Annotated in this window: 57 protein-coding genes and 1 tRNA gene (1 of these 58 running past the window's edge); 31 read left to right on the top strand and 27 right to left on the bottom strand. The window is 67.8% G+C overall.

From position 1 onward, the window contains the following. The 3 genes from AC1ROD_RS08010 to AC1ROD_RS08020 all read left to right on the top strand — a co-directional run. Positions 1–282 (top strand): EF-Tu C-terminal domain-related protein (locus AC1ROD_RS08010; RefSeq protein ID WP_492947751.1); only part of this gene is annotated, 282 nt, incomplete at its 5' end. 361 nt (positions 283–643) lie between these two features. After that, positions 644–778, top strand: coding sequence for a hypothetical protein (locus tag AC1ROD_RS08015; RefSeq protein ID WP_492947752.1), 135 nt, complete (start codon positions 644–646; stop codon positions 776–778). A 133-nt stretch (positions 779–911) separates the two neighbouring features. Continuing rightward, positions 912–2,246 carry a hemolysin family protein gene (locus AC1ROD_RS08020; RefSeq protein WP_492947753.1) on the top strand — a complete coding sequence of 445 codons (1,335 nt, stop codon included), beginning with the start codon at positions 912–914 and terminating at the stop codon, positions 2,244–2,246. On the opposite strand, the gene AC1ROD_RS08025 is transcribed toward AC1ROD_RS08020, so the two are convergent. Then, positions 2,234–2,698 carry an NUDIX domain-containing protein gene (locus AC1ROD_RS08025; RefSeq protein WP_492947754.1) on the bottom strand — a complete coding sequence of 155 codons (465 nt, stop codon included), beginning with the start codon at positions 2,696–2,698 and terminating at the stop codon, positions 2,234–2,236. The two genes, AC1ROD_RS08020 and AC1ROD_RS08025, sit on opposite strands and share 13 nt — an antisense overlap. A gap of 136 nt (positions 2,699–2,834) precedes the next feature. Here AC1ROD_RS08025 and AC1ROD_RS08030 point away from each other — a divergent pair. From AC1ROD_RS08030 to AC1ROD_RS08055, 6 genes are all read left to right on the top strand, one after another. Beyond that, a tRNA-Trp gene (locus AC1ROD_RS08030) sits at positions 2,835–2,910 on the top strand. Between the two features lie 73 nt (positions 2,911–2,983). After that, positions 2,984–3,277, top strand: a complete 294-nt coding sequence (gene secE / locus AC1ROD_RS08035; protein WP_492947755.1) for a preprotein translocase subunit SecE — start codon at positions 2,984–2,986, stop codon at positions 3,275–3,277. A 12-nt stretch (positions 3,278–3,289) separates the two neighbouring features. Beyond that, complete coding sequence (gene nusG, locus AC1ROD_RS08040; protein WP_207931703.1) at positions 3,290–3,868, top strand: transcription termination/antitermination protein NusG; 579 nt, start codon at positions 3,290–3,292, stop codon at positions 3,866–3,868. Positions 3,869–4,051: 183 nt separating this feature from the next. Continuing rightward, positions 4,052–4,483: a 50S ribosomal protein L11 gene (gene rplK, locus AC1ROD_RS08045; protein WP_207931704.1), complete on the top strand. Its 432-nt coding sequence runs from the start codon at positions 4,052–4,054 to the stop codon at positions 4,481–4,483. A 4-nt stretch (positions 4,484–4,487) separates the two neighbouring features. Next, entirely contained in the window at positions 4,488–5,174 is a 687-nt protein-coding gene (rplA, locus tag AC1ROD_RS08050; RefSeq protein WP_492947756.1) for a 50S ribosomal protein L1, read from the top strand. Positions 5,175–5,291: 117 nt separating this feature from the next. Further along, on the top strand, positions 5,292–5,888 hold the full coding sequence (locus AC1ROD_RS08055; protein WP_492947757.1) for a DUF2059 domain-containing protein: 597 nt from the start codon (positions 5,292–5,294) through the stop codon (positions 5,886–5,888). Between the two features lie 46 nt (positions 5,889–5,934). Here the strand turns inward: AC1ROD_RS08055 and AC1ROD_RS08060 are convergent, their stop codons facing one another. Then, on the bottom strand, positions 5,935–6,543 hold the full coding sequence (locus AC1ROD_RS08060; protein ID WP_492947758.1) for an NAD(P)-dependent oxidoreductase: 609 nt from the start codon (positions 6,541–6,543) through the stop codon (positions 5,935–5,937). A gap of 53 nt (positions 6,544–6,596) precedes the next feature. Between AC1ROD_RS08060 and AC1ROD_RS08065 the strand changes: the two genes are divergently transcribed. From AC1ROD_RS08065 to AC1ROD_RS08080, 4 genes are all read left to right on the top strand, one after another. Next, the gene (locus AC1ROD_RS08065) at positions 6,597–7,022 is read left to right on the top strand and encodes a winged helix-turn-helix transcriptional regulator (protein WP_492947759.1); all 426 of its coding nucleotides are present in this window, start codon (positions 6,597–6,599) and stop codon (positions 7,020–7,022) included. A 91-nt stretch (positions 7,023–7,113) separates the two neighbouring features. Then, a complete protein-coding gene (locus AC1ROD_RS08070) occupies positions 7,114–7,761 on the top strand; it encodes a DUF47 domain-containing protein (RefSeq protein ID WP_492947760.1) in 648 nt (215 codons plus the stop codon). Between the two features lies 1 nt (position 7,762). After that, positions 7,763–8,764 (top strand): inorganic phosphate transporter, encoded by a 1,002-nt coding sequence (locus AC1ROD_RS08075; RefSeq protein ID WP_492947761.1) that lies wholly within the window; start codon positions 7,763–7,765, stop codon positions 8,762–8,764. After that, the gene (locus tag AC1ROD_RS08080) at positions 8,761–9,213 is read left to right on the top strand and encodes an NUDIX hydrolase (RefSeq protein WP_492947762.1); all 453 of its coding nucleotides are present in this window, start codon (positions 8,761–8,763) and stop codon (positions 9,211–9,213) included. The genes AC1ROD_RS08075 and AC1ROD_RS08080 overlap by 4 nt, the downstream gene beginning before the upstream one ends. Here AC1ROD_RS08080 and AC1ROD_RS08085 read toward each other — a convergent pair whose 3' ends face one another. Beyond that, positions 9,214–10,383 (bottom strand): aspartyl/asparaginyl beta-hydroxylase domain-containing protein, encoded by a 1,170-nt coding sequence (locus AC1ROD_RS08085; RefSeq protein ID WP_492947763.1) that lies wholly within the window; start codon positions 10,381–10,383, stop codon positions 9,214–9,216. 446 nt (positions 10,384–10,829) lie between these two features. On the opposite strand from AC1ROD_RS08085, the gene rplJ reads away from it, so the two are divergent. From rplJ to AC1ROD_RS08100, 3 genes are all read left to right on the top strand, one after another. Beyond that, the gene (rplJ, locus tag AC1ROD_RS08090) at positions 10,830–11,345 is read left to right on the top strand and encodes a 50S ribosomal protein L10 (RefSeq protein WP_207931711.1); all 516 of its coding nucleotides are present in this window, start codon (positions 10,830–10,832) and stop codon (positions 11,343–11,345) included. A 63-nt stretch (positions 11,346–11,408) separates the two neighbouring features. Further along, positions 11,409–11,795, top strand: a complete 387-nt coding sequence (gene rplL, locus AC1ROD_RS08095) for a 50S ribosomal protein L7/L12 (RefSeq protein ID WP_207931712.1) — start codon at positions 11,409–11,411, stop codon at positions 11,793–11,795. A 144-nt stretch (positions 11,796–11,939) separates the two neighbouring features. Continuing rightward, positions 11,940–12,620, top strand: coding sequence for a type 1 glutamine amidotransferase domain-containing protein (locus tag AC1ROD_RS08100; RefSeq protein ID WP_492947764.1), 681 nt, complete (start codon positions 11,940–11,942; stop codon positions 12,618–12,620). 39 nt (positions 12,621–12,659) lie between these two features. On the opposite strand, the gene AC1ROD_RS08105 is transcribed toward AC1ROD_RS08100, so the two are convergent. From AC1ROD_RS08105 to AC1ROD_RS08115, 3 genes are all read right to left on the bottom strand, one after another. Beyond that, the gene (locus AC1ROD_RS08105) at positions 12,660–14,645 is read right to left on the bottom strand and encodes a M61 family metallopeptidase (RefSeq protein ID WP_492947765.1); all 1,986 of its coding nucleotides are present in this window, start codon (positions 14,643–14,645) and stop codon (positions 12,660–12,662) included. 110 nt (positions 14,646–14,755) lie between these two features. Beyond that, the gene (locus AC1ROD_RS08110) at positions 14,756–15,166 is read right to left on the bottom strand and encodes a hypothetical protein (RefSeq protein WP_492947766.1); all 411 of its coding nucleotides are present in this window, start codon (positions 15,164–15,166) and stop codon (positions 14,756–14,758) included. An 87-nt stretch (positions 15,167–15,253) separates the two neighbouring features. After that, positions 15,254–16,051, bottom strand: coding sequence for a DUF4198 domain-containing protein (locus tag AC1ROD_RS08115; RefSeq protein ID WP_492947767.1), 798 nt, complete (start codon positions 16,049–16,051; stop codon positions 15,254–15,256). A 135-nt stretch (positions 16,052–16,186) separates the two neighbouring features. On the opposite strand from AC1ROD_RS08115, the gene AC1ROD_RS08120 reads away from it, so the two are divergent. Both AC1ROD_RS08120 and AC1ROD_RS08125 read left to right on the top strand, forming a co-directional pair. Then, a complete protein-coding gene (locus tag AC1ROD_RS08120; RefSeq protein ID WP_492947768.1) occupies positions 16,187–16,678 on the top strand; it encodes a cupin domain-containing protein in 492 nt (163 codons plus the stop codon). Positions 16,679–16,708: 30 nt separating this feature from the next. Then, positions 16,709–17,539, top strand: a complete 831-nt coding sequence (locus AC1ROD_RS08125; protein WP_492947769.1) for an AraC family transcriptional regulator — start codon at positions 16,709–16,711, stop codon at positions 17,537–17,539. On the opposite strand, the gene AC1ROD_RS08130 is transcribed toward AC1ROD_RS08125, so the two are convergent. Both AC1ROD_RS08130 and AC1ROD_RS08135 read right to left on the bottom strand, forming a co-directional pair. After that, positions 17,536–17,796, bottom strand: a complete 261-nt coding sequence (locus AC1ROD_RS08130) for a DUF2164 domain-containing protein (protein ID WP_492947770.1) — start codon at positions 17,794–17,796, stop codon at positions 17,536–17,538. The two genes, AC1ROD_RS08125 and AC1ROD_RS08130, sit on opposite strands and share 4 nt — an antisense overlap. Before the next feature lie 100 nt (positions 17,797–17,896). Beyond that, entirely contained in the window at positions 17,897–19,795 is a 1,899-nt protein-coding gene (locus AC1ROD_RS08135) for an ABC-F family ATP-binding cassette domain-containing protein (protein ID WP_492948423.1), read from the bottom strand. A 149-nt stretch (positions 19,796–19,944) separates the two neighbouring features. Between AC1ROD_RS08135 and ndk the strand changes: the two genes are divergently transcribed. Beyond that, positions 19,945–20,364, top strand: a complete 420-nt coding sequence (gene ndk, locus AC1ROD_RS08140) for a nucleoside-diphosphate kinase (RefSeq protein ID WP_207931719.1) — start codon at positions 19,945–19,947, stop codon at positions 20,362–20,364. 126 nt (positions 20,365–20,490) lie between these two features. After that, positions 20,491–20,700: a YMGG-like glycine zipper-containing protein gene (locus tag AC1ROD_RS08145; protein ID WP_492947771.1), complete on the top strand. Its 210-nt coding sequence runs from the start codon at positions 20,491–20,493 to the stop codon at positions 20,698–20,700. A 122-nt stretch (positions 20,701–20,822) separates the two neighbouring features. On the opposite strand, the gene AC1ROD_RS08150 is transcribed toward AC1ROD_RS08145, so the two are convergent. The 4 genes from AC1ROD_RS08150 to purM all read right to left on the bottom strand — a co-directional run bounded on the left by AC1ROD_RS08150 (position 20,823) and on the right by purM (position 25,991). Further along, complete coding sequence (locus tag AC1ROD_RS08150; protein ID WP_492947772.1) at positions 20,823–22,868, bottom strand: M13 family metallopeptidase; 2,046 nt, start codon at positions 22,866–22,868, stop codon at positions 20,823–20,825. An 82-nt stretch (positions 22,869–22,950) separates the two neighbouring features. Further along, entirely contained in the window at positions 22,951–23,547 is a 597-nt protein-coding gene (gene purN, locus AC1ROD_RS08155; protein ID WP_492947773.1) for a phosphoribosylglycinamide formyltransferase, read from the bottom strand. Continuing rightward, a complete protein-coding gene (locus AC1ROD_RS08160; protein WP_492947774.1) occupies positions 23,547–24,935 on the bottom strand; it encodes a M28 family peptidase in 1,389 nt (462 codons plus the stop codon). Before AC1ROD_RS08160 ends, purN begins: the two co-directional genes overlap by 1 nt. 24 nt (positions 24,936–24,959) lie before the next feature. Beyond that, a complete protein-coding gene (gene purM, locus AC1ROD_RS08165) occupies positions 24,960–25,991 on the bottom strand; it encodes a phosphoribosylformylglycinamidine cyclo-ligase (protein ID WP_492947775.1) in 1,032 nt (343 codons plus the stop codon). Between the two features lie 78 nt (positions 25,992–26,069). On the opposite strand from purM, the gene rnd reads away from it, so the two are divergent. Continuing rightward, entirely contained in the window at positions 26,070–27,218 is a 1,149-nt protein-coding gene (rnd, locus tag AC1ROD_RS08170) for a ribonuclease D (RefSeq protein WP_492947776.1), read from the top strand. 12 nt (positions 27,219–27,230) lie between these two features. Here the strand turns inward: rnd and AC1ROD_RS08175 are convergent, their stop codons facing one another. From AC1ROD_RS08175 to AC1ROD_RS08195, 5 genes are all read right to left on the bottom strand, one after another. Then, the gene (locus tag AC1ROD_RS08175; protein WP_492947777.1) at positions 27,231–27,587 is read right to left on the bottom strand and encodes a VOC family protein; all 357 of its coding nucleotides are present in this window, start codon (positions 27,585–27,587) and stop codon (positions 27,231–27,233) included. A gap of 45 nt (positions 27,588–27,632) precedes the next feature. Then, positions 27,633–29,120: a Ppx/GppA phosphatase family protein gene (locus AC1ROD_RS08180; RefSeq protein ID WP_492947778.1), complete on the bottom strand. Its 1,488-nt coding sequence runs from the start codon at positions 29,118–29,120 to the stop codon at positions 27,633–27,635. 11 nt (positions 29,121–29,131) lie between these two features. After that, positions 29,132–31,348, bottom strand: a complete 2,217-nt coding sequence (locus AC1ROD_RS08185; protein ID WP_492947779.1) for an RNA degradosome polyphosphate kinase — start codon at positions 31,346–31,348, stop codon at positions 29,132–29,134. 46 nt (positions 31,349–31,394) lie between these two features. After that, complete coding sequence (locus AC1ROD_RS08190; protein WP_492947780.1) at positions 31,395–32,078, bottom strand: P-loop NTPase family protein; 684 nt, start codon at positions 32,076–32,078, stop codon at positions 31,395–31,397. Positions 32,079–32,175: 97 nt separating this feature from the next. Continuing rightward, entirely contained in the window at positions 32,176–32,463 is a 288-nt protein-coding gene (locus AC1ROD_RS08195; RefSeq protein ID WP_492947781.1) for a YciI family protein, read from the bottom strand. A gap of 162 nt (positions 32,464–32,625) precedes the next feature. Here AC1ROD_RS08195 and aspS point away from each other — a divergent pair, with 162 nt between their 5' ends. After that, positions 32,626–34,458, top strand: coding sequence for an aspartate--tRNA ligase (gene aspS / locus AC1ROD_RS08200; RefSeq protein WP_492947782.1), 1,833 nt, complete (start codon positions 32,626–32,628; stop codon positions 34,456–34,458). A 76-nt stretch (positions 34,459–34,534) separates the two neighbouring features. On the opposite strand, the gene AC1ROD_RS08205 is transcribed toward aspS, so the two are convergent. From AC1ROD_RS08205 to AC1ROD_RS08215, 3 genes are all read right to left on the bottom strand, one after another. Beyond that, positions 34,535–35,425: a pentapeptide repeat-containing protein gene (locus AC1ROD_RS08205; RefSeq protein WP_492947783.1), complete on the bottom strand. Its 891-nt coding sequence runs from the start codon at positions 35,423–35,425 to the stop codon at positions 34,535–34,537. Between the two features lie 62 nt (positions 35,426–35,487). Next, on the bottom strand, positions 35,488–36,024 hold the full coding sequence (locus tag AC1ROD_RS08210) for a pentapeptide repeat-containing protein (protein WP_492947784.1): 537 nt from the start codon (positions 36,022–36,024) through the stop codon (positions 35,488–35,490). Between the two features lie 13 nt (positions 36,025–36,037). Further along, positions 36,038–38,794: a TSCPD domain-containing protein gene (locus tag AC1ROD_RS08215; protein ID WP_492947785.1), complete on the bottom strand. Its 2,757-nt coding sequence runs from the start codon at positions 38,792–38,794 to the stop codon at positions 36,038–36,040. A 207-nt stretch (positions 38,795–39,001) separates the two neighbouring features. Here AC1ROD_RS08215 and AC1ROD_RS08220 point away from each other — a divergent pair, with 207 nt between their 5' ends. Next, entirely contained in the window at positions 39,002–39,394 is a 393-nt protein-coding gene (locus AC1ROD_RS08220; protein WP_207931735.1) for an NADH:ubiquinone oxidoreductase subunit NDUFA12, read from the top strand. Beyond that, entirely contained in the window at positions 39,394–40,050 is a 657-nt protein-coding gene (locus AC1ROD_RS08225) for a DUF2155 domain-containing protein (RefSeq protein ID WP_492947786.1), read from the top strand. The genes AC1ROD_RS08220 and AC1ROD_RS08225 overlap by 1 nt, the downstream gene beginning before the upstream one ends. On the opposite strand, the gene aat is transcribed toward AC1ROD_RS08225, so the two are convergent. The 4 genes from aat to aroQ are packed head-to-tail and all read right to left on the bottom strand — an operon-like array spanning position 40,017 to position 43,069. Continuing rightward, on the bottom strand, positions 40,017–40,709 hold the full coding sequence (gene aat, locus AC1ROD_RS08230; RefSeq protein WP_492948424.1) for a leucyl/phenylalanyl-tRNA--protein transferase: 693 nt from the start codon (positions 40,707–40,709) through the stop codon (positions 40,017–40,019). The two genes, AC1ROD_RS08225 and aat, sit on opposite strands and share 34 nt — an antisense overlap. Next, a complete protein-coding gene (accC, locus tag AC1ROD_RS08235) occupies positions 40,706–42,058 on the bottom strand; it encodes an acetyl-CoA carboxylase biotin carboxylase subunit (RefSeq protein ID WP_492947787.1) in 1,353 nt (450 codons plus the stop codon). Before accC ends, aat begins: the two co-directional genes overlap by 4 nt. A gap of 3 nt (positions 42,059–42,061) precedes the next feature. Next, positions 42,062–42,574 (bottom strand): acetyl-CoA carboxylase biotin carboxyl carrier protein, encoded by a 513-nt coding sequence (gene accB / locus AC1ROD_RS08240; protein WP_492947788.1) that lies wholly within the window; start codon positions 42,572–42,574, stop codon positions 42,062–42,064. 27 nt (positions 42,575–42,601) lie between these two features. After that, positions 42,602–43,069, bottom strand: coding sequence for a type II 3-dehydroquinate dehydratase (gene aroQ / locus AC1ROD_RS08245; protein ID WP_492947789.1), 468 nt, complete (start codon positions 43,067–43,069; stop codon positions 42,602–42,604). 107 nt (positions 43,070–43,176) lie between these two features. Between aroQ and thiS the strand changes: the two genes are divergently transcribed. The 4 genes from thiS to AC1ROD_RS08265 all read left to right on the top strand — a co-directional run bounded on the left by thiS (position 43,177) and on the right by AC1ROD_RS08265 (position 46,771). Continuing rightward, positions 43,177–43,374: a sulfur carrier protein ThiS gene (gene thiS, locus AC1ROD_RS08250; RefSeq protein ID WP_492947790.1), complete on the top strand. Its 198-nt coding sequence runs from the start codon at positions 43,177–43,179 to the stop codon at positions 43,372–43,374. Between the two features lie 43 nt (positions 43,375–43,417). After that, positions 43,418–44,233 (top strand): thiazole synthase, encoded by an 816-nt coding sequence (locus AC1ROD_RS08255; RefSeq protein WP_492947791.1) that lies wholly within the window; start codon positions 43,418–43,420, stop codon positions 44,231–44,233. A 73-nt stretch (positions 44,234–44,306) separates the two neighbouring features. Further along, complete coding sequence (locus tag AC1ROD_RS08260) at positions 44,307–46,004, top strand: hypothetical protein (protein ID WP_492947792.1); 1,698 nt, start codon at positions 44,307–44,309, stop codon at positions 46,002–46,004. Beyond that, positions 46,004–46,771: a hypothetical protein gene (locus AC1ROD_RS08265; protein ID WP_492947793.1), complete on the top strand. Its 768-nt coding sequence runs from the start codon at positions 46,004–46,006 to the stop codon at positions 46,769–46,771. The genes AC1ROD_RS08260 and AC1ROD_RS08265 overlap by 1 nt, the downstream gene beginning before the upstream one ends. 2 nt (positions 46,772–46,773) lie before the next feature. Here AC1ROD_RS08265 and AC1ROD_RS08270 read toward each other — a convergent pair whose 3' ends face one another. The 3 genes from AC1ROD_RS08270 to AC1ROD_RS08280 form a co-directional block, all read right to left on the bottom strand. Then, complete coding sequence (locus AC1ROD_RS08270; protein WP_492947794.1) at positions 46,774–47,559, bottom strand: thioredoxin domain-containing protein; 786 nt, start codon at positions 47,557–47,559, stop codon at positions 46,774–46,776. 19 nt (positions 47,560–47,578) lie between these two features. Beyond that, positions 47,579–49,057, bottom strand: a complete 1,479-nt coding sequence (locus tag AC1ROD_RS08275; protein WP_492947795.1) for a M48 family metalloprotease — start codon at positions 49,055–49,057, stop codon at positions 47,579–47,581. A 122-nt stretch (positions 49,058–49,179) separates the two neighbouring features. Beyond that, a complete protein-coding gene (locus AC1ROD_RS08280) occupies positions 49,180–51,867 on the bottom strand; it encodes an Rne/Rng family ribonuclease (RefSeq protein ID WP_492947796.1) in 2,688 nt (895 codons plus the stop codon). 527 nt (positions 51,868–52,394) lie between these two features. Here AC1ROD_RS08280 and AC1ROD_RS08285 point away from each other — a divergent pair. The 3 genes from AC1ROD_RS08285 to AC1ROD_RS08295 form a co-directional block, all read left to right on the top strand. Then, positions 52,395–53,648: an N-acetylmuramoyl-L-alanine amidase family protein gene (locus tag AC1ROD_RS08285; RefSeq protein WP_492947797.1), complete on the top strand. Its 1,254-nt coding sequence runs from the start codon at positions 52,395–52,397 to the stop codon at positions 53,646–53,648. 56 nt (positions 53,649–53,704) lie between these two features. Continuing rightward, positions 53,705–54,418: an exonuclease domain-containing protein gene (locus tag AC1ROD_RS08290; RefSeq protein ID WP_492947798.1), complete on the top strand. Its 714-nt coding sequence runs from the start codon at positions 53,705–53,707 to the stop codon at positions 54,416–54,418. 113 nt (positions 54,419–54,531) lie between these two features. Next, positions 54,532–54,716: the 5' end (the start) of a methyl-accepting chemotaxis protein gene (locus tag AC1ROD_RS08295; RefSeq protein ID WP_492947799.1), read on the top strand. The gene runs 1,642 nt beyond the window's last position; the window shows 185 of its 1,827 coding nt (coding positions 1–185); its start codon is at positions 54,532–54,534; the stop codon falls past the right edge of the window.

Here is a 54,716-nt window from a genome sequence, read left to right on the forward strand (position 1 = left end):
CACACCAAGTTCCTTGCCGAAGCCTACATCCTGACCAAGGAAGAAGGCGGCCGTCACACGCCGTTCTTCACGAACTATCGCCCGCAGTTCTACTTCCGCACCACGGACGTGACCGGCATCGTTCACCTGAAGGAAGGCGTCGAAATGATCATGCCCGGCGACAACGCCGAGCTGAACGTCGAGCTGATCACCCCGATCGCCATGGAAGAGAAGCTCCGCTTCGCCATCCGTGAAGGCGGCCGCACCGTCGGCGCCGGCGTCGTCGCCAAGATCATCGCCTAAAAGATACAAGACACAGTAGCTTACAGAGCGGCCCCGGAGAGCAATCTCCGGGGCCGTTTTGCTTTCTGGGCCCCTCTCCCAAAGGGAGAGGGAGGAACCCGCGAGCAAAGCGAGTGGGAGGGTGAGGGGTTCTGCCCTCACCGGTGAGCGACATTACCCCTCAGCCTTTCGCGCAAGGACGACGGCTTCGCCGCCGTGCGCTCAAGCCCTCTCCCTGTGGGAGAGGGTGGTCTGAAGGAGGGAAGTCCCGTCACAGGGGATAAGCGCGGTTAAGGGGCGTCTGTCCCGGGGCGGGACCTTGCGCGGGCCCGGGGCTTGCAGGCATGTCTGCTTATCGGACGTTAATGTTTTGGTAAGCATCATGCGGCGCGCGCTTCATATCGGCCTGTTCATCGGCACCCTGATCGGAATGTGCGCCTGCGCGGCTGTCGACGGGGCCGATACGGGCCGGACGGGCGCCTATGGAAGCGTCGAGGCCGGGCGCACCGGCGGCTGAGACGCCGTCGAGCGGACAGGGCAGGGCGGTCCTGACCGTCCGCACAAGGAAAACGTGGCGGAAACGGCCGACTTCGGCTAGGAACGAACAGCGGACGCCGACTGTTGCGCCGCGCTGGTTCTCCTCCCCCTAGATGTTACTCATCGCCATCGTCGTCGTTCTGCTCCTCGTGGTGCTCAACGGCCTTTTCGCCATGACCGAACTCGCGGTCGTGTCCTCCCGGAAATCCAAGCTGCAGAGCCGGGCGGAGAAGGGGGATCGTGGCGCGCGCGCGGCCCTGAAGCTGGCCGAGGAGCCGACCCACTTCCTGTCCGCCGTCCAGGTGGGAATCACCCTGATCGGGATTCTGGCGGGCGCCTACGGTCAGGCCGCCATCGCCGGCGAACTGGACAAGATCCTGGAAAAGGCCTTCCCGGCCCTGATCGCCTATACCGAATTCTTCGCCACGGCTGTGGTCGTCGTCTGCATCACCTATGTGTCGGTGATCGTGGGCGAATTGGTGCCCAAACGCCTGGCCCTGATCTTCCCCGAGCCGATCGCCGCCAAGATGGCCGCGCCGGTGTCGCTGCTGGCCATCATCCTGAAGCCCTTCGTGGTGGTGTTGACCGCCTCGACCTCGGCCATCCTCAAGGTCATGGGCGTCAAGGACCGCGACGGGTCCGACGTGACCCAGGAAGAGGTGGAGACCATCCTCGCGGAGGGCACCTCCGCCGGCCTGATCGAGCCCGAAGAGCAGGTGATGATCGAGGAAATCCTGCGCCTCGGCGACCGCCCGGTGCGGGTGGCGATGACGCCGCGCACCGACGTCTACTGGGTGGCCATCGACGACGATCCGGCCGTGCTGCGCGAAGAGATTCGCGTCTGCCCCTATTCGCGCATCGTGGTGGCCCGCGACGGCGACCTGGATCACCCCATCGGCGTGGTCCACAAGAAGGACCTGCTGGACAGCCTGTTGACCACGGGCGAGATGGCGATCGCCGAACATGTCGCCGAGCCGGCCTTCATTCCGCAGTCGACCTCAGTGCTCAAGGCGCTGGAGATCCTGAAGGGCACCCATGTCCACATGGCCTTCATCGTCGACGAATACGGCGCCTTCGAAGGCGTGGTGACGGCCACCGACATTCTGGAAATGATCGCCGGCGACTTCAACGAAGGCCACGACGACGACCACTCCTTCGTGGTCGAGCGCGCCGACGGCAGCTGGCTGGTGGACGGCCGCACCGATCTGGACGAGCTGTGCGACCTGCTGGGCGAGGATTTCGGCGAGAACGAAAGCTTCCACACCGTCGCCGGCCTGGTGCTGCACCAGCTGTCGCGCGTGCCTGACGAGGGCGAGGTGCTGCAGCTGGGTCGATTCGAGGTCGAGGTCGTCGATATGGACGATCGCCGCATCGACAAGCTGATCTTCCGCCAGGTCGTCAACGCCGAGGACGAGAAGAAAGCCGTGGCGGAGCACTACGAGGGCTGAAGCCTTCCGAGGACCTCGATCGCCTTCCACAGGCGCTGGCTCTGACCGGATTGAAGCACATGGGCCTGCGCCAGCGGGAGCCAGAAGGCTTCCAGTCGGGTGGGAGCGCCGACCCCGTCATGAGCCTCATGGCAGAACCAGCGGTCGGGCAGGGGGGCCGTGGGGCGAAACAGGGCGAAATGCCGCTCCTGCACCTCATTCCGGTAGGGGGTGATGTCCCAGGTCCCTGTCCCGAGATCGGCGACGAAGGCGAAGTCCGTGCGGCCCGTTTCCTCGATCAGTTCGCGCAGGGCGGCCAAGGCGGGCGACTCGTCCTCCCGAATCGATCCGCCCGGGACCTGAAGGCCGACCTCCTCCGGACCGAAATCGATATGGCGCAGGACCAGCAGGCGGTCGCCGTCGATACAGTAGGCGAGGGCCTTGCGGACGTAGGCTTTCGGCGGCGTGGGCATCGGTAAGGGATCGCACGCCCCTGATGTCATCGCAAAGCTGCATTCCGCTTGAAATCGCCCGGCCTCTGGGGCATACGCCCCCCTCTGGCGAATGCGCACGCCGAGGGGAAACCCACGGCGTGAGGCGTTTTGCTCCAGGAGTTTAGCTCAGCTGGTAGAGCACCGGTCTCCAAAACCGGGGGTCGTGGGTTCGAATCCCCCAACTCCTGCCATTTTCCCCCTGTCGCCGCCGGATGGGACTTCCCATCTGGTGCGACAGGTTAGAAGCGTTTGAAGAGACCATTGATGGCCAAGGCCAAGACACCCGGACGTCGGCAGATGGGCGCAAAGCCCCAGACGGTTCCGGCCGTCCAGACGGTCACCGTGGATTCGGCCACGCCGAAGAAGAAGACCTCGCTGCCGCAGTTCGCCAGCCAGGTCCGCGCCGAGGCCCGCAAGATCGTGTGGCCCAGCCGCAAGGAGACCTGGATCACCTCGGTGATGGTCTTCATCATGGTTCTCATCGCCACGCTGTTCTTCTGGATCGTGGATTCCGGCCTGACGTTCCTGTCGCAGGTCATCCTCGCCATTGGCCAATAAGGAGACGCGCACATGACCGATGCAGCGCCCGATACCAAGCCCGCCAACCCGCGGCACAAGTGGTACATCATCCACGCCTATTCGAACTTCGAGAAGAAGGTCGCCCAGCACATCCGCGACCAGGCCAAGCAACGCGGTCTGGAAGACAATTTCTCTGAAATCCTGGTTCCGACCGAGGACGTCATCGAGATCCGTCGCGGCCGCAAGGTGAACTCGGAACGCAAATTCTTCCCCGGCTACGTCCTGGCGAAGATGGAGATGACCGACGACGCCTACCACCTGGTCAAGGACACCCCGAAGGTCACGGGCTTCCTGGGCGCCGCGGGCGGCACCAAGCCCCTGCCGGTCACCGAGCGTGAGGTCCAGGCCATCATCGGCGCCGTGGAAGAGGGCGTCGAGCGTCCGAAGCCCACCATCCGCTTCGACATCGGCGAGACCGTCAAGGTCATCGACGGCCCGTTCGCCAGCTTCGACGGCCAGGTCGAGAGCGTCGACGAAGACGCCGCCCGCCTGCGCGTCGCCGTGTCGATCTTCGGCCGCCCGACCCCGGTGGACCTGGAATACAATCAGGTCGAGAAGACCGCGGCCTAAAGCCCGGTTTCGACGATACGATTTGCAGCGGCGGCTCCCCGGAGCCGCCGTTTGCATTTGGGGCCCGTGTTTGCTACACGCGCGCCTCCCTTGCGTAGCAGGGGCAAATCCGTGGGAGGCAGCCATGCCAGACCACGGCTCACCGGCTCCGGTTAGCTCCGGGGTCATTCACAGGAGAGACCAATGGCCAAGAAGATCCTCGGCTATATCAAACTGCAGGTGCCGGCCGGTTCGGCTACGCCTTCGCCCCCGATCGGCCCGGCTCTGGGTCAACGCGGCGTGAATATCATGGGCTTCGTCAAGGAGTTCAACGCGCGCACCGAGAAGGAAGTGAAGGGCACCCCCCTGCCGACCGTGATCACGGTCTATCAGGACAAGTCGTTCACCTTCGTCACCAAGACCCCGCCCGCGACCCACTACATCAAGCAGGCCGCCGGCATCACCTCGGCGTCGAAGCTGCCGGGCCGTGAAGTCGCCGGCAAGATCAAGCGCAGCCAGCTGCGTGAGATCGCCGAAAAGAAGATGAAGGATCTGAACGCGAACGACCTGGACGCCGCGACGAAGATCATCGAAGGCTCGGCTCGCGCCATGGGCCTCAACGTGGTGGAGGGCTAAGCACATGGCCAAGCAAACCAAGGCTCAAAAAGCCCGCACCGGCGACACCCTGGCCCTGATGCCGTTCTCGGACGCCATCAAGCTGGTCAAGGACAACGCCAAGGCCAAGTTCGACGAGTCGATCGAAATCGCCGTCAACCTGGGCGTCGACCCGCGTCACGCCGACCAGCAGGTCCGTGGCGTCGTCAACCTGCCGTCGGGCACCGGCCGTGACGTCCGCGTCGCCGTCTTCGCCAAGGACGCCAAGGCTGACGAAGCCCGCGCCGCCGGCGCTGAATACGTCGGCGCCGAGGATCTGTACGAGCAGATCAACGGCGGCCTGATGGACTTCGACCGCGTCATCGCCTCGCCCGACATGATGGCCCTCGTCGGCCGTCTGGGTAAGGTGCTGGGTCCGCGCGGCCTGATGCCGAACCCCAAGGTCGGCACCGTCACCCCGAACGTCGCGCAAGCGGTCAAGGACGCCAAGGGCGGCGCCGTCGAGTTCCGCGTCGAGAAGGCCGGTATCGCTCACGGCGGCATCGGCAAGGTCTCCTTCACCCAGGAAGCCCTCGAAGCCAACGTGAAGGCCTATGTGGACGCCCTGAACCGCGCCAAGCCGGCCGGCGCCAAGGGCACCTACGTCAAGCGCATCACCCTGTCCTCGACGATGGGCCCGGGCTTCAAGGTCGATCCGGCCTCGCTGGGCTAAGGTCGAGCTTCCAGCTCAGAACTGATTACGGCGGCGGAGAGCAATCTCCGCCGCCGTTTTCGTTTGCGGCGTACACGGAAAGCGGGAATGGTCAGGCTTCTATCGAGGGGGATGACCATGAAAAGACTGATGTGCGCCGGACTGGCGACCGTTGCGCTGCTGGCCGGTCCGGCGGCGGGCCACGCGGAGGGACTTGAGCCCACGCCGCCGACCGCTGCGGTTCGGGACGAGGCCGCCGCCAAGTTGCGTCTGGCGCGACGCTTTATCGCCGCCCTGCAGACGGACCAGATGGCTGAAATGCTGGGCGGGGTGACGGCGTCCCTGACGCCGCCTGCGGAAGGCCTGACCCCGACGCAGCAGGAAGCCCTTCAGCGCGCGGCCGCCAATGCGACGACCGAGATGACGGTGCGGTTGTTCGATGCGATGACGCCGATCTATGCGGACATCTTCACCATGGAGGAACTGACCGCGCTCGTGGACTTCTACGAGAGCGATGTCGGCCGTTCGATGATGGAGAAAAGCTATGCCGCCGCGCCGCGGGTCACGGAGCTGGTCATGGAGATGATGCCCGAGATGATGCAGGGCATGGTCGAAAGCATGTGCAAGGATCTGGGCTGTACCGACGAGCAGCGCGCGCGGATGAACGCCGGGATCGCCGCGGCGGGCTACGGCGGGGCGTCGGAGGCCAGGGCGGCGCCCAAGGCGAAGAACTGACCGGGCAGGGGTTCGGGGCCTGACCGGCCACGAACCCCGCCGTGACTCAGTACGCCGCGGTGAAGCGCGCCTTCGGGTGTCTGTGCTGTTCGACCTCGTCGGCCATGGCGATGGCGTAGTCGGCGAAGCTGATGCGGCTCTCGCCCTTGTCGTCGGTGACCAACTGGTCGGTCCCGAGGCGGAAATGGCCGAGGCGAGGGCCTTCCTCGATGACGGCGGCGGGGGAGAAGAAGGTCCAGTCGATGTCGGTCCCGGCTTTCAGGGCGTCGAGGAAGACGATGCCGCCCTGGGCGAAGACCTTCCATTCCTCTGGGAACTCGGGCGTGTCGATCAGGCGGACGCCGGGTGCGACCTCCAGGCTGGCGGCGCCGCCGGTGACCAGCAGGCGAGGGACCCCGGCGGTCGTCAGGGCGGACAGGAGAGTGGCGGCGGGGACGTCGAAATGCAGGGCGCTGACCACGGCGTCCGACCCCTTGATCAGTTCGGCGAGGGCAGTGGCGTCGGAGGCGTCGCCCTGTACGGCGGTGACGCCGTCAACGGCCGGGATAGCCTCGGGCTTGCGGGCGATGGCGGTGACCGAATGGCCGCGCGAGGCCAGCTCTTTGGTGATTTCCGATCCGGCGCGACCGCTGGCGCCGAGGACTGCGATCTTCATGGACTGAACTCCGTGGTTTCCAATAGTGACCAAGTGAGATATGGAGATCGACCATGCAAGAAGGCACCGAAACCTCATCTGGTCACCCGCAGGAAACCCGTCCCGAGCCTGAGCTCGCCTGGGACGTCTATGCGAAGAACTGTCCGACCCGGGTCCTGCTGGACCGGATCGCCGACAAATGGACCGTACTGCTGCTGACGACGCTGAAAGGCGGGCCGATGCGATTCAACGCGCTGAAGCGGCGGGTGGAAGGGGTGTCGCAGAAGATGCTGAGCCAGACCCTGCGCCAGCTGGAGCGCGACGGGCTGGTCAACCGGTCTGTCGAGGCCACGGTGCCAATCTCGGTCACCTATGCGATCACGCCTCTGGGCCAGACCCTGGTCGCGGCCCTGCAGCCGATGGTCGACTGGGCCGAGAGCCGGATGCCGGAGGTGGTGGAGGCCCAGGTCGCGTTCGATCGGCGTATCTCACTGACGTGAAACCTTCGCACTACGGCGGCGCGACCTGGGTTAGGGGAATTGCGTTTCGAGGCGAAAGGTCGCACCCGGCCTGACGCAACAGGGGATGCCGATGCTGAGCTGGTTCCAGGCGCTGATGCCGAAGGAAGACAACTTCTTCCGTCTGTTCAACGCCCATGCGGCGACCCTGACCAAGGGCGCGGACGCGATGCGCCATATGCTGGACGGCGGGAACGAGGTTCCGGCCTGGACGGCGAAGATCGTCGACTACGAGGACGAAGCCGACAAGATCGCCGCCGAGGTGCTGCTGGCGGTGCGCCGCAGCTTCATCACGCCCTTCGACCGCTCCGACATCCGCGGCCTGACCGAGTCGCTGGACGACGCCATCGACCAGATGCAGAAGACCGCCAAGAGCGTGACCCTGTACGAACTGCGCGAGTTCTCGCCGCAGATGCGCGAGCTGGGGGACATCGCCGTGCGCTGCGCCGCCCTGACGGTCGAGGCGGTGTCCCTGCTGCCGACCATGCAGAAGCATCAGGACCGGGTGAACAGCCTGACCGAACAGCTGTCCCAGCTCGAGAACGAAAGCGACATCCTCTACGACCAGGGAATGAAAGCCCTCTATGCGGCGCAGAAGGCCGCGCCGACGGCGCTGGACTTCGTCATCGGGGCCGACATCTACGACCATCTGGAGAAGGTGATCGACCGCTTCGAGGACGTGGCCGACCGCATCAGCGGCATCCTGGTCGAGCACCTGTAAGGTGGACCACGCGCTCCTGATCCTGGTCTTCCTGATCGGCGTCGCCCTGCTGTTCGACTTCCTGAACGGCCTGCACGACGCGGCGAACTCGATCGCGACCATCGTCGCCACCCGCGTCCTGCCGCCGGCCTTCGCCGTGGGCTGGGCCGCCTTCTTCAACTTCATCGCCTTCCTGTTCTTCGGCCTGCATGTGGCCGGGACCATCGGCAAGGGGATCATCGATCCGCAAATCATCTCGGACCAGGTCATCTTCGGCGCCCTGATGGGAGCGATCACCTGGAATGTGGTGACCTGGTTGGCGGGCATTCCGTCGTCGAGCTCCCATGCGCTCGTCGGCGGGCTGCTGGGCGCCGGGGTGGCCAAGGCGGGGCCGGGGGTCATCGTCCTTCAGGGCACGCTGAAGACCGTCGGAGCCATCTTCCTGTCGCCGGCGCTGGGCTTCCTGCTGGCCCTGCTGCTGGTGCTGATCGTGTCCTGGCTGTTCGTGCGCACCAATCCGGCGGTCGCCGACAAGGTGTTCCGCGTGCTGCAGTTCTTCTCCGCCTCCGCCTATTCGTTGGGACACGGAGGAAATGATGCGCAAAAGACCATGGGAATCATCGCCGTCCTGTTGCTGTCGCGCGCCCCGGCGGGTACCGAGTTCAGCGTGCCGCTGTGGGTCGTCCTGGCCTGCCATTCGGCCATCGCCCTGGGCACACTGACCGGCGGCTGGAGGATCGTTCATACCATGGGGTCCAAGATCACCCGCCTGACGCCCCAGCAGGGCTTCTGCGCCGAGACGGGCGGGGCCATCACCCTGTTCCTGGCGACGGGTCTGGGCATCCCGGTGTCGACCACCCACACCATCACCGGCGCCATCATCGGCGTGGGCGCGGCCAAACGCGTATCGGCCGTGCGCTGGGGCGTGGCCCGCAGCATCGTCTTCGCCTGGTTCGTGACCATTCCGGCGGCGGCCGCCGTCGCCGCGGTCGCCTACCACTTCGGCGGGCTGTTCCTGACTTGAGCGGGAAGGCGGTCAAAAGGTCCGCCCGATCCGAAACCCGACAGGTCGCCGCCCTGCCGTGGCGCATTGGCGCGAGCGGTCGCGAAGTCCTGATGATCACCTCGCGTGAGACGCGCCGCTGGGTCATTCCCAAGGGCGGCCGCATGGTCGGCAAGACCGATCCCCAGGCCGCCGCCGTCGAGGCCATGGAGGAGGCCGGGGTCCAGGGTGAGATCGCCCAGACGCCCATCGGCGCCTTCCGCTACGCCAAACGCCTGCGCAGCGGCGACAGCAAGTTGTGCGTGGTCGCGGTCTATCCGATGAAGGTTCTGATCCAGCTGGGCGCATGGCCCGAGGCGGCCGAGCGCGACCGGCGCTGGATGCCGCTGGAGGAGGCGGCGGGTTCGGTGATGGAGCCGGATCTGGCCGAGCTGATCCGTGGCTTCGCGAGCGCCGAGCTGGACGACTGATCAGGCGGCCATGAAGCGCCGCTGGGCCTTCATCATGGCGGTGATCAGGGCCTTTTCGCTCTCGGCCAGATAGGGGTTCCAGACGTCGAAGATCAGGATGACCCGCAGCGCGTCGGCGTCGTTCCAGGCCTCGTGCTCGATGGTGTCGTCGAAGACCCAGGCCTGACCCATCTTCCAGTCGCGGGTGGTGTTGCCGACCCGGAAGCGGGCAGGGCCCGGCAGGATCAGCGGCAGGTGGCAGAGCAGCCGGACATTGGCCGACCCCGTGTGCGGCGGGATGTGGGTGTGCGGCTGCAGGGCCGAGAAGACGGCGGTGGGGGCGAAGTCGTCCTGATGCGCCATCGGCAGGCGGTCCAGCAGGGCGGCTGTCCCCGGGCAGCGGCCGCAGACGTCGTCCTGTTTCGCCCCGTCCTTCCAGAGGAAGAGGGACGACCATTTGAGGGAGTGGTTCAGCTCTCCCCACTGGTTCACCGGCGCCTCGGGCGGGTACTGGATATAGGGTGCGAAGCGGTCGAGGTCGGTCTCGACCAGGGCCGTCAGCTCGTTCTGGATCATCTCCGTCGCCGCCTCCAGTTCTCCCAGCCAAGGGAAGAGGGTGCGGTCGTAGAAGGGAATGGCGGGCAGGCGGGGGTAGTTGAGCAGGATCGGCTCCTGCTTCGGCGGCGACTTGAGCCCGGCGTAGATCTCAAGGCCTTCGTCGAACCGATCCAGGGTCTCGGGATCGACGGCGCCGCGCAGGCCCGCGACCTCAGCCAGCATATGGTCCCGCAGCGCCTGGGCGTGGGTTCTGACGAACTCCGCAGCGTAGTCGAGCTGTTTGAGGATGGCCGGCGGGCAGCGGTCGCGCAGCGGGGCGATCTTCAGGGCGTTGCGATAGACCTCCGCCGCCGCCTTGCCGCGTCCGATCTTCTCCAGCAGGGCGCCCTTGGCCAGAAGGGCGATGAAATCATAGGGCTGCATCGACAGGGCGCGGTCGATCAGGGCGAGCGAGCCCACGAAATCGCCTTGAAGACGAAGGGCGAGGGACCGGTTCAGAATGCCGTTGTGGGTGGGGCCGATGGCGTCGGCCTGGTCGAGCAGGCGAAGGGCTCCGGGCGCGTCCATCCGGGCCAGAAATTCCCCGGCCTGGCGCAGCAGATCGGCCTGTCGGCCGCCCAAATTTCCGGTCATCCCAGCGCCCCCGCACTCGTCGACAAAACTCTACAGTCCTATGACGTCACGCCCGGGCCGCCGCCTTATGGTTTGGGTGCGGATTGTTTCGCGAAGATTTCAGGCGAGGCGCCGGCGCAGGTCGTGCGCGAGGGCGGTTGATCTTTCGCCGCATCGCCTGTAAGAGCGCCGCTTCTCCGTCGAGACCTCTGGTTTCGGCGGTCCTGTCCGAGAACTTCGGGGCGTGGGGGCCACCCATGCCGTAACTGTCAGAGAGCCCTCTGGCGCCGTGGGGAGATGGGGACGCGAAATCTGGATTGCTGTCGGCCCGCCTGTCGGGATGACGGCCTCAGTCGCATCCTTCGGACAATAAGACCGGCCACAACGTCTCGCAGCGATGCGGAACGCTTTGGCCAAACGTCGTCCGGGAATAAGCCCGGGCGGCAACACCAAGACTGGAGACCGCAATGGACCGCGCACAAAAGGCCGAGTCGATCGAAACGCTGAAAGGCGTTTTCGCTGACGCCGGCGCCGTGGTCGTGACCCACAACCTGGGTCTGACCGTTGCGGAAATGGAAGACCTGCGTGGCAAGCTGCGCACTGCCGGCGGCGCGTTCAAGGTGGTCAAAAACCGCCTGGCGCTGAAGGCCCTGAACGTCGAGGAAGGCTCTGCCTACCACGGCCTGTTCAAGGGCCCGGTGGGCATCGCCTACGCCCCCGACGCCGTCACCGCCGCCAAGGTCACCGCCGATTACGCCAAGGGCAACGACAAGTTCGTCGTCCTGGGCGGTTTCATGGGCGAGACCGTTCTGGACGCCAACGGCGTTTCGACCCTGTCGAAGCTGCCGTCGCTGGACCAGATCCGCGCTTCGCTGCTCGGCCTGCTCAACGCTCCCGCGACCAAGGTCGCCGGCGTCGTTCAAGCCCCGGCTGCCCAACTGGCCCGCGTGTTCAACGCGTACGCCACCAAGGACGCCGCGTAAGCGACCCCGCTTCCATCTCTGCAAAAATCCAAACCAACCCAATCCTCCGAAGGAAATACTGAAATGGCCGACCTGTCCAAGATCGTCGAAGACCTGTCCTCGCTGACCGTCCTCGAAGCCGCCGAACTGTCCAAGCTGCTGGAAGAAAAGTGGGGCGTCTCCGCCGCCGCTCCGGTCGCCATGGCCATGCCCGCCGGTGGTGGCGCCGCCGCCCCCGCCGAAGCTGCTGAAGAGCAAACCGAGTTCACCGTCGTCCTGCTGGACGGTGGCGACAAGAAGATCAACGTCATCAAGGAAGTCCGTGGCGTGCGTTCGGACCTCGGTCTGAAGGAAGCCAAGGACCTGGTCGAAGCTGCTCCGGCCAACGTCGTCGAGAACGTCTCCAAGCAGACCGCCGACGAAATCAAGAAGAAGCTGGAAGAAGCCGGCGCCAAGATCCAGATCAAGTAAGATCGGTTCTCGGTCCCTCCTTCGGGAGGGCTCAGACTTCAGCGGGCCCGGCGAGCGATCGCCGGGCCCGTTTGCATTTCGGGCGGGTGGCGTCGGGCGGGACGAGCCACCATCTGTCCTCTCCAAGACAGGAAGGACGCCCCGATGAAGATTCTGATGGTTCTGACCTCGCACGACGAACTCGGCGACACCGGAAAGAAGACCGGCTTCTGGCTGGAGGAATTCGCGGCGCCCTATTACGCGCTCAGGGACGCGGGGGCGGAGATCGTCCTGGCCTCACCCAGGGGCGGTCAGCCTCCGCTGGATCCCAGGAGTGATGACGCCGACGCCCAGACGGACGATACGCGCCGCTTCAAGGCCGACGCCGCGGCCCAGAAGGCTCTGGCCAATACGGTCACCCTGGCCAGCGTGAAGGCGGCCGATTTCGACGCCGTCTTCTATCCGGGCGGCCACGGCCCGCTGTGGGACCTGGCCGAGGACGCGACGTCGATCGCCCTGATCGAGGCCTTCGCCGGGGCCGACAAGCCCGTCGCCGCCGTCTGCCACGCCCCCGGCGTGCTGAGGCACGTCAAGGCCGCGAACGGGGAGCCACTGGTGAAGGGCCGTGCGGTCGCGGGCTTCACCAACTCCGAGGAAGAGGCTGTGGGCCTGACCGAGGTGGTGCCGTTCCTGGTCGAGGACATGCTCAAGGCCAATGGCGGCCTTTACGCCAAGGGCGCCGACTGGGGCTCGTTCATCCAGGTCGATGGCAAGCTGATCACCGGTCAGAACCCGGGCTCGTCCCGAGAAGCGGCCGAGGCCCTGCTGACCGCGCTCAAAGCCTGAGGAGACACGCGGCCCCGTCGAGATGTCGGGGTGTCGCTCCTAGCGCCTTCTGGGAGCCCAGATGTCGGCCAGACGGTCCGGCGTGCCTTCGTTGCGCGCCAGACGCGGGTAGCGCAGGCCCTCGTGGTAGTCGAAGCTGACCGTGCGGTAGCGGCTGCCGTTCTTGAGCAGCAGGACGATGGGGTCGGTGGAGGTCTTGGCGGCCGTCACCGCGTCGCGCAGCACCTCGGGGGTCGCCGCCACCTCATTGACCGCGATCAGGTCCCAGCCGGCGCCGAGCGGGGCGTTGAAGGCCGGGCTGCCCCAGCGGATGTTGGACAGGCGGTTGGTCGGCCCCGACAGGGTGAAGCCCAGCGAATACTGGAAGTCGGTCGCCCAGCCGGACATGACCTTCTTCTCCAGCGCCGTCAGCGCATCCGTATAGGTCAGGAAATAGCCGGCGCGGGTGATGCCGTCCGTCGGCGCCTTCGCATCGGGTCCGACCGCGTCCAGCCGGCCGCGCAGGAAGGTCGCCCAGTCGTGCGGATAGACGCCGTTCAGGGCCGCCACCACCTCCTCGAAGGTATAGCCGCGCGGGGTGTAGCGACCGTCCTCGACGCCGAAGAAGGCCTTGGCGAAGTCGTCCAGCGACTTCCTGTTGTCGGTGCCCTCGCGGATCAGGGTGTCGGCGTCCAGCCACATCAGCTGGCTCTCGCGGTAGTAGTCGCCGGTGCCGCGCATCCACGAGGTCCACAGGCCGGGGACGCGATAGCCCAGCAGGTTGTGATTGTCGGTGTCCTGCAGCGCGCGCCACTCCCGGCCGGGCTGGTTCTCATAGAAGGCGGCGACCCCGGCCAGCAGGATCTTCTCTTCCTCGATGGTGTGGATCCCCGAGCGGGCGGCGAGGACGTGGCCCCAGTATTCGGTCTGGCCCTCATAGACCCACAGCAGGGTGTTCTGGGTGGGGACGTTGTAGTTGGCGGTCAGCTCGTCCGCCGGCCGCATGAACTTGCCGTTCCAGGAGTGGGTGAACTCATGCGGGATGGTGGCCCGGCCGCCGGCGTTCTTGTCCCATTCGGTGAAGAAGGCCGGATTGCCGGTGTTCTCGGACGAGCGGTGGTGCTCCAGCCCGATGCCGCCCAGCTGGTCCGACAGGGCCATCAGGACGTCATAGTGGTCGAAGTGGCGCGCGCCGAAGAGCCGGTCGGCCTGGGTGACCATGTTCTGATAGAGGCCGATCTGCTCGTCGGTGATGGCCAGGTTGGCGGCCTTGTCGGCGACGATCTCCATGTGCACGGCCTCGCCGTTCGGATCGATGTCGACGCGGCGATGGTTGGCGCCCGCATACATGGGGCTGTCGACAAGGGTGTAGAGGTCGGTCGGCTTGAAGGTCGCCAGGCCGTTCTCGAAGCTCTCGGTCTCCAGCGCCGTGCCGTAGCCCCAGCCGGCGGGCAGCTGGATCGAGGGGGCGAAGGTGATCCGGCGCGAATAGTGGCCCGCCGGATAGAGCAGGGCCTTCTCCCACTGCATGTTCACGATCGACGGCGTCATGGTCACGCGCCAGTTGGCGTTGTCCGGCTGGGTCAGCCACTGGAAGGTGACCTCGATCTCGGTGACGCCCTCGGGGATGTCGAGGTGGAAGGCGTAGGGCTGGATCGTGTCGCGCAGCCATTCGATGCGCTTGCCGCCGCCGGTGACCGTGACGCCCGAGATCAGCTGGATCGGCCCGGTCGCCGCGTGGTTGCCCGGCAGATATTCCGGATAGAGCAGGGTCAGGGGACCGGTCGTGACGGGGATGTTCTCCGTCACCGTGACGATCTTGCGCTCCAGATCGGTGACGTCGGCCTTGTAGCGGATCACACCGGGGTAGGGCGCATCCACCGGAGCCGGGATGGCCGGCTGGGCGCGCGGCAGGGCCAGCGGCGCCTGACTGGCGTCGGCGATGATGGGCGTTCCGGTTGTCGGGAAGGTTTGCGCGGCGGTTTGGGCCAGCGCGGGCGAGGCGAGCAGGGTGGCGGCGCAGGCGGACAGGAGCAGACGCGACATTCAGGAACTTTCGGAACAGCCGGGGGACAGGGAACCTCGGCCACGTCGCACCCGGGCGTCAAGGGCGGCGGGTCGTCACGCTGACAGCCCGTCGCTTTTCCGGCTGGTGATCAAGGCGCGGGCAGGGGCGTGAGCTCGATCTCGACCCCGCTGGTCAGGACGCTGGCGCCCTCGACCTTGGTTCCCATCTGGGCGATGGCCCGCGCGCCGCGCGCCAGCACCATGGTCGGATGGGCCAGATCGTCGCCATCGTGGTTCAGATACGCTTCCAGATGCAGGCGGCCGTCCTCGCCGTCGCCCTGTTCCGGCTGAAGGTCGGCGGTGAAGCTGTATTGTCCATCCGCGCCCGTCAGCAGGATTTCGGCCTGCCCGCCCTCGACGATGACCGTCCGCCCCGCAGCGACCTCGACCCCGTCGGACATCACCGAGACCTTGACCGTATAGCGGTCGGACGCCGTCTGGGCCGACGCGGCGCCGGCGACGAGCGAAAGGGCGGCGAGGGCGAAGAGGGCGGTGCGCATGGAATGCCTCCAGTCAGGGTTGCGTCCAGACTGGTGCGATTCGCGGGGCTCCGTCCGATCGAATGCCGACGTTCGTCGAGGGGGCGGTCAGCCCCCCTGGGCGGCGAAGGTCAGGCTGTGGCTGTAGCTGCGGAAACGGACGCCGGAGCCGGCGGGGGCCTCGGCGCGGTAGCGGACCAGGGTCATGTAGGCGCCCGGATCGCCGACGCGGACCGTGACCTTGCCCTCAGCGTCGCTGGTCAGCTCGGCCTCGACCTTCTTGCCGTCATAGAGACCGGCCTCGCGGTAGACGACCAGCGGGGTGTTCGCCAGCGGCTTGCCATCGAACAGGATCTGCAGTGTCTGGTCCTCGCCCGCGATGATGTCGCCGGGCTGCACCCAGGGCACGACCTCCAGACCGTGGCCTGAGGGTTCCAGCGCGTCTGCGGTGGGCTCGCCCTTCGTCACATAGACGTCGGCGGTAGTGATGCTCTGCACGGGCACGATCTCGGCGCCGGCGGGGGCGGGACCGTCCTCCTCGCCGACCATCTTCCAGCTGCCGTCGGCGGCCTTGTACATCTGGCCCATGCGGCCAGTGCGAGGCCCGGAGGAGATGCGGTAGGTCCCGTCCACGGGCGTTGCGGCCTCGAACACGGCCAGGTCGCGCAGATAGGTGACGGCGGTGATGGGGGTGTCGCCGTTGGGGCCCACGACGTGCCAGGCGTCGGAGCGCATCACCACCTCGGCGGCGAAGACATCCTCGGTGAAGCTGGCCTCGACCGTGACATGATCCCGTCCTGTGGCGTCCATGACGTTGGGCCGCACATAGGGGACGTGGGCGAGGGCCTGACCGGCCGTCAGGGCCATCAGGAAGCTGGTGAAGGCGGCGTTGCGCAGGGTCCGCATGGTCTGTCTCCGGTTCGGACAGGGGATTGCCTTAGATGCGAACGATTTGCAATGATGGAGCTGGCCGGGTGTCCGTTCCTTACCACCACCATCTGGAACCGCGTGCGAAGGTCCGGCTTCACATCGGAGCTTCCCATGACGACTTCATCGCAACCGAGCTTCTTCGTGGCCGCCGACACCGCCCGTTTCGACGAACGCACCGTCCTGTTCGGCTGCTGCCCCAACGACATCAAGATCTCCGCCAACGACACCGGCGGCCGGCTGGGGGTGTTCGAATATGCAGGCAAGATCCGGGGCGGACCGCCGGTCCACCTGCATGAGGATCAGGACGAGATCTATTTCGTTCAGGACGGCGAATATCTGTTCGAGGTCGGGGGGCAGCGCACCGTGGTGAAACCGGGCGGGGTGATCTTCCTGCCGCGCGGCGTGCCGCACGCCTTCGCCCAACTGAGCGAGACGGGCCGGATGCTGTTCATGTTCACCCCGGCGGGCGACATGGAGGACTATTTCCGCGCTCTTTCCCGATTGCAGGGGCCGCCTGCGCCCGATGTTGAGGCCGCCCTGTTCGCCGACCACGGGATGCGGCTGGTTGGCCCGCCGATCGATCCGGGTCATGCTGGCGTCTGATCCGGAGCGAGGCTGGCAGGAGGGCGCGCGATGATTGCCGAATTCCTGACCCTGCCGCCGCGTCCGGCGTTACGGGGCCGGGTGCGGCATCATCAGATCATCCGCTTCAGGTTCGCGGCGGGAGGAACCGCGCCGACCAAGCCCTACTGGCCCAGACCGGCGGCCGCCCTGGCCTTCTACCCGCGTGACCGGGAGACGCTCGTTGACGCCGATGGGGCGATCCTGATGGTCAAGCCACGCGCCGCCCTGATCGGCCAGCCGTCGGTGCTCGGGTATCGCCGGGGCGGTGCGGACTTCTGCGTCTATCAGATCGAATTCGAGCCCGGGGGGCTGCGCGTGCTGACCGGGGGATCGCTGGCGCCGCTGACGGACCAGACCCTGGATGCGGAGGCGGTGTTTCCTGATCTGCGCGAGACCGCGGACCGCATCGAGGACGCCCGCACCCCGCTCGAAATGATCGACATCGCCGAGACCTGGTTGCAGGACCGGTTCGATGGGGATCGGCCGGAGGCGGACGCGATCGACTGGGCCGCGTCGCGACTGATCGACGGGACGGCGCGGTCTCTGGATCGGTTGGCGGGGCAGGCGGGACTGAACCAGCGCACATTCCTGCGCGCCTTTCGCGACCGGCTGGGCGTCAGTCCCAGACTGTTTGGCCGCATCGCCCGGCTGGATCGGATCATCCGAGCCCGAAACGCTGATCCCGCGCTGGACTGGCTGACGCTGGCGATCGACGCCGGCTTTTATGACCACCAGCATATGGCCCGGGATTTTCGCGATCTCTGCCTGTCCAGTCCGACGGCCTTCCTCGCCGCCGAACAGGCCGCGCCGGAGCGGTTGTTCGGCATCGCCGAGCGCTAGCGCCCGCCGGTCTTCTGCTCCAGCCCGTAGATCTGGTCGGCGACGTCCTCGGCCTTGGCCGTGAACACCGCCTGGGCGTCGCGAAGGCCGCGGTTGTAGAAGAAGCTTCCGACCTCGCGGCCGAAGAAGGCGATCAGCATTTCGGCGGGCAGGGCGCCCAGCTCCTGATCCAGCTCGGTGTCGAAATACGCCTGCACCCGCCGAACCATGTCGCGCATCTCTTCCTTTGAGAATTCGATGGGTTCGGCGGGTTTCATGATCTGATCCTGCAACTACTCACGAGCGATATCGTGTCGCCCCCTCCGTCACGTCGCAAGCGCGACGCGCCTCCTCCCCAAGCTTCGCACGGGGAGGAGGTCAGCTGACCTCAGCCAGGGCTTCCTCGGCGGCGACCCAGGCGGCTTCGGCGGCGTCGAGGTCGGACTGGGTCCTGGCGCGGGCGCGGGAGAGGCCTTCCAGCGCCTTGGGATTGTTGACCGAGGCGTTGGCCATGTCGTCGTCGATGCGGGCGATCTCGGCGGTCAGCTGGCTCATCCGCTCCTCGGCCTTCTTCACAGCGTGACGCAGAGTCGAAGGCGAAGGTCCTGATTTCTTGTTGTTTCCCTTGCCGCCAGCGTTGCCGCCGCCTTGAGGCTGGGCCGCGGGCGTCGCCTCTTCCTTCTTGATCTGGCTGGGCCTGGCGATGGCGGCCTTGGCGCGGTCGAGGACGAATTTCGCATAGTCGTCCATGTCGCCTTCGAAGGGCTTCACCGTGCCGTCGGCAGCCAGCCACAGGCGGTCGGCGACCATCTCCATCAGCGAGCGGTCGTGGGTGATCAGGATGACGGCGCCGTTGTAGTCGTTCAGCGCGTCCAGCAGGGCGCGGCGGCTGTCGATGTCGAGGTGGTTGGTCGGTTCGTCGAGGATCAGGACGTGGGGCGCGTCCATGGCGACCATGTTGAGCAGCAGGCGCGCACGCTCGCCGCCCGACAGGCTGTCGACGGTCGTTTCCTGCTTCTCGAAGCCGAGACCGAATTGGGCGAGGCGCGAGCGGCGGCTGGATTCCGAAGCGTCCGGCATGGCCCGGCGGATGATTTCCAGCGGGGTGTCGGTCGGGTCCATGGCCTCGATCTGGTGCTGGTGGAACCAGCCGACCTTCATCTTGCGGTCGCGGTGCAACTCGCCGTCCGAGACGTTCAGGGCGCCGGCGATCATCTTGGCGAAGGTCGACTTGCCGGCGCCGTTGACGCCCAGCAGGCCGATGCGGTCGTCCAGGTCCATGCGCAGGTTCAGATTGCGCAGGATCGGCTTGCCGGTTTCATAGCCGACATTGGCGCGCTCCAGCCGGATCAGCGGCGGCGCCAGCGGACGCGGGGGCGAGGGCAGGGTGAAGGGGGCGACGCGCTCCTCGATGGTGGTCGCCACCGGCTGCATCTTCTCCAGCCGCTTCATGCGCGACTGGGCCTGGGCGGCCTTGGAGGCCTTGGCCTTGAAGCGGTCGACGAAGGCCTGCAGGTGAGCGCGCTCGGCGTCCTGCTTGGCCTTGGCCGACAGCTGGAGGCGGGCCTTCTCGGCGCGGGCCTTTTCGAACTGGTCGTAGTTGCCCGTGTAGAGGGTCAGGTTGTGGTTCGCGAGGTGCAGGATGTGGGTGCAGACCTCGTTCAGCATCTCCCGGTCGTGCGAGATGATCAGGGCCGTGTGCGGGTACTTCTTCAGCCGCGCCTCGAGCCACAGGGCGCCTTCGAGGTCGAGGTAGTTGGTCGGTTCGTCGAGCAGCAGCATGTCCGGCTCGGCGAACAGGGCCGCGGCCAGGGCCACGCGCATGCGCCAGCCGCCCGAGAACTCGGACATCGGGCGCTGCTGGTTCTCCTGATCGAAGCCGAGGCCGACGAGGATTTCGGCGGCGCGGGCCGGGGCGGCGTCGGCGTCGATCTCGATCAGCCGGGCCCAGATCTCGCCCATCTCCTCGGGCTCGGCGGTCTCCAGACGGCCCAGCAGGTCGTGACGCTCGACATCGGCCTCCAGGATGGTGTCGAGGACGCTGACCGGGGTCGCCGGGTGCTCCTGATCGACCGAGCCGATGCGGGCGGTCCTGGGCAGGCTGATCTCGTCGCCGTTGCCGGCCAGTTCGCCGAGGATCAGCTTGAACAGGGTCGACTTGCCGATGCCGTTGCGGCCCACAAGGCCGACCTTGGAGCCCGGCGGCAGGCTGACGGAGGCGTCGACGAGGAACTTACGGCCCCAGGCGCTGAACGTCAGGTCGGTGATCTGGAGCATGGTTTGGACGGACTTGAGCTGGGCGTCCTGCGACACACGCGAACGACCCTTTTGGGGGAGGGAGCCGGAAGCGGCGGGGACGCCTTGGAAATGACTGAGGGCGCGTCTATAAGCCCGCGACCCGAAACTCCCAAACAAGAAGTCTCACCATGACCGAACGCACCTTCTCGATCATCAAGCCCGACGCGACCCGCCGCAACCTGACCGGCGCCGTCAACGCCGTGATCGAAGGCGCCGGCCTGCGCATCGTCGCGCAACGTCGCATCAAGCTGACCGAGGCCCAGGCCAAGAAATTCTACGAAGTCCACGCCGAGCGCCCGTTCTACGGCGAGCTGGTGTCGCAAATGACCGCCGAGCCGGTCGTCGTTCAGGTGCTGGAAGGCCCGAACGCCGTCGCCGCCTACCGTGAAGTCATGGGCGCCACCAACCCGGAACAGGCCGCCGAAGGCACCATCCGCAAGCAGTTCGCCCTGTCGATCGGCGAAAACTCGGTCCACGGTTCGGACTCGCTGGAAAACGCCGGCATCGAGATCGCCCAGTTCTTCACCGACGACCAGATCGTCGGCTAAGGCTCTGGTTCCACGCCGGAAACGGCGCGGTATCTGACATTACGACCCTCGTCCGGGGAACCGGGCGGGGGTCGTTTCGTTTGTTCTCCACACGTCGTTCCCCCGAGACGTTCCGGAGATTTCACAATGAAGACCATCCTGAAGCTTACCCCCGTCGTCGCCATCGTCGGCCTGCTGGCCGCCTGTGGCTCCACCATGGAACAACGCGCCGCGACCGGCGCCCTGGGCGGCGCCGTCGCCGGTCAGGTGCTGGGCGGCAATACCACCGCCACCGTGGGCGGCGCCGTCGCCGGCGCGGCCGTGGGCGCGGCCACCACCCCCCGCCGCCCGCACTAAACATCAGGCGTACGCATGAAAACGGCCCCGGATCGCTCCGGGGCCGTTCTTCTTTTTGGGCTATCGGCCTTCGGCCTGCTTGAGCCCGGATGGCCGCTCGACTGGCGAAAGCCCGTTTGCGGCTACCAGATCACCGCCCGGTCGGCCGGGGCGATGTACTTCTCGTCGCCGGGTTTGACCCCGAAGGCGTCGTACCAGGCCTGGATGTTGCGGATCGGCACGGAGGCGCGGACTTCGGCGGGCGAATGGGGGTCGGTCGCCAGCTGCTGCTGGATGGCGGCTTCCCGCGCCTTCTCGCGCCAGACCTGGGCCCAGCCGAGGAAGAGGCGCTGATCGCCGGTCAGGCCGTTGATCACCGGCGCCGGCTGGCCGTGCAGGGCCAGGTGATAGGCGTCCAGCGCCATCAGCAGACCGCCGAAGTCGGCGATGTTCTCACCCATGGTGAGGTCGCCGTTCACATGCATGCCCGGGAGGGGGAAGGTGGCGTCGTATTCGGCGCCGAAGATCTTCGCCTGGGCCTCGAACTTCGTCGCGTCCTCGGCCGTCCACCAGTCGCGCAGCACGCCGTCGCCGTCGACCTTGCGGCCCTGGTCGTCGAAGCCGTGGGTGATCTCATGGCCGATGACCGCGCCGATGCCGCCGTAGTTGACGGCCATGTCGGCGTTCGGATCGAAGAAGGGCGCCTGCAGGATGGCGGCCGGGAAGACGATCTCGTTGCGCGGCGGGTTGTAGTAGGCATTGATGGTCTGGGGCGTCATGCCCCATTCCTTGGGGTTCACCGGCTTGCCCAGCTTGGCGACCTGGAAGGCCCATTCGAAAGCCCCGGCGCGCTCGGTGTTGCCGTACAGGTCGTCGTTGCGGATCACGAGACCGTCGTAGCTGCGCCACTCGTCGGGATAGCCGACCTTCACGCCGAAGTGGGCGATCTTGTAGAGCGCCTGCTCCTTGGTCTCGGGGCTCATCCACTCCAGGCGCTTGAGGCGCTCGGTCATGGCGGCCAGCAGGTTCTGGACCAAGGCTTCCATCGCCGTCTTGGACGAGGCGGGGAAGTGCAGGCGGACGTATTCCTTGCCGAGCGCCTCGCCCAGCGAACCGTTGACCGTGCGGACCGCCCGGTTCCAGCGTGGCCGGTTCTGGCCGACGCCGTTCAGCACCGTGCCGTGGAAGGCGAAGTTGGCGTCGACGAAGTCCTGCGACAGCACCGTCGCCGACTGATCGACGTAGTGGAAGGCCTCATAGGCCTTGAGGGTGTCGAGATCGGTCTCGGCGAAGATGCGGGCCAGTTCCGGGAAGGCGGTCTTTTCGCCCACGACGGTCTTGGCGGCGGCGGGCAGACCGGCGGCCGTGGCCCAGGTCGCCCAGTCGAAGCCCGGGGCGTAGGCCGCGATCTCGGTCAGGGTCATGGGATTGTAGGTGTCGTCGACCTCGCGGGACTGGGCGCGGGTCCAGGACTTTTCGGCGATCCGCGTCTCGAAGGCGACGATGTCGGCGGCGGCCTTTTCGGGATTGGCCCAGCCGACCTTGCCCAGCATCTGGGCGACATAGGCCTGGTAGGCCGTCTTCTTGTCGGCGAACGAGGCCTCCAGATAGTAGTCGCGGTCCGGCAGGCCGAGACCCGACTGGCCCAGATAGGCGGCGTTGGCGTCGGGCGATTTCAGGTCGGCATCGATATAGACGCCGAACAGGCTGCTGCCGGCCTTGCCGAAGCTGGCGCCCATCAGGCGGGCGATGTCGGTGCGGTCGTGGGCGGCGCGGATCTCGGCCAGCCCAACTTCCAGCGGCTTGGCGCCGAGGGCGTTGACGCGGGCCTCGTCCATATAGCTGGCGTAGAAGTCGCCGATGCGCTGGGCCTCGGGCGAGCTTTCCGGATGGGCGGCGCTGTTCTCGATGATCGCCTTCAGCTGCTCCTGGCTCTGGTCATAGAGGACGTCCCAGGGGCTCCACGACGGGCGGTCGGCCGGGATGGTGGTGGCGTCGATCCAGCCGCCCGAGGCGAAGCGGTTGAAGTCATTTCCGGGCTTGACCGAGGTGTCCATGGTCGCCGGGTCGAAGCCCCAGGTCCCGATGACGGCATGGCCGGTCGCCCCGGGCATGGTCTGGGCGAACGCGGGCGTGGACAAGGCCAGGGCGAGGGCCGCCGTGGCCAGGAGGGAAGCGTGTCGTTTCATGGAGACCCCATTTCGAATTTGGGGCGGAGACTGGTCCCGGCGAGGCATTTTGTCGCGGCGGAAACGCCTACATTACAAAAATCTAATGCAGGTCCCGGCAGAAGTCGGCCAGCACGCGCGGATAGAGCTGGTGCTCCGCCACATGGACCCGTTCGGCCAGCGACAGGGGCGTGTCGCCCGCGACGATCGGTACCCGGGCCTGACCCAGGATCGGGCCCTCGTCCACGCCGTCGGTGACGATGTGCAGACTGCAGCCGGCCTCGGCGTCGCCTGCCGCGATGGCCCGGGCGTGGGTGTCGAGACCCGGATAGAGGGGCAGGAGCGAGGGGTGGACGTTCAGCATCCGCCCCGCCCAGCGCGCCACCAGCCAAGGGGTCAGGATGCGCATATAGCCAGCCAGGGCCACGACCTGGACGCCTTCGGCCATCAGGACGGCGTTGACGACGCGTTCGTGGGCCTCGCGATCCTTGCCGAAGTCGCGGTGGTCGACGACGTCGGTGGCGATCCCCTTGGCCTGGGCGACATGAAGGCCGCCCGCGTCCGGCCTGTTGGAAACCACCAGGGCGATCTCATAGGGGCAGCCCTCGGCCCGGCTGGCGTCGATCAGGGCCGCCATGTTCGACCCGGCGCCGGAGATCAGGACGCCGACCTTCACCCGGCCGTTCGCAGCATCAGACATCAGGAGGCGGGCGCCGCCGGGGCGGGCGTTTCCGAGACGAAGGCGCCGGCCGGGCCGGGGAAGACCACCGGGCTCTCATAGCCGTCGGCCGAGACCGCCGAGACGCCGAAGAAATAGTCGTCGATCGGGATGTCCTTGAGAACCAGCTCGCTGGCCGACCCGGCCCAGCGGCTGTTCGTCCACTGCGGTGCGGTGGTCGTGCGCCACCAGACACGATAGCCGGCAGCGCCGGGCACGGCGGTCCATTTGACCGTGGTGTCGGGCGAGACGTTGCCGGAGATGGCGACGCCCGTCGGGACGGTCGGGGCCGAGGCCAGAGCCGCCATGGTCACGATGTTCAGCCGCGCCACCTGACCCAGATAGGCGAAGTCGACGCCGTCGATGGTGTCGCCATAGACGATGCCGTTCTCGGTGCGCAGGTCCTGGTGCTGGTGGTTATAGTTCTCGGCCCCCTCGGTGATGCGCACGGCGGGGAAGCCGGCCTTGAGCATCTCGACCTGATCGCCGCCGCGTCCGAAGCGGTCGGTGCGATAGATCATCTCGACGTCGAAATTGGTCAGGTAGCGGTCGGCGATGGAGTCCACGAACCGGGCGAGGTTGCGCGACGAGCTGTCCAGTTCGCCGCCGTTATAACGCCGGGTGGCGGCCTGTTCCGGGGTCTCGACCGTCTTGGTGCCTTCGGAGAAGACGCGGATGCGGGTCGTGTCGCGCACGCCCGACATGCCTTGCGAGTTGCCGACGATGTCGTTGTTCAGATTGGCCTCGACCACCCAGCCCTGCGCCTTGGCGTAGTCCGCCAGGATCTTGCCGCCCAGCAGGCCCTGTTCCTCGCCGGACAGGACGGCATAGACCAGGGTCGCCTCGAACTTCTGCTTCGACAGGACGCGGGCGGCCTCCAGCACGGCGGCGACGCCCGAAGCGTCGTCATTGGCGCCGGGGGCGTCGGCGGTGAAGTTCATGACGTCGGTGACGCGGCTGTCGATATGGCCCGAGATGACGATGACACGGTTCGGATCGCCGGTTCCGCGCTGGATGGCCAGGACATCGACGACCTCGGTGGGCGTCGGGACGCGGCGCCCGGTGACGGTGTCGGCGGGCAGGGCGATCTCGAGGCAGCCGCCGCAGTCGGCGCTCATGGCGCGGAACTGACGCTCGGTCCAGCGGCGGGCCGCGCCGATGCCGCGCGTCTCGGAGACGGTGTCGGACATCGTATGCCGGGTGCCGAAGCCGATCAGGCTGGTGATGTCGGCGCGCATCCGCTCGGGCTGGATCTGGCCCGCGATCTCACGCAGCAGCGGCTGCTCGGCCGCGACCGAGGTCTGGGCGTGAGCGGCAGCGGCGGGGAGGGCGAGGAGTGCGGCCGTTGCGGCCAGGATCAGGTTTCGCATCGGCGCCTCTTCGGAATGAATGAACTAGACCAGCTGTCCGCAGACGAAGGCCGTCTCTCCGGCCTCCAGCAGGCCTTCCAGCACCGTCTCGACGTTCTCCGGCGCGACGATGAGGATGAAGCCGACGCCGCAGTTGAAGGTGCGGCGCAGTTCATGGTCGGAGATGCCTCCGACCTCGCCCAGCCACTGGAAGACGGGCGGCACGGGCCAGGCGTCCCAGTCGAACTCGGCGCTCAGGCCCTCGGCGATGCAGCGCGGCGGGTTCTCGATCAGACCACCGCCGGTGATGTGGGCCGCGCCCTTGACCAGACCGGCCTTCATCAGCGGCAGGACCGGCTTGATGTAGATCCGGGTCGGCTCCATCAGGGCCTGGGCCAGCGAGCGGTCCCTGGCGAAGGGCGCGTCGTCGCCCCACGACAGGCCGGACTTCTCGACCACCTTGCGGATCAGGGAATAGCCGTTGGAGTGCGGGCCCGAGGACGCCAGGCCGATGATGACGTCCCCGGCGAACTGGCGGTCGAGGTACGGCAGGGCCTGGCCGCGCTCGACGGCGCCCAGGGAGAAGCCGGCCAGATCATAGTCGCCGCCCGCATACATGCCGGGCATTTCGGCCGTTTCGCCGCCCACGAGGGCACAGCCGGCCTGACGGCAGCCCTCGGCGATGCCGGCGACCACGCGGCGGGCCGCGTCGATCTCGAGCTTGCCGGTGGCGTAGTAGTCGAGGAACAGCAGGGGCTCGGCGCCCTGGGCCAGCAGGTCGTTGACGCACATGGCGACCAGATCGACGCCGACGCCGTCATGGCGGCCCGTCTCGATGGCGATCTTCAGCTTGGTGCCGACGCCGTCGGTGGTGGCGACGATCAGCGGATCCTCGAAACCGGCGGCCTTGAGGTCGAACAGGGCGCCGAATCCCCCCAGCGAAGCCTCGGCTCCGGGGCGGCGAGTCGACTTCGCCAAGGGCTTGATGGCGTCGACCAGCTGTTCGCCGGCGTCGATATCCACGCCCGCATCGGCGTAGGTCAGGCCGTTTTTCAGCGTTTCGGGGCTGTCAGTCATAGGTCGGGGGCCTGAATCAGTGCTGAAATGTGTTGCGGCTCTTGCCACAAAGGCGTCGCGCGGGGCTATAGCATCCGAATGACGCCAATCACCACCAATGACGCGCTCGTTGCATTCTGTGAGGCCGTAGCGCAGGCCCCGTTCATCGCCGTGGACACCGAGTTCATGCGCGAGACGACCTATTGGCCCAAGCTGTGCCTGATCCAGGCCGCGACCCCGACGCACGAAGCGATCATCGATCCGCTGGCGGACGGTCTGGACCTGACGCCCTTCCTGGACATCCTGCGCGACCCGGCCGTGATCAAGGTCTTCCACGCCGCGCGTCAGGACACCGAGATCTTCGTCAAGCTGGGCGCCATGCCCAAGCCGATGTTCGACACCCAGGTCGCCGCCATGGCCGCCGGGTTCGGCGATCAGGTCAGCTACGACTCGCTCGTGCGCCAGATGCTGAAGGTCGACCTCGACAAGGGCAGCCGCTTCACCGACTGGGCCCGGCGCCCGCTGTCCGAGGCCCAGCTGACCTACGCCATCGGCGACGTGACCCATCTGGCGGCCCTTTATCCCAAGCTGCGCGACCGGCTGGCCAAGGAAGGCCGTCTGGACTGGGTGACGTCCGAGATGGAGGATCTGGTCGATCCCGCCCTCTATGACACCACCCCCGACAACGCCTGGAAGCGTCTGCGGCCCAAGAAATATTCGGCCAAATACCTCGCGGCCTTCAAGGCGACGGCGGTGTGGCGGGAAACCGCGGCGCAGGAACGCGATCAGCCGCGCGGGCGCATCCTCAAGGACGAGGCCATCGACGAGATCGCCACCCAGGCCCCGACCGACATCGAGGCCTTCAACCGCCTGCGTTCGGTGCCCAAGGGCTTCGGCGGCTCGCGTCTGGGGCTCGAGCTGATCGAGGAGCTGAAGCGGGTCATGGCCGACCCCGAGGCCCATGCGCCCAAGCTGGATCGTCCGTCGCACAACCAGCCGGCCCCGCCGTCGGTGGTCGAGCTGCTCAAGGTCCTGCTCAAGGCCAAGAGCGACAATGCGGGCGTGGCTTCCAAGCTGATCGCCACCGTCGCCGATCTCGAGAAGATCGCCCTGTCGGACACCGCCGAGGTCGAGGCCCTGCACGGCTGGCGCCGTCAGCTGTTCGGCGAGGACGCCCTCAAGCTCAAGCGCGGCGAGATCGCCCTGGTCCTGAACGGCCCGCGGGTCGAGGTCGTCGAGATCGAGTAGGCCCGAAAGGGCCTACTTCACCGGTTCCCAGAGTTCGATCTGGTTGCCTTCGGGATCCTGGATGCGGGCGAAGCGACCGACCTCGGGGCTGTCCCATTCGGCCTTGGTGATGATGTCGATCCCGGCGGCGCGCAGGCTGGTCAGCAGGCCGTCGAGATCATCGACGCGGAAGTTGATCATGAACTGCTTCTCGGCCGGGAAGTAGTCGGTGTCGGCCTTGAACGGGGCGAAGACGGTCGGGCCGGCCTGCTGATCCCAGACGAACTGGCCCTCGGGCGCGCCGACGCCGAGATGCTCCAGATACCAGGCGCCCAGCGCCTTGGGATCCCTGGCCCTGAAGAACAATCCGCCGATGCCGGTGACCGCCATGGTCATCTCCCCCTGATTTCGCGGGGAGAATGATACCGGCGCTCGTCAGATGTCCAGCTTGAGCTTCATCGCCTCGGCCAGGGCCTTGGCGCGGCGGCGGGTCTGTTCGCCCAGCAGGACGTCGGCATAGCCTTCGGAGGCCGTCAGGCGCAGCAGACCGCGATCGACCGTGACCGAGGCGTTGGCCAGAAGCTGGGGCGAGCGGCCCGAAAGGTCGCAGCCGAGGCGCATGGCCAGACCCAGGGCGCGGGCGCGCTGGCGGGCGGGCTCCTCCAGCAGCTTCTCGACCACGTCGGGATCGGGCGTCGCCGCCGAGCCGCCGTAGCGGGCGTTGAGGACGCAGGCGAGGAAGACCCGTTCCGCATGGCTCTGGCCGGGGATCGGGGCGCGCAGGACCTGATCGAAGACCAGCTCCAGCCGGTGGTCGGGATGCAGTCGGGCGCCGAGGTCGGCCAGCTGGCAGGCTGCGGAGGCGAGAACCTCGTCGCGCTGTCTGCCGAACGCCGGGGGCAGGGCGGCGATGACGTCCCCGAGCCAGCCGCGCAGGGCGCCGGGCAGGGTGGGCGAGATGCCCTGACGACCGCCCAGGGCCGCGCAGCCGGCGATCAGCGGGTCCTCGGCGGCCTCGTCGCGATCCAGGGCCTCGAACAACAGGCCTTCGCGCAGGCCCCAGGCCGAGAAATGGATGGTCTTGAGCCCGAGCCGGTCGATCAGCCCCTCCAGCACCAGGGCGGAGTAGGGCAGGGTCTCGGCGCGCTTCTTGGACAGGCCGGGCAGGCGGTCCAGCGAGGCGCGCGACTGCTGCGCCACCAGCCGGGCCACGCCGCGGGCGTCCTCGGCGTTCATGGCATACTGGTGCACGATCCGGATCGGATAGCCGTTCATGGCCATGTGCAGCTGGGCCAGCGAGCGCCAGCCGCCGCCGACGGCGTGCAGGCTGTCGGTGGCGAAGGGTTTGGCCGCGGGCTTGAGCCGCTCGGCGATGGTCGCCCGCAGGCGACCGGTGTCGAAACCGGCGGGATCGGCCAGGCTGAACGGCCCCAGCGGCAGGGTGATGCCGGGTTTGAGCGTCTGGCCTTCCAGCCGGATCAGTTCGAGGCTGGAGCCGCCCATGTCGGCCGCGACGCCCTCGGCCGTCGGATCGCCCGCCAGCACGCCGAGGGCCGAATAGCGGGCCTCTTCCTCGCCCGACAGGACGCGGACCTGAAGGCCGGTCTCGGCGGCGACGCGGCTGCAGAACTCCGGACCGTCGATGGCCTCGCGCACAGCGGCGGTGGCGGCGACGTGGAGATAGGCGGGGCGCACCCCTTCCAGCACCGCCGCGAACCGGCGCAACGCCGTCAGAGCCATCTCGACGCCGTCGGGCGACAGCTTGCCGGTCGCGGGAAGGTCGCGGCCCAGACCCGCCAGAACCTTTTCGTTGAACACGGTCCAGATGGCGCGCCCCTCCAGCCGGTACAGGACCAGACGCACGGAGTTGGAGCCGATATCGACGACCGCCGCCTCACGCGGGGCGATGTAGGATTCGATCACTTAGGTCGGGCTCAACGCGAGGGACGCACGTAGCGCAGGGCTTCGGGCTTGTTCTTCACCTTGCGGCCGCGGCCCGAGAGGCTGGGGTTGGTCATGAAGTATTTGTGCGCCGAGAAGGGCCGTTCCGGATCGGCCGGGGTGACGCGCACATAGTTCCCGTCGGCGTCCAGTGTCCAGCTCTGGGCGTCGTCCTTGAGGTTGGCGACCATGATCTGGTCCAGCACCTGATCGTGGACGGTGGCGTTGCGGATGGGCGTCATCAGCTCGACCCGGCGATTGAGGTTCCGCTCCATCCAGTCGGCCGAGGAGATGAAGACCTTGGCCTTGTCGTGCGGCAGGTCGCGGCCGTTGGCGAAGCAGACGATGCGGCTGTGCTCCAGGAAGCGGCCGACGATCGACTTGACCCGGATGTTCTCCGAAAGGCCGGGCACGCCGGGGCGCAGGCAGCAGATGCCGCGCACCACCAGATCGATGCGCACGCCCCACTGGCTGGCGCGGTACAGGGCGTCGATGATCTCGGGATCGACGAGGGCGTTCAGCTTGACCCAGATGGCCGCGGGCTTGCCCATGACCGCCGCCGACATCTCCTTGCCGATCAGCTCGATCAGGGTCGCCTTCATATTGATGGGGGAGACGACCAGGGCCTCCAGCTCCTCCGGCTCTGCATAGCCGGTGATGTAGTTGAACACCCGGCCGGCGTCGCGGGCCAGGACCGGGTCGGAGCTGAACAGGCTGAGGTCGGTGTAAACCTTGGCCGTCACCGGGTGATAGTTGCCGGTGCCGAAGTGGCAGTAGGTCTTGAGGGCATCGCCCTCACGCCGGACCACGACGCTGACCTTGGCGTGGGTCTTGTACTCGACGAAGCCGAAGACGACGTGGACGCCCGCCCGCTCCATGGCCCGGGCCCAACGCAGGTTGGCCTCCTCGTCGAACCGGGCCTTGATCTCGACCAGGGCCACGACGTTCTTGCCGTTCTCTGCCGCCTCGATCAGGGCCGCGACGATCGGACTGTCCTTGGAGGTGCGATAAAGCGTCTGTTTGATCGCGATGACGTTGGGGTCGCGCGCGGCCTGACGCAGGAACTGCACCACCACGTCGAAGCTCTCGAACGGGTGGTGGATCAGGATGTCCTTCTCGCGCACGGCGGCGAAGACGTCGCCGCCCTGGTCGCGGACGCGCTCGGGATAGCGCGGCTCATAGCCGGGGAATTTCAGGTCCGGGTGACCGGGCGGGATCAGTTCGGACAGCTGGGCCAGACCCAGCATCCCCTGGACCATGACCACGTCCTGCGGCGCGGCCTTCAGCTCGGTGACGATGAAGTCGCGCAGATCGTCGGGGGTCGAGGCCTCGATCTTGACCCGCACCACCTCGCCGAGACGACGCTGCTTGAGCGCCTCCTCGTATTCGAGAACCAGATCCTCGGCCTCTTCCTCGATCTCGATGTCCGAGTCGCGGATCAGGCGGATCAGACCGCGCTCCAGCACTTCGCAGCCCGGGAACAGGTGGTCGATGAACAGCAGCAGCAGGCTTTCCAGCGTCACGAACCGGCGTCGGCCGGACTTGGAGCGCCCGTCGACCGGCAGCTCCCAGAAGCGGCGCACCTGGGTCGGGACGGGCACCAGGGCGTAGAGCACCCGGTTGTCGGCATGCCGGCGCAGCTTGAGCACCAGAGAGAAGCCGAGGTTGGGCAGGAAGGGGAAGGGGTGGGCCGGGTCGATGGCCAGGGGCGTCAGGACCGCGAACAGCTGGTTCAGGAACTCCGGCTCCAGCCGGTCGCGCTCGGTGCGGGTGATCTTGGCCGAGTGGATGACCTCGATGCCCGCCTCGGTCAGTTCCTTGCGCAGCTGGGCCCAGCGCGACTGCTGCTCGGCCATCAGCTCGCCGGCGGCCAGATTGACCTTTTCCAGCTGTTCCGCGGGCGTCAGGCCGTCGGAGGACAGCACCCGCACCCGCTCGCGCACCTGACCCTTCAGACCCGCCACCCGGGTCATGAAGAACTCATCCAGATTGTTGGCCGAGATCGACAGGAACCTCAGCCGCTCCAGCAGCGGGTGCGTGGGGTTGGCGGCTTCCTCCAGCACCCGGGCGTTGAACTTCAGCCAGCTGATCTCGCGGTTGAAGAACCGTTCGGGCGAGGCCATCAGCTCTTCGGACAGGGCCAGCTGCGGCGCGCGGGAAGAGGGAACCTCTTCTCCGGTGGTGGTGTCGGCAATCACGGCGTCGGACATGGATACAGGTTGTGGAGCGCGTTCATGACGGCTGCAACCTTGCTGTTCAGTTCTCTTCGTCGTCTTCGGAGCCGACCGCTTCCAGGACCTGGCGCGCCAAAGCCCGCGTCACCGGGCGGTGCTGCTCGTCCAGACGGGCGACGACGTCCTCGACGGCGGCGGCGGACCGGTCGATACGCCGCACCAGATAGTCGATGACTTCGTCGGTCGGGGTGATGCTGCGTTCGGCGAATCGGGCGCGCAGGATGGCGGCCAGGACGACGTCGTCGGGCTCCTCCATGGCTGTGACCCGGATCGAGTCGAGCCGCGAGCGCAGGTCGGGCACCTGGACCTTCCAGAAACGCGGCGAGGGGCGCGAGACCAGCAGCAGGGCGCCGCCGTCGGCCTGGGCCAGGTTGATCAGGTGGAACAGGGTCTCGTCGTCGGCGTCCTGGGCGATGTCCAGCAGGACCGGGCGGCCTTCCAGCTCCAGCGGATCGACATGGGCGGCCTCGGCGCCGTTCAGGGCCACGGCGCCGACCCGCTCGGCCCAGATCGACGCCAGATGGCTCTTGCCGCAGCCGGCGGGACCACAGATGGCCATCACCTGACCCGCCGCATCGGGCCAGCGCTCCAGCACCCGCACAGCCTCCTCGTTGGAGGCCGAACGCACGAAGGTCGACGCGCCCTGGGGCACGTCGCTCTGCAGCGGCAGGCGGAGTTGATCGGTCATGGCGAGACGTCCCGGCATGGTGTCATCCTACCACCCCGCGTCGGAAACGCAGTTAACTGGCGGGCGGCGGAAACGGGGGACATCGGGGACAAGACGGGTCGTCCTGTGGGTGGCTTCAGACGAAATCGGCCAGGGCGGGATTGATGCGGCCTGCCGCGAACTCGACGACACGGTAGTCGGCCAGGCCGTGGGCGGCGAAGGGATCTTCCCTCATGATGGCGGTGACCTCGTCCAGCGACTTGCCGCCGCGGGCGATCAGGAAGCCGCCGGTGCGCGGCACCTTGGGGCCGGTCAGGATCAGCAGGCCCTCGGCGATCCGCTCGTCCAGCCAGGCGCGGTGCTCGGCCGTCTTCGCCTCGATCTCTTCGATGGGGCGGGTGTAGGTGATCTCGATCAGGAACATCTGGGACTTCCGAGGGATTGGACGCCCGTTGATATGTGGATTCGCCGGCCTGTGGACAAGGTCGCAAGATCGGCTCCGACCTTGACTTTCGGGGGCGATGATGCGCCCTTCCGCGCCTTCCAATTCCCGCCGGTTTCCGGCCGATTCAGACGAAATTTCCCCATGCACGCCTATCGCTCCCACACCTGCGGCGCCCTCCGGTCTTCGGACGCGGGCGCCAATGTGCGTCTTTCGGGCTGGGTCCACCGCAAGCGCGACCTCGGCGGCCTGCTGTTCGTCGACCTGCGCGACCACTACGGCATCACCCAGCTGGTGCTGCACCCGTCGACCCCGGGTTTCGCGATCGTCGAGCGTCTGCGCGCCGAAAGCGTCATCAAGATCGACGGCGAGGCGGTCATGCGCGACCCCTCGACCGTGAACCCGCTTCTGCCGACCGGTGAGGTCGAGGTCCGCGTCGCCGGGCTGGAAGTCCTGTCGGAAGCCGCCGAACTGCCGATGCCGGTCTTCGGCGATCAGGAATATCCGGAAGAGATCCGGCTGCAGAACCGCTTCCTCGACCTGCGTCGGGAGCGTCTGCACAAGAACATCGTCCTGCGTTCGAAGGTCATTTCCTCGATCCGCCAGCGCATGGTCGGTCAGGGCTTCCTGGAGTACCAGACCCCGATCCTGACGGCCTCGTCGCCCGAAGGCGCACGCGACTTCCTGGTGCCTTCGCGTCTGCATCCGGGCAAGTTCTACGCCCTCCCGCAGGCCCCGCAGCAGTTCAAGCAACTGCTGATGGTCTCGGGCTTCGACCGCTATTTCCAGATCGCGCCCTGCTTCCGCGATGAAGACCTGCGCGCCGACCGTTCGCTGGAGTTCTACCAGCTCGACGTCGAGATGAGCTTCGTCACGCAAGAGGATGTTTTCGCGGCGATCGAGCCCGTCATGCACGGCGTCTTCGAGGAGTTCTCGAACGGCCTGCCGGTGTCGCCGATCGACGGCAAACATACCTTCACCAACGATTTCGGCGAGCAGTTCGAGCACGCCGGTTTCGAACGGCTGACCTTCGCCCAGTCGATGGCCTGGTACGGCACCGACAAGCCGGACACCCGCAACCCGATCAAGATGCAGGTGGTCTCGGATCACTTCCGCGACGGTGGCTTCGGCCTGTTCGCCAAGATCCTGGGCGCGGACGAGAAAAACGCCGTCTGGGCCATCCCGGCCCCGACCGGCGGCAGCCGCGCCTTCTGCGACCGCATGAACTCCTGGGCCCAGGGCGAGGGCCAGCCGGGCCTCGGCTATATCTTCTGGTCGGACGATCAGAACGCCTGGGGCGGCCCGATCGCCAAGAACCTGGGTCAGGAGCCGACCGAGGCCCTGATGACCTCGCTGGGGCTGGGCCAGGGCGACGCCGCCTTCTTCGTCGCCGGCCTGCCCACGACCTTCGCCAAGTTCGCGGGTCTGGCCCGCACGCGCGTCGGCACGGAGCTGAAGCTGGTCGCCGAAGACCAGTTCAAATTCTGCTGGATCGTCGACTTCCCGATGTTCGAATGGTCCGAGGAAGAGAAGAAGGTCGACTTCTCGCACAACCCGTTCTCGATGCCGCAGGGCGGTCTGGAGGCGCTGGAGACCCAGGATCCCCTGACCATCCGCGCCTACCAGTACGACATCGTCTGCAACGGCTATGAGCTGTGCTCGGGCGCGATCCGGAACCACAAGGCCGAGATCATGCTCAAGGCCTTCAACATCGCCGGCTATGACTCTTCGGTGGTCGAGGAGCAGTTCGGCGGCATGCTGAACGCCTTCCGGTACGGCGCGCCGCCGCACGGCGGTCTGGCGCCCGGCATCGACCGCATCGTCATGCTGCTGGCCGGTGAGACCGCCATCCGCGAGGTCATCGCCTTCCCGCTGAACCAGCAGGGCGAGGATCTGCTGATGAACGCCCCGACCGAGGCGCAGGAGCGTCAGCTGAAGGACGTCCACATCCGCACGGCCGTTCCGATCAAGATCTGACCGGAAGCGACGGTCTGAAAAAGAAAAAGGCGGCCTGCGAGGGCCGCCTTTTTTGTTGTCCGGGCTGTCCGCCGCCTCAGTCGTTCGAGGCGTAGTGGCGCACGGGCGGGGTCGGGACAGCCGGCGGACGCGGCGGGGCCGGCGGGCTCACACGCACAATGACCCGACTGCGGCAGTTACCGATCTGCAGGCCGCGCGGCAGGCGAGTGGCTTCGTCGGCGCAGGCCTCCGAGACCTGGTCCTGGGTCAGCCCGCTGGCGCGGGACAGATCGACGCCGCGAATATCGGTCCGGCGCAGGGAAGCCTCGGTGAAGTTGGCGCGGGCGAAATTGCCGTCCCGCAACCGGGCGCCGTCCAGGGTGGCTCCGCGGAAATTGGCGCCCGAGAAGTCGCCGGAGGTCATGTTCGAGGCCTGCATCTCGACATGCTGGAACGAGGCGTTGCGCGCGTTGACGTTGGCCAGGGTGGCGCCGAACATCTCGGCGCCGTCTAGGCGGGCGTCCTGCAGAACCGCGCTGTTCATATTGACGCCGTTCATTTCCGCCCCGGTCACGACGGCGCGGGCCATATTGGCGTTGGCGAAGACGCCGCCGGTGGCCTCAGCCCCGTTCATCGCCACATCGACGAAGACGGCGGAGGTGAAGTTGGCGCCGTTCAGCTCGGTGCCCGTCATATTGGCGCGGCTGAAATCGCTATTGGTGAAGTTGCCGCCCGTCAGCTCGGCGCCGCGCAGATTGGTTCCCACCAGGGTCGCGTTCATGAAGGTGGCGCCGGTCAGGGTCGCACCTGACAGGTTCCGGCCCGAGAAATCGCAGCGGTTGCAGGATCCGCCCAGGGTGACCGTGCGGGACACCCCGTCCTGAAGGCTGAAGCGGACCTCGGCGGCCGCCTGGGTCGCGCAGGCCACGGCGGCCATCCCGAGGGCGGCGGCGGAGGCGTTACGGATTAGTGCTGCGATCTGTTTCACATCGCCTCAATGAAGCGGAACCCCCTGAAAGCCTACTTAAATCGCGGTAACAGTCGGGCCGCTCAGCAGGCGGGAATATGCAGACCGCCGGGGAGCACAGTCGCTTCGTCGCCACAGGCCTGATTAAGTTGACGCTGGGTCAATCCGGTGGCCCGGGCGAGCTGGGCGCCCGAGAAGTTTGCGCCGGCCAGGGTCGCGCCCGCGAAGGACGCGCCTTCGAGATAGGCCCCGACGAAACTGGCGTTGGTTAGGTTGGCGCCCGAGAAGTTCGAGCTGGAGAAAACCGCCCCATAGGCCTCGATGTCGCGCATGTCGGTATTGGCGAAACGGGTGCGGTTCATGACCGCCAGGCTGAAGTCAGCCTGACGCAGGCGCGAGCCGGTCAGGTTCAGCCCGCGCTTCTCGAAGTTCGAGAAATCGCCCTGGAACAGGTTGCAGCCTCGGCAGTCGTGGCCCGAGCGAACGCTGGCGATCTGACCGGCGTTCTGGGCCAGAACCGGAGTAGCGACGGCCGCGACGGCGGCGATCAGGACGAGGGCGTTCTTCACGGACAGGCTCCGGACCGGCGAGGCCGGTTCTGTGATCTTTGAAAGACCCATACCGCAGAGGTGTTTACGATCCGTGGCCTGCGGTTTCCGCCGCGCCGCAGCTGTCGCAGACGCGGACCGCGCCACGCTGCTGCAGGGTGAAGTCGCCGCAGGCCGGGCAGGCGTCGGCGTTGGCGACCGAGACGACGCGGGGCTCCGGCTCACGCTTGCCGAAGGGCAGGACCACCAGATTGTCGGGCGCCGCGCCCCGGGCGAACCCCTTGGAGATGAAGTGGGCGGCGGGGACCAGTTCGTCGGCCTTGCCCGCGCCCAGACCGTCGGCGTCCAGCGGCTCGGCGTCGGCGTTGGCCAGTTCGGTCCGGTCCAGATAGGAGACTCCCAGCTCGCGGAAGATGTAGTCGAGGATCGAGGTCGCCGAGCCGACGCGGTCGTTGCCGGTGACCCGTCCGGCGGGCTCGAAGCGGGTGAAGACGAAGGCGTCCACGAACTCGTCCAGCGGCACGCCGTATTGAAGTCCGATGGAAATCGCGATCGCGAAGTTGTTCATCAGACTGCGGAAAGCGGCGCCTTCCTTGTGCATGTCGATGAAGATCTCGCCCAGCTCGCCGTCGTCGTATTCGCCGGTGTGGATATAGACCTTGTGGCCTCCGACGGCCGCCTTCTGGATATACCCCTTGCGGCGGTCGGGCAGTTTGCGGCGGGTGCGATCACGCTCGATCACGCGCTCGACGATCTTCTCGGTGGGCGGGGCCTCGGCGGCTTCCGGACGACGCGGCGCGGCCTCAAGCTCGGGCAGGTCGAGCAGTTGGCCCGAGGGCGCGGCGTCGGGCAGCAGACGCACCGCGCGACGGCCCTCGCTCGCGGCGGCGGCCAGCATGGCGGAGGCCTCGGCGGCGGTGGCGCGCCAGCTGATGGCGTCAGGCGTGACGTCGGGCGTATCGCTGAACGGCTCGATCGCGCGGCGCAGGTCGCGTTCGATCTCAGCAGGCGCGCGGTTCAGGATCTCGACGAGGGCGGCGGGGGCGTCGTCCCAGCCGGCCAGATCGGCATGGCCCAGGGCATAGGCCTCGGCGGCGGCGAGGGCCTCGGCGGACAGGCCCAGACGCGGCAGCAGGGGGCCGGCCCCCTCGATGCCCAGAACGTCGCGGACATAGCCGGGGTCCAGCACCAGCGGCCCGAAGGCGTCTTCCAGCCGCTCGACCTGGGCCAGGGCGATCTCGACCGATTCCAGCTCGGCGTCGGTGAAGCCGAGGCTCCGCAGGACCTCGTGGTCCACGCCCGGCGCCTCGACCAGGGTGCGGCGGCCCAGCAGGCGGCGCTCGGCGGCGGCGGCGTCCGTCTCGTCCATGGCGGCGATCAGGGCGGGCGACAGGTGGCGCTCCACGGCGCCGTCAGCGGTCTCGAACAGGGCGGCGTGGGCGAAGGCGGGCGAACCCAGTCTCAGACCCAGTTCGGCGTCGTCGACCAGCAGGGAGATGGAGCCGTGGCGGCGTCCGTCGCGCTTCATCGCCTTGCGGGCGGCGGCGGTCAGTTTCGCCGCATGGGCGGCCAGAGGCGTCGACTGGCGGGCGTCGGAGGCGGCCAGCAGGCCCTGACGGCGCTGCAGGGCGTCCAGCGCCTCTCCGGCCAGGGCCGGACCTTCGGGGCAGGGCCCCAGAGCTTCGGTCAGTTCGCAGGCGGTCAGGGCGGCGCTCGCCGAGACCACGCCGGCCACGGCGGCCAGCGCCGCCTGACCGGCCTCGTCCGGGACCAGTCCCTGGGCCAGCAGCCATTGGGCCGCGCCGGACAGGCCCAGGGCGACGGGGCGGATCGCCTGACGTCGGCGCGCCTGATCGACGGTGGCGGAGAAGCCGGAGGTCAGTTCGATCTCCAGCGCCGTGGTCCACAGCCGGGTCAGGGCCTCCAGCGCGGGGGCGAACCCGGAGGCGTCGTCCAGCGCCGCAAGCGCCGGCAGGTTCAGGGCGCAGGCCGCGGCCAGGGGCTGGTCCGCCACGGCCCGGGCGTCGGCGGCGTCGAAGGTCAGGATCAGGTCGCCGGTCAGGGCGGCGCGGCCCGCGAGGCCGGCCTCCGTGGCGGCGGCGAAGGGCGTGCGGTCCGCTACGGCGACGATCCGCTCGGCGGGCAGGGGCGGGAAGTCGATGACGATCCGCTCGCCGTCGATGGCGCGCAGGATGTCGAGATCGCTCGCCCCGGCGCGGCGGGCGGCGGCGGCGGCGCGGGCGAGGGCGGGGTTGCGGGCTGGATCGCCGCAGTCGGCGCGCGACCCTTCGCAGCGGTCCACGGCGTCGGCGACGGCGGACAGGGCGCGGGCGGCGGCCTCTGCGGCGCGCTCGGCCAGTTTCGCGGCGCGGCGCGCGTCCAGAGCCGTGGTCAGGGTTTTGAGGTCCGTGGCCTCTTCCAGATCCAGCACCGTCGCGGCGGGCGGTGCGCCGATGCTGGCGGGCAGGCGCACCCCGTCCTTGAGGCCCCGGGCGGGAGCGGCGAGGCCCAGCAGGACGCTGGCGGTCAGCTCCTCGGCGAAGGTGCGGGCGTCGGCGGCCCCGGCGAAGACGCCCGTGGACCGGCCCCAGACGGCCAGCCGCCCGGCCCAGCCCGAAATCCGCCCGCCCAGCACCTCGAGTCCCAGGGTGACCGTCTCAGCCGCCATGCCGGTGGGCAGGTCCTGGGGCAGGCCGTCGGCCCAGTCCATCCAGGCCTCGACCCGGGCGTCGGACCAGCCGTCCGGCGCGATCATCTCGACCACCGAATCGCTGCGCTCGACCCAGCGAGGGCCGGTCGCGATCAGGCTCGCGGGCTCGATGAAGCGGGAGGCGAAGCGCATGCGGGTCTCTTTCCGCCGAAAGGTTCCCCAGACTAGGCAGGCAGGACACAGCCATCAATAGATGTTGCGGGCGCGGCGGGGGTTACCCCCAAGATGTTGATGTTCGCGAAAAGCCCGTCGCGCTGGACGTGGAGCCTCCCGGTTTCTATGATCGCGCCAGCGTCGCCGGACCGACCGGCGCCACGGATTCGATGGGACTCCCACTCAGTGCTTGCTCAGATTTTCACCTGGTGGAACGGCGCCACCATCGGCACCCTGTTCACGATCGCGAAGCGCGCGAACCTGATCGGCACGGACGAGATGGGCAACCGCTACTACGAGAGCCGCGACAACAAGAGCTATGACGGCCGCAAGCGCCGCTGGGTCGTCTACAACGGCTATGCCGAGGCCTCGAAGGTCTCGCCCGACTGGCACGGCTGGCTGCACTACACCTTCGACGAGCCGCCGACCGCCGAGCCGCTCAAGCGCCGCGCCTGGGAGCTGGACCACCAGCCGAACCTGACCGGCACCCCGCTGGCCTGGCGTCCGCCGGGTTCGCTGGCCGCCGAGGGCGTGCGCCCGGCCGCCACGGGCGACTACGAAGCCTGGAAGCCCGAATAGTGAACCGCGCCCGGCTCATCGGCATCGCCGTCGTCGCCCTGACCGTCGTCGGGGCGGGGGGCGTCGTCGTTGCCGGAGGCCTTCAGAACAGCCCGCCGCAGGATGCGCGTCCGTCGAACGACCCGGTCGGCGATATCCTGAGGAACGCCCCGCCGGTCGAGACCGCCCCGGCCGGCGCGCCCGCGCCTTCCGCTCCGGTCGCCATCGCCCCGACCGCCCCGGTCGAGATCGCCGGCGCCCCGCAGGAGACCGTCGCGGAGGTCGCCGAGGCCAAGGACGACGCCAAGGTCCCGGCCGACGAGAAGATCCAGGAAGCCGACACGCCCCTGCCGCGTCAGCGTCGCCGCGTCGCCGTCATCGAAGCCATCGACAAGATCACCGCCGAACGGATGCGTTTCGAGGTCGTGGTTGGCGGCCGCGCCGTGCGCTTCAACGACAGCCTGATCTTCAGCGTCCGCGCCTGCGAGGTCTCGGCCGACAACGAGCTGGTCTCCGACGCCATCGCCTATGTGGACGTCAGCCTGGAGCCCAAGGGCACGACCACCGTCCGCGAGCCGCGCCAGATCTTCCGCGGCTGGATGTTCGCCTCCACGCCGGCGATCAGCGGCCTGCAGCACCCGCTCTATGACGCCTGGGTCGTGGGCTGCAAGGCGTAGAAGACCGCCGCCTCTCCGGTCATCGGTTCGAACAGGGACCGGCTGTTGGGCTTCAACGGCCGCGCGGCCTTGAGCAGCTTCAGATAGGCCCCCTGCGGCGTTTCCACCGCCCCGAACTGGCTCAGATGCTCGGTCAGGAACTGGGCGTCCAGCAGCCGCCAGCCGCCCCGCTTCAGCCGCGCCACCAGATGCACCAGGGCGACCTTTGAGGCGTCCCGCTCGCGGCTGAACATGCTCTCGCCGAAGAAGGCGCCGCCCAGGGTCACGCCGTACAGGCCGCCGACCAGCCGCTCGTCCTTCCAGCACTCGATCGAATGGGCGTGGCCCATGGCCTGGAGCGCCAGATACAGGCGGCGGATCGGGCCGTTGATCCAGGTGTCCTCACGCCCCGGCGCCGGGGCCGCGCAGGCGTCCAGAACCGCGTCGAAGGCGGTGGAGACCCGCACCTCGAACGGCTCGCCCCGCACCGTCCGCTTCAGTCGCGTCGGGATGTGGAAGCCGTCCAGCGGGATGACGCCCCGCTGGTCCGGCTCGACCAGGAAGATGCGCGGATCGTCGCGTGCCTCGCCCATGGGAAAGACGCCCGTCGCATAGCAGTTCAGCAGCTCCTCGGGGCCGAAGCCGCCGAAGGGACCGACGCTGAAGCCCGGGTCGCTCAGGCTGACGGGGCCCGTTTGGCGGCCCACTTCTCCAGCCAGTGGATGTCGTAGTCGCCACTGAGGATGTCAGGCTCGGCCAGCAGGCGCTGGAACAGGGGGATGGTGGTGTCGACGCCGCCGACCACGATCTCGCCCAGGCTGCGCTTCAGCCGCGCCACGCATTCGGCCCGGTCACGCCCGTGCACGATCAGCTTGCCGATCAGGCTGTCGTAATAGGGCGGGATCGAATAGCCGGCGTAGATAGCGCTATCCAGCCGCACGCCCAGGCCGCCGGGGGCATGGAAGTCGGTGATTGTGCCGGGCGACGGGGTGAAGGTTTCCGAGTTCTCGGCATTGATCCGCACCTCGATGGCGTGGCCTTCGAAATGGATGTCGTCCTGGGTGAAGGACAGCGGCAGGCCCGCGGCGATGCGGATCTGTTCGCGCACCAGATCGACGCCCGTGATGGCCTCGGTGACCGGGTGTTCGACCTGCAGGCGGGTGTTCATCTCGATGAAGAAGAACTCGCCGTCCTCCCACAGGAACTCGATCGTGCCGACGCCCAGATAGCCGATGGCGGCGATGGCCTTGTTGACCGTCTCACCGATCTTCTTGCGGCCTTCGGCCGACAGGGCGGGCGAGGGGGCCTCTTCCAGAACCTTCTGGTGGCGACGCTGCAGGGAGCAGTCGCGCTCGCCCAGGTGGACGACATTGCCGTGGCTGTCGGCGACGACCTGGATCTCGATGTGGCGCGGCTTCTGGAGGTAGCGCTCCATGTAGACGGCGCCGTTGCCGAAGGCGGCCTTGGCCTCGGTCTGGGCGGTCTGGACGGCCTCGACCAGGTCGTCGGCGGTCAGGGCCACCTTCATGCCGCGTCCGCCGCCGCCGGCGGCGGCCTTGACGATCAGGGGGAAGCCGATGGACTTGGACGCCTCGATGGCGGCCTCGACGGTCTCGACCTCGCCGTCAGAACCGGGAACGACCGGGATGCCGGCGTCCTTGACGGTCTGTTTGGCGCTGATCTTGTCGCCCATGACCCGGATGTGGTCGGGCTTGGGCCCGATGAAGGTCATGCCGTGGGCTTCGACGATCTCGGCGAAGCGGGCGTTCTCGGACAGGAAGCCATAGCCCGGGTGGATCGCCTGGGCGCCGGTGATCTCGGCCGCCGCGATGATCGAGGGGATGTTCAGATAGCTCTTGGCCGCCGGAGCGGGGCCGATGCAGACGCTTTCGTCCGCCAGCCGCACCCACATGGCGCCGCGGTCGGCCTCGGAGTGCACGGCGACGGTGGAGATGCCCATCTCCTTGCACGCCCGGTGGATACGCAGGGCGATTTCGCCGCGGTTGGCGATCAGGACCTTGGTGAACATGGCTTACGCCTCGAGCAGGACGAGGGGTTCGCCGTATTCGACGGGCTGGGCGTCGCCGACCAGGACTTCGGCGACCACGCCGTCGCGCGGGGCCTGGATGGGGTTCATGGTCTTCATCGCCTCGACGATGATCAGGGTCTGGCCCTTCTTGACCTTGTCGCCGACCTTCACGAACGGCGGGGCTTCCGGGGAGGCTTGCAGATAGGCGGTGCCGACCATCGGCGACTTCACCGTCTCGCCGGCCCTGGCGGCGGGGGCGGCGGCCGGAGCAGCGGCGGCCGGGGCGGCCGGGGCGGGGGCGGCGGCGACCGGAGCCGGAGCGTGAGCCGGGGCGGCGGCGTATTGCATCACCGGGGCGGAGACGACCTCACGCGCCACGCGGATGCGCAGTTCGCCGCGCTCGACCTCGATCTCCGTCAGGGAGGTGTCGTTCAGGATGTCGGCGAGCTGGCGGACCAGGGTCGCGTCGATCTCTTCGTTCTTGAGCTTGGCAGGGGACGATTTCGGATCGGCCATGGGTTCTCTCGAGCCTTCTTCTTGATCTCAGGACGAACGGGCGGCGGCCGCTGCGCGTTCCGCAACGAGCTTCAGCGCGGCCTTGACGGCCAGTTCGTAACTCTGCGGGCCGAAGCCCGCGACGACGCCGGTCGCGACCAGCGAAACATAGGTCTTGTGCCGGAATTCCTCACGGGACGCCGGGTTGGACAGGTGGCATTCGATCACCGGGATCGACAGGGCCTTCAGCGCATCCAGCAGGGCCACGGAGGTGTGGCCATAGCCGGCGGGGTTGATGACCATGGCCGAACCCTCGGTGCGGGCCTCGTGGACCCAGTCGATCAGCTGGCCTTCGTGATTGGACTGGCGGAAGACGACGGTGGCGCCTTCAGCGGCCTTCTCACAGAGCGCCTGAACGTCAGCCAGGGTCTCGTATCCATAGATATCCGGCTCACGCACCCCGAGGAGGTTGAGATTCGGACCGTTCAGGACGTAGATGACGGGCGTTTCGGGCATTACCTGCGGTGAGGCTCCGGGCGCGGGAACGCCCATGAATCGGGCGGCCTTTTAACTGACTGACGGCGCAGGTCAAAGCGACCCGCGCGAAAGGCTGACGTAGCGGTATGCGCATTCAAGTCAACGGAGATACGCGAGAAGTCTCCGCCCGGACGATTCTGGATCTCGTCGGAGAACTGGGTCTGGACCCGCGCAAGGTCGCCGTCGAGCGCAATCTCGAGATCGTGCCCCGTTCCCTCCACGCCGACACCGTCCTCGGCGACGGTGATCGCATCGAGATGGTGATCTTCGTCGGCGGGGGGTGAATCGCGGGTTCCGTTTCCGCCGCCGGAGGCCTAGATCAGGCGCATGAACGCGCACGCCCCCATCGCCACTGAAGCCGTCTCCGCCGAAACGACCGACACCTGGACCGTCGCCGGCCGCACCTTCTCGTCGCGGCTGATCGTGGGCACCGGCAAATACGTCGACTACGCCCAGAACGCCGCCGCCGCCGAGGCCGCGGGAGCCGAGATCGTGACCGTGGCCCTGCGCCGGGTGAACCTGTCGGATCCGTCCCAGCCGATGCTGGTCGACTATGTGAAGCCGGATCGTTTCACCTTCCTGCCCAACACCGCCGGTTGCTTCACCGGCGAGGATGCGGTCCGGACCCTGCGTCTGGCGCGCGAGGCCGGCGGCTGGAACCTGGTCAAGCTGGAGGTGCTGTCCAACACCGCCCACCTCTATCCCGACATGGTCGAGACGCTGCGGGCGCTCGATATGCTGGTCAAGGACGGCTTCGACGTCATGGTCTACTGCACCGACGACGTGGTCATGGCCCAGCGGCTGGAGGAGGCCGGCGCCGCCGCCATCATGCCGGCCGCCGCCCCGATCGGCTCGGGTCTGGGGCTTCAGAACGCCGTCAACGTCCGCCTGATCGTCGAACAGGCCAAGGTGCCGGTGCTGGTCGACGCGGGCGTGGGCACGCCCTCTGACGCCGTTCTGGCGATGGAGCTGGGCTGCGACGCCGTCCTGATGAACACCGCCATCGCCGGGGCCAAGGATCCGATCCTGATGGCCAGCGCCATGAAGCACGCCGTCATCGCCGGGCGTCAGGGCTATCTGGCCGGCCGCATGCCGCGCCGGATGTACGCCGACCCGTCGTCGCCGCTGGCCGGTCTGATCTAGAGACCTCATCCGCCGCATTGGCCTGACGGCGTTTTTCCGTCAGGGTGCCCCCTCGGCTTCGGGGGAGATGACGATGCGTTTGAAACTTCTGGCTTTCACCGTGGCGACCCTGGCCCTGATCGGGCCGGCCGCCGTCGCCGACGCGACCGCCGACAAGGCCATGCTGGACGCCATCGACAATGCGCCCCAGTGCGGCAAGGTCGGCTCGGCCATGACCACGGCGCCGGTCGCCGACATGGTGCTGGTCGACGGCTTCGGGGACGAGGGTTACGCCGTCGACGCGACGCCCGAGGCCCAGGTCTGGTTCAACCAGGGCGTCCGCCTGCGCTGGGCCTTCGAACACACCGAAGCTGTCCGCGCCTTCCGCAAGGCCCGGATGCTGGACCCCGAATGCGGCATGTGCGCCTGGGGCGAGGCCTGGGCCCTGGGGCCGAACCTCAACGGCGGCGGCAATGACGACGCCTCGATCGGCGCGGCCCTGACGGCGGCTCGCGACGCCCGGCGGCTGGCCCGCGACGCCTCGCCGATGCAGAAACAGATGATCGACGCCCTGATCCAGCGCTATTCAGGCCGCAAGGCCACGCGGGCGACGCGGTTCGCACGCGGCATGGACCGCATCGCCCGCGCCCATCCCGACGACATCTCCATCGCCGCCATCACCGCCGACGCCTGGATGCTGAGCATCGACGACGATCCGTGGAAGAAGGACGGCACGGCGGCCTATCCGGCCACGACCCGGACCATGGAAATCCTGGAGCACGCCCTGTCGGTCAAGCCGGATGATCCGGGCAATATCCACCTCTACATCCACATGACCGAATGGTCGGCGGACCCGCACAAGGCCATTCCCTATGGCGAGAAACTGGCCCTGCTGGCGCCGCACGCCAGCCACCTCGTCCATATGCCGTCGCACACCTACTACCGCGTCGGCCGCTACATCGACGCCATGCGGGCCAATGTGAACGCCGTGGCGCTGGACAAGCGCTATGAGGAGATCGCGCCGCGTCCCGGCGGGATCGCGGGCGGCATGCCCCTGCACGGCCACAACCTGCATTTCGGCATGGGCGGCGCCCTGATGTCGGGCGGGGCGGAGGAGGGGCTGGCCCTCGCCGACGGTTTCCTGGCCACCTATCCGGACATTCCGGCGACCAACGCCTGGCGCCAGATCATGGCCAATGACGCCTATGCCCTCTACGGCCGTTTCGGCTCTCAGGAGATGGTCGCGGCCCTGAAGGAGCCGCCGGCCTCGAACCCTCTGCTGCGGATGAGCTGGCGCTATGCCCGGGGCGAGGCCGCCGCGCGCCGCGGAGACGCCGAGGCCGTCTCCGTCGAGGCCGCGGCCATCGCCGAGATCAACGCCGCCATCCCCGACACCGCGCCGCAGGCGAAGCAGGTCAAGGGCTTCGTCGAACTGTTCCAGCGCGTGCTGGAAGGCCGCGCGGCCATGATCACCGGCGACCACGCGGCCGCCGTCGCCGCCTTCACCCGCGCCGCCGCCATCCAGGCCCAGGACGACGAGGGCGGCGATCCGCCGGCCATCTGGTATCCGACCCGCCGCAGCCTCGCCGCCGCCATGCTGGCCAACGGCGACGCCGCCGGGGCCAAGGCGAAGATCGAGGACCTGCTCAAGGACTGGCCCGCCGACCCCTACAGCTACTTCGTCCTCGCCGAGGCCGAGAAGGCGCTGGGGAACACCGCCGCCATGGACGCGGCCCTGAGTCAGTCGCGGGCCCAGTGGATCGGCGGCCGGATGTATCTGGCGCTGGCGTGATGATGGGGCCGGCCCGTCGCCCGCGGCCCGGTCCGGCCGAGCCGCCCTTTATCAGCCAGAAGTTCGGGTTGCGGCTGGGCGTGAGCAATGGGGCGACGTTCGGCTGGGCGGCGGCGTTCATGATCGCTTTGGCGATCGCCATCGCGGTCTGGGTGGCCTACCTCGGCTCGACCCGCCTCCAGTATTTCCCGGGGTCGTTTCAGGTTCCGGTGTGGGTGAACGCGTCCTCGGCTTGGGAAAGGCGCAAACGGCCCGTCGTCGATGACTTTGAGAAGGGCTGGTACACAGGCTACTGGCGCGCGGCCGAAGAGCCGTCGCTCTATCTGGCGAGCAGACATGCAGGCTCGCCTTATGCGCACAGCATCCGCTTCACCTGGCTGCGCAGTTTCCACGCTCCTGTTATCGTGCGGATAGACACCGTTTCCGACGGGCGCCTTCTGATGACCGCGACGAAGCTGAAAGGGGCAGGTGGCTATAGCGCCGAGCCTCCGTCAGCGCGGATTGTTCGGCTGCTGACTTCCGCAGAGCAGCGCGCTCTGGAAGCCACTCTGTCGTCCACTGCGATCCTCGACCAGCCGCCGGTCGATGACAGCTATGGCGGCCTCGACGGCAGCCGCTGGATCATTGAGGGGTCTTCTCCGGGCGAGTACCGCTACATCAACCGTTGGTCGCCGAGCGAAGACGCGCCCGCCAACTACCAGCAGATGCGGGAGGCCGGCCTGTTCATGCTGGGCCTGTCCGGCTGGTCGCTCGACCCGATCTACTGACCCTACTTCGCCTTTTCGGCGTTGATGATCTGGGCCAGCCCCGCCGGGTCGTGGGTGGGGGCGGCCTTGCCGTTGATGAAGAAGGTCGGGGTGCCTTCGATGGTCAGGTTGGTCGCGTCGATCCGGACATTGGTCACGATGCGGGCGGCCTCGGGGCTGCCGATGGGGCCGGTCACGCCGTTGGCGGCGAGGATGCGGTCCACGGCCTGGGGCGTCAGGGCGCGTTCGTCCATCAGGGCCTGATGCACGGCCAGATACTTGCCCTGGGCCTGGGCGGCCAACGCCGCCTGGGCGGCGTAGCGCGAGGTGATGCCCTCGCCGTGGTCGAGGATCGGCCATTCCTTGAAGATGAAGCGCACGTCCGGATTGGCCTGCATCAGGCGCAGGAAGTCCGGCGCCACGGCCTTGCAGTAGGGGCACTGGTAGTCGAAGAACTGGACCACCGTGACCTTGGCGTCGGCGGGACCGAAGGCCGGTTCGCCGGGCGCGGCGCGCAGGGCGCCCGGATGGGCGGCGGCGGCGGCGTTGACCCGGGCCTGCTGGTCGTTCTGCTGCTGGACCTGCCAGGCGACCTGGGCCTCGGCCAGCACCTCGGGGTGGTTCAGCAGATAGGCGCGCACCTGGGAGCCGAACAGGCCGGGGACGACGTAGGGCGCGGCCGCGAAGCCCAGCGCGACAACCGAGACGCCGAGCGCCAGCATGCTGCGGCCGGTCAGCCAGCGTTGCTTCAGCGTGGGCGCAGGCGCCGTTTCAGGCGCCACGGCGGGCTCGGGGGCGTCGTCGGTCATGCAGTCTCGTCTTTGAAAGTCAGGTGGTCGGCCGGGCGCCGCCGGGCAGGGTCGCCGTCGAGGACGGCGGCTCGATGATCGGACCCTGACGGCGCTGCTGGCGCCGGTCCAGGTCCTGGATGTCCTGATCGGTCGCGCCCGAGGCGAGGACGATGTCGACGGCGCGGCGCCATTCGACCGAGTTGCGGTCCAGCAGCGGCCGGGCGCGCAGGGCGAACTGGGTGGCCTGGTCGGTGTCGCCGGCGGCGAACCAGTATTCGGCCGAGGCCAGACGCGCCTGACCCTCCTTGCCCTGGCTGGAGTAGGCCTGGGACAGCAGGCGCCAGGCCATGGTGTTGTCCGGCTCGCGCGCCACGGCGCGTTTCAGCTGGTCGATGGCCGGGTCCAGATTGGTCGGGTCGTTGGTCTCGATCAGGGCGTGGGCCAGGTTGATGCGCAGCAGGGGGGCGTCGGGCTTGAGCTCGACCGAGCGCTGGTGCGCAGACAGGGAATCGGCCGGGCGTCCGTCCTCGAACAGGATCTGGCCCTTCAGCTCCCACAGATACGGATCGTTCGGCTTCTCGGCCAGCAGGGCGTCGACGCCCTGGATCGCCTTGTCGGTCTGGCCGTCGCGGTAATAGCCGATGGCCCGGGCGTAGCGGCTGGGGAAGTCGGTCGCCGAGGCCGGATAGTCGCGCAGGGTCTGGCTGGGCGGATCCATGAAGGCGTGGATCTTGGCCACGATCAGGGCGTGATCGGCCATCCGCTCGGGGCTGTCGACATGGCCGTAGTGGGGGGCGGCCTCGACCGGCCGGCGCAGGGCCTCGATCCGCTGGCCCGACAGGGGGTGGCTGCGGAAATAGGGATAGCGGCGCGCGTCGGAGAAGACCTCCTGCGAGCGGAAATTCTCGAAGAAGTCGACCAGACCCTTGCCGCTTTCGCCCGCGGCCTCCAGCGCACGGGCGCCCGAGATATCGGCCTCGCCCTCCTGGCTCTGCATGTAGCGCAGGGCGCCGAGGGTGCCGAAATACTGGCTGTTGGCCATCAGCGCGGCGCCGGCGCCAGGCTGGCCCACCGCCACGGCCAGGGCGCCCAGGGCCATGCTCATGAGGAAGGGCTGCATGCCCGCGTTCTGGACGCCGTCGCGCAGCAGGTGACGGTTCTTGATGTGACCCGCCTCGTGCGCCATCACGCCCAGCAGCTCGTTGGGCGTGGTGGTCTGTTCGATCAGGCCGGTATTGATGCCCATGATCCGCCCCTTGAGGGCGAAGGCGTTCAGGCTCGGGTCGTTGATCAGCAGGACCTCGACCTCGTCCGGGTTCAGACCCATGGCGACGAAGACCGGATCGGCCCAACCGCGGATGATGCCCTCGATCTCGGTGTCGCGGATGGCGCTCTGGGCCGAGGCCGGACCGGCGACGCCGAAGGCGAACACGGCCGCCGTCGCCGCCGCGATCAGACGCGAAACAGCCTTGGGAGAAGGCCGGAACAGAGAGGCGACGCGAGCAAGGCCGTTCAAGATGAGCTCCCCCGTGGCCGCATGGGCGGGCCGGATGGCTGGACTGGAGCGCGACGGTCGCCGGGATCGGTGTCCGTTTTGCGGCTGACGCGCTCCAGTCCTTGTCATCTAGGCCCTGCGGCTCAGCGGCGCCACCATCCGCGCTTGGGCTTCTCGGGCGGGGCGGCGATCTGGTTCGGATCGGCGGCGATGATCGACGACAGATCGGCCTCGGGCTTGGGCGCGGCGACGGGTTCGGCGATCACGGCCGGGGTCGGGACCGGGGTGGTCTCCGGCTCGGGCTCGGCGATCAGGGCCTCGACGGCGGCGCGCTCCTCGACGGCCTCCACAGGGGTGACGTCCAGCTCGACGGCTTCACCGATCGGCTCGGCCTCATTGGGCTCCACACCGGTGTCGAGATCGACATCGGTGGTCGCGGCCGAAGCGCTGGCCGGCTTGCGGCGCACGCGGCGGCGTTGCGGCTCGGCGGGGATGGCCGGAGCGTCGGCTTCGACCGCTTCACCCTCGACCATCACGGCCATCGGGGTGTCAGGCGAGCCGTCGGCGGGCATGCCTTCGTTGGTGGCGCGGGCCTCGACCTTGACCTCGTGAGTCAGGCCGCGATCACCCCGGTCGCCACGGCCGCGACCGCGACGACGACGGCGCGAACGGCCGCCTTCGCGCTCACCGCTGGCTTCGCCTTCGGGGCGTTCGCCGACGCGTTCCTCGACGTCAGACGCGACGCCTTCGGACACGGCGACCGGCGCGCGCGGGGCGCGGGGCTCGGGGTTGATCGGGTCGAACCAGACATAGGGGTCGTCCAGCGACGGGGTGCGGCCACGGACCCAGAAGAAGGAACCGCCGCCCGAGGCGTCGCCGTCCTCACGCACGCGGCGACCGCCACGGCGACCGCGACGACGGCGACGGCCGGCCTCGCTGTCGTCATCATCGTCGTCCGCCGACGGGGCAGGGGCCCCATCGGCGTAGTTGCCGGAGGTTTCGTCGTCGCGACGGCCGCCACGACGGCGCTTGCGGCCGCGACCGCCACGGTTCTCGACTTCCAGACGCGTGCGCGGCTCGTCGTCGTCGGTGTCCTCGCGCTCGAGGTCGTCTTCGTCCTCGTCGTCGATGATTTCGTCGTCGTCCTCGTCTTCGTCGTCGAAGGCGTTGTCGTCGAAGCCGTCATTGAGCAGGTCGGCCAGGGCGATGGTCGGCTCGGCGGCGACGAAGTCCTCATTGGTCTCGGTGCGCTCGATGGCGCTCTCGCCCTGACCCAGGCTGTCATCGATCTGGATGATCACGGCCAGGCCGCGCGTGGCCTGCAGATGCTGCAGATAGTCGCGCTTGTGGTTCAGGATGTAGAGGGCGACGGCGGTCGAGACGCGCAGGTTGATCGACCCCGCGCCGTTCTTGCCCGCCTCGATGTCGACGGCGCGCAGCACCATCAGGGCGGCCGATTCCGCCGAGCGGACGCGGCCGGCGCCCTGGCAGTGCGGGCAGACCTCGGTGGCGCCTTCCAGCACGCCCAGTCGGCGGCGCTGGCGGCTGATTTCCATCAGGCCGAAGCTGGAGATCTTGCCCATCTGGATGCGGGCGCGGTCTTCCGACAGGGCGTCCTTCAGGATGCGCTCGACCGTGCGGTTGTTCTTCGATTCATCCATGTCGATGAAGTCGATGACGACCAGGCCGGCGAGGTCGCGCAGGCGCAGCTGGCGGGCGGCCTCGACGGCGGCTTCGCAGTTGGTCTTGAACGCGGTCTGTTCGACGTTGCGTTCCTTGGTCGCGCGGCCCGAGTTGACGTCGATGGCCACCAGGGCCTCGGTCTGGTTGATCACCAGATAGCCGCCGGACTTCAGCGTCACCACCGGCTGGTGGATGCCCGTCAGGACCTCCTCGATGCCGTTGGCGGCGAACAGGGGCCTGGACCCCTGGTACAGGTGCACCTTCTTCGCCTGCGAGGGCATCAGCACCCGCATGAAGTCGCGCGCTTCCTTGAAGCCCTCGACGCCCTCGACCTGGATGCCGTCGAAATCCTTGTCGAACATGTCGCGCACGGCGCGGCGGACGAGGTTCTCTTCCTCATAGATCAGCGAGGGGGCGTTGGAGGCGAGCGTCGTCTCGCGGATCGTCTCCCACAGGCGCAGCAGATATTCGTAGTCGCGCTTGATCTCGGCCTTGGTGCGCTTGGCGCCGGCCGTGCGGATGATCAGCCCCATGCCGCGCGGCACGTCCAGGGCTGCGGCCGCGGCCTTCAGGCGCTTGCGGTCCGAGGCCTGGGTGATCTTGCGCGAGATGCCGCCGCCCTTGCCGGTGTTGGGCATCAGCACGCAGTAGCGGCCGGCCAGCGACAGCCAGGTGGTCAGGGCCGCGCCCTTGGCGCCGCGCTCGTCCTTGACGACCTGCACCAGCAGGATCTGACGGCGGCGGATGACGTCCTGGATCTTGTAGCGGCGCATCAGGCGACGCTTCAGGCGCTCTTCCTCGGCCATGCCGCCTTCGGACTCGTCGTCGGACTCACGGGCGTGGTCGTCGGCGTCGTCCTCGTCCGAGTTCGCCTCGGCCATGATGGCTTCGCGGTCGGCGGTGGGGATCTGGTAGTAGTCGGGGTGGATTTCGTTGAAGGCCAGGAAGCCGTGGCGATTGCCGCCGTACTCGACGAAGGCGGCCTGCAGGCTGGGCTCTACGCGCGTAACCTTGGCGAGATAGATGTTGCCGCGGAGCTGGCGCTTGGTTTTCGACTCGAAGTCGAATTCCTCAACCTGGCGTCCGTCCACGATGGCGACGCGGGTTTCTTCCGCGTGCGCCGCATCGATAAGCATGGTCTTTGACATTGAAGGGGTCTCTCTGGCGCGCTCTGCCGGAACCTGTGGCCTTGGCCTTCAGGTCTTGGGCGGCTCGCCGAATGGGATTGGAGGCCAGGGCGAGCGTCTTCCCGTCGAGAAACTCGACGACGGCCATCGAGGGCCGGATGGGAGCGCAGGCGGAAAGGCCCATGGGGTTCAGTCGGTCCTGGGGTCGTACGCGCCAGAAGAAAGGCTGCGAGGGACCCCGGTCTTCGAATCCACGGCTCGTCGCCCTGGATCCTCGGATAGGTTGAAAGTCACTGCAGGCGAGGTCGACGCGCCGGGGTCGATCAAATCGGCCGGTGCGAACACTCCGCGAGCAGACAAAGCATAGGCATCCCGAACGGGAATGAAAAGGCTTGGCGCCCGATCGTTTCCAGCGGAACCGCGAAGCGATTCAACATTCAGCCGATCCCGTCCGGGCGCTTAACCCATTCCAAACCCGCTTCTGGCATCGTGTGCTTAACAAAGAAGGTGGGTTTCCCGTCAGAATGCACGGTCGGTGGATGTCTCAAATGGCCCGGTGGGGCGCGCGTGAGTGGGCGATGACGGCGATGGCCTTCGTCGTCATCTGCGCTGTGCTGTTCGCCGGCGGGCGTGGTCTGGCGGCCGGATCGGTCGGCGATGTGCTGGGCGTGCGCTTCGGCGGCGACGGCGAGCGGACCCGCGTGGTCATCGACCTGGGCGCCTCGGCCCAGGGCCGTGTCGTCGAGACCGGCTCCAGCGGCCAGATGGTCCTGACCCTCAGCGGCGTGGCCCCGCGCTCCAATCTAAATGGGGACGGTTCGGGCCTCGTCAACGCCTTCACCGTCAATCCGGTCGGAACCGCCTCGCGCGTAGAGCTGACCCTGGCGCGCGCCGCCCAGATCGAACGTCGCTTCCTGCTGCCGCCCGGCGACGGGGTCTCGAACTACCGCTATGTCATCGATCTGCGCGCCACCGGCCCGGCTGCCGCGACCCGCGCGGGCGCCGCTGTCGCCAACGGCCCGCGTCCGGGCGTCGAGCGTCAGGCCCCCCGTTACGGAACCTCTCGCCCCGAGACCCGCCGCGCCGAAAAGCCGCTGGTGGTCATCGACGCCGGTCACGGCGGACACGACCCGGGCGCCTCGGGCGCCAACCGCCACGAGAGCGAACTGACGCTGGCCGCCGCCCTGGCCCTGAAGTCGGAACTGGAATCCACCGGCCGCTATCGCGTGCTCCTGACCCGCACCAACGACACCTATGTCGACCTCTATCAGCGCGTCCGTATCGCGCGCCGGGCCGACGCCGATCTCTTTATTTCCCTGCACGCCGACGCCGGGGCCGACCCGGCCACGCGCGGCGCCTCGGTCTATACCCTGTCCGAACAGGGGGCGAGCCGGGCCGTGCGCGAGGTCACCCGCAGCGACAACTGGCACCGCGACCTGCACCTGCCGGGCCGCGACCCCTCGGTCGACCGCATCCTGCTGGACATGACCCAGCGCGCCACCCAGAACCGGTCCGCCCAGTTCGCCCGCGTCCTGCTGACCCATATGGAGGCCGCCGACCAGCCGCTGCTGCGCCGCAGCCACCGTGACGCCGGCCTGGCCGTCCTGCTGGCTCCCGACGTTCCCGCCGTCCTGCTGGAGATGGGCTTCATCACCAATCCCGACGACGAACGCGCCCTCGGCGACGCGTCGAGCCGCCGCCGCCTGATGCACGCCGTCGCCGAAGGCATCGACCGCTACTTCCGCGAGCCCTCGGCCCCGCTGCAGATGGCCTCGGCCAGCATGGCCGCCGGTCAACCCTGACAGCAGACGTCCGCTCCTGACGTGGGCAAGGCCGTTCGACGGCCTATATTGCCGCCATGCGTCTGAGAGTCGTCGATCTGGAAACCACCGGCGGGGACCGTACCTCCGAGATCATCGAGGTCGGTTTCGTCGACGTGGTCGATGAAGGGGAGGGGTGGAAGGCCCTGCCGCCGGTGTCGAAGCTGTTCCGGCCGCGCGGCGAAATCTCCTTCCACGCCATGGCTGTGCACCATCTGACGCCCGAGCATTTCTGCGCCGACGACCCGCACTGCGACGAGTACAGGCTGCGCGAGATGTTCGCCCCGCTTTCCGGAGAAGGGTCGGCGGACGTCATGGTCGCCCATTCCATGCGGTTCGAGCGCGCCTTCATCGCCGACACGGCGACCGGCGGCCTGCCGTGGATCTGCACCGTGCGGTCGTCGAAACAGGCCTGGCCCGAGGCGCCCGGCCATTCCAACCAGGTGCTGCGCTATTGGCGCGGCTTTCGGCTCGATCCGGCCCTGGCCGATCCCGCGCACCGGGCCGGCCCCGACGCCTGGGTCACCGCCCACATCCTGATGGACCTGCTCAAGGACCACAGCGTCGAACAGCTGCTGGAGTGGTCCAACGCCCCGCGCGACATCGCCACCGTCCCCTTCGGCAAGCACCGCAAGAAGCCCTGGTCCGAGGTGCCCGACGACTATCTGCGCTGGATGGCGTCCCAGACCGACATGGACGTCGACGCTGTTGCAGCTGCGAAAGCGGAGATCGACCGCAGAAAAGCGGCCTGACGGCCCTGCGTTAAGGAATATTACCTAGACTCCGCTTAGGTCTGGCTTCAGCGGCAGGCTCTAGCTTTGCTGCACTAGCGAACAAGTGAGTCGGGCGTTCAATGCACAAGGCAATGGGATCTCTGTCGGGCCGGATCGCCCTGATGATCGTGGCGGGTCTGGCCGCGCTGGGCATTCTGCTGACCCTGACGACCTCCTGGCTGATGACCGAGGACGCCATGGCGCGCGCCGCCGAGCGTCAGGAATCCAACATGCGCGTCGCCTGGGACGTGCTGGGCCAGTACGGCACCGACTTCGA

The sequence above is a fragment of the Brevundimonas sp. GW821-FHT12E07 genome, assembly GCF_058807035.1.

Coding starts and splice junctions, on each gene's coding strand:
- AC1ROD_RS08185 (WP_492947779.1), bottom strand. CDS start 31,348: ATGTCCGACGCCGTGATTGCCGACACCACCACCGGAGAAGAGGTTCCC.
- purN (WP_492947773.1), bottom strand. CDS start 23,547: ATGTCTGATGCTGCGAACGGCCGGGTGAAGGTCGGCGTCCTGATCTCC.
- AC1ROD_RS08125 (WP_492947769.1), top strand. CDS start 16,709: ATGATTGCCGAATTCCTGACCCTGCCGCCGCGTCCGGCGTTACGGGGC.
- rplL (WP_207931712.1), top strand. CDS start 11,409: ATGGCCGACCTGTCCAAGATCGTCGAAGACCTGTCCTCGCTGACCGTC.
- AC1ROD_RS08265 (WP_492947793.1), top strand. CDS start 46,004: ATGATGGGGCCGGCCCGTCGCCCGCGGCCCGGTCCGGCCGAGCCGCCC.
- AC1ROD_RS08145 (WP_492947771.1), top strand. CDS start 20,491: ATGAAGACCATCCTGAAGCTTACCCCCGTCGTCGCCATCGTCGGCCTG.
- AC1ROD_RS08215 (WP_492947785.1), bottom strand. CDS start 38,794: ATGCGCTTCGCCTCCCGCTTCATCGAGCCCGCGAGCCTGATCGCGACC.
- AC1ROD_RS08210 (WP_492947784.1), bottom strand. CDS start 36,024: ATGGGTCTTTCAAAGATCACAGAACCGGCCTCGCCGGTCCGGAGCCTG.
- AC1ROD_RS08175 (WP_492947777.1), bottom strand. CDS start 27,587: ATGGCGGTCACCGGCATCGGCGGATTGTTCTTCAGGGCCAGGGATCCC.
- AC1ROD_RS08025 (WP_492947754.1), bottom strand. CDS start 2,698: ATGCCCACGCCGCCGAAAGCCTACGTCCGCAAGGCCCTCGCCTACTGT.
- AC1ROD_RS08120 (WP_492947768.1), top strand. CDS start 16,187: ATGACGACTTCATCGCAACCGAGCTTCTTCGTGGCCGCCGACACCGCC.
- AC1ROD_RS08150 (WP_492947772.1), bottom strand. CDS start 22,868: ATGAAACGACACGCTTCCCTCCTGGCCACGGCGGCCCTCGCCCTGGCC.
- accB (WP_492947788.1), bottom strand. CDS start 42,574: ATGGCCGATCCGAAATCGTCCCCTGCCAAGCTCAAGAACGAAGAGATC.
- AC1ROD_RS08190 (WP_492947780.1), bottom strand. CDS start 32,078: ATGCCGGGACGTCTCGCCATGACCGATCAACTCCGCCTGCCGCTGCAG.
- aroQ (WP_492947789.1), bottom strand. CDS start 43,069: ATGCCCGAAACGCCCGTCATCTACGTCCTGAACGGTCCGAATCTCAAC.
- AC1ROD_RS08260 (WP_492947792.1), top strand. CDS start 44,307: ATGCGTTTGAAACTTCTGGCTTTCACCGTGGCGACCCTGGCCCTGATC.
- AC1ROD_RS08100 (WP_492947764.1), top strand. CDS start 11,940: ATGAAGATTCTGATGGTTCTGACCTCGCACGACGAACTCGGCGACACC.
- rplJ (WP_207931711.1), top strand. CDS start 10,830: ATGGACCGCGCACAAAAGGCCGAGTCGATCGAAACGCTGAAAGGCGTT.
- rplA (WP_492947756.1), top strand. CDS start 4,488: ATGGCCAAGCAAACCAAGGCTCAAAAAGCCCGCACCGGCGACACCCTG.
- ndk (WP_207931719.1), top strand. CDS start 19,945: ATGACCGAACGCACCTTCTCGATCATCAAGCCCGACGCGACCCGCCGC.
- AC1ROD_RS08270 (WP_492947794.1), bottom strand. CDS start 47,559: ATGACCGACGACGCCCCCGAGCCCGCCGTGGCGCCTGAAACGGCGCCT.
- AC1ROD_RS08130 (WP_492947770.1), bottom strand. CDS start 17,796: ATGAAACCCGCCGAACCCATCGAATTCTCAAAGGAAGAGATGCGCGAC.
- rnd (WP_492947776.1), top strand. CDS start 26,070: ATGACGCCAATCACCACCAATGACGCGCTCGTTGCATTCTGTGAGGCC.
- nusG (WP_207931703.1), top strand. CDS start 3,290: ATGACCGATGCAGCGCCCGATACCAAGCCCGCCAACCCGCGGCACAAG.
- AC1ROD_RS08110 (WP_492947766.1), bottom strand. CDS start 15,166: ATGCGCACCGCCCTCTTCGCCCTCGCCGCCCTTTCGCTCGTCGCCGGC.
- AC1ROD_RS08160 (WP_492947774.1), bottom strand. CDS start 24,935: ATGCGAAACCTGATCCTGGCCGCAACGGCCGCACTCCTCGCCCTCCCC.
- rplK (WP_207931704.1), top strand. CDS start 4,052: ATGGCCAAGAAGATCCTCGGCTATATCAAACTGCAGGTGCCGGCCGGT.
- AC1ROD_RS08065 (WP_492947759.1), top strand. CDS start 6,597: ATGCAAGAAGGCACCGAAACCTCATCTGGTCACCCGCAGGAAACCCGT.
- AC1ROD_RS08055 (WP_492947757.1), top strand. CDS start 5,292: ATGAAAAGACTGATGTGCGCCGGACTGGCGACCGTTGCGCTGCTGGCC.
- AC1ROD_RS08290 (WP_492947798.1), top strand. CDS start 53,705: ATGCGTCTGAGAGTCGTCGATCTGGAAACCACCGGCGGGGACCGTACC.
- AC1ROD_RS08285 (WP_492947797.1), top strand. CDS start 52,395: ATGGCCCGGTGGGGCGCGCGTGAGTGGGCGATGACGGCGATGGCCTTC.
- aspS (WP_492947782.1), top strand. CDS start 32,626: ATGCACGCCTATCGCTCCCACACCTGCGGCGCCCTCCGGTCTTCGGAC.
- AC1ROD_RS08085 (WP_492947763.1), bottom strand. CDS start 10,383: ATGACCGGAAATTTGGGCGGCCGACAGGCCGATCTGCTGCGCCAGGCC.
- AC1ROD_RS08115 (WP_492947767.1), bottom strand. CDS start 16,051: ATGCGGACCCTGCGCAACGCCGCCTTCACCAGCTTCCTGATGGCCCTG.
- AC1ROD_RS08015 (WP_492947752.1), top strand. CDS start 644: ATGCGGCGCGCGCTTCATATCGGCCTGTTCATCGGCACCCTGATCGGA.
- AC1ROD_RS08195 (WP_492947781.1), bottom strand. CDS start 32,463: ATGTTCCTGATCGAGATCACCTACACCCGCCCCATCGAAGAGATCGAG.
- AC1ROD_RS08135 (WP_492948423.1), bottom strand. CDS start 19,795: ATGCTCCAGATCACCGACCTGACGTTCAGCGCCTGGGGCCGTAAGTTC.
- AC1ROD_RS08060 (WP_492947758.1), bottom strand. CDS start 6,543: ATGAAGATCGCAGTCCTCGGCGCCAGCGGTCGCGCCGGATCGGAAATC.
- AC1ROD_RS08105 (WP_492947765.1), bottom strand. CDS start 14,645: ATGTCGCGTCTGCTCCTGTCCGCCTGCGCCGCCACCCTGCTCGCCTCG.
- accC (WP_492947787.1), bottom strand. CDS start 42,058: ATGTTCACCAAGGTCCTGATCGCCAACCGCGGCGAAATCGCCCTGCGT.
- AC1ROD_RS08280 (WP_492947796.1), bottom strand. CDS start 51,867: ATGTCAAAGACCATGCTTATCGATGCGGCGCACGCGGAAGAAACCCGC.
- purM (WP_492947775.1), bottom strand. CDS start 25,991: ATGACTGACAGCCCCGAAACGCTGAAAAACGGCCTGACCTACGCCGAT.
- AC1ROD_RS08255 (WP_492947791.1), top strand. CDS start 43,418: ATGAACGCGCACGCCCCCATCGCCACTGAAGCCGTCTCCGCCGAAACG.
- thiS (WP_492947790.1), top strand. CDS start 43,177: ATGCGCATTCAAGTCAACGGAGATACGCGAGAAGTCTCCGCCCGGACG.
- AC1ROD_RS08020 (WP_492947753.1), top strand. CDS start 912: ATGTTACTCATCGCCATCGTCGTCGTTCTGCTCCTCGTGGTGCTCAAC.
- AC1ROD_RS08070 (WP_492947760.1), top strand. CDS start 7,114: ATGCTGAGCTGGTTCCAGGCGCTGATGCCGAAGGAAGACAACTTCTTC.
- secE (WP_492947755.1), top strand. CDS start 2,984: ATGGCCAAGGCCAAGACACCCGGACGTCGGCAGATGGGCGCAAAGCCC.